This is a genomic window from Ensifer adhaerens (genome assembly GCF_002940685.1).
Lineage (GTDB): Bacteria > Pseudomonadota > Alphaproteobacteria > Rhizobiales > Rhizobiaceae > Ensifer > Ensifer adhaerens_E.
In genome coordinates, this window is record NZ_PNFP01000009.1 from 113,100 (window position 1) to 170,167 (window position 57,068).

Here is a 57,068-nt window from a genome sequence, read left to right on the forward strand (position 1 = left end):
CTTCTGGCCGACAAGGCGTGCGACGAATATCTGGAAGGTGCCAGGACGCTCGATCTCGGCCCTGATCACGTGCCGCAGTTGAAGGACGTCAACCGGCGCCTTGCCGAAACCACCGGCTTTGGCGTCGAAGGCGTTCCGGCGCTCATTCCGCCGTCCCGTTTCTACGAGCTTCTGTCCCAGGGCAAGTTTCCGCTGGCCACCTTCATCCGCCGTCGCGAGCACATCGACTACATTGAAGAGCCCGACATCTTTCACGAAGTCTTCGGCCACTGCCCGCTCCTGACCAACCAGAGCTACGCCAATTTCGTGCGCCGCTTCGGCGAGAAGGCGGTCTCGCTCGGCAAGGGCTATTCCTGGCACATGTTCCGGATCTTCTGGTTCACCGTCGAGTTCGGCCTCATCAACACGCCGAAGGGCCGCCGCTGCTATGGCGCCGGCATCGTGTCTTCGCCGAACGAGACACGCAATGCCATGGAAACATCAGGCATCGAGTTTCGCCCGTTCGACCTGATGACCGTGCTCAGAACACCCTATCGCATCGATATCGTCCAGCCGATCTATTACGTGATCGACAGCTTCGCCCAGCTCGAAACGATTATCGAAGAGGATATCGCCGCGCGCATCACCGAAGCGAAGGCGCTCGGCGACTTCGCCCCGACCTACGAGGCCAAGGCCTCGTAACTGCCGAAGAATTGGCCGGCAGGGCCTTGCCTTGCCGGCAACGATTGTCCAACGTCTCGCCACGAGAGGGAGAGCGGAATGGCCGGCCATCGCGCCGACATCCGCCCAGGCAAGAGGCGGGACATGGCCAACAGGACAATCGATCACGCGCTGACGGCGCGCTCGCTCACATCGGCGGCATCCGATCCGACGCATGCCGGCATTCTCTCCTTCATGCGCCGAAAGTACTCCAAGCAACTGAAAGGCGTCGACGCCGTCGTCTGGGGCATTCCCTTCGACGCCGCCACCTCGAACCGCCCCGGTGCCCGTTTCGGGCCGCAGGCGATCCGCCGCGCTTCGGCGATCTTCGACAACGATCCGCAATACCCGTTCGAGCGCGACCTCTTCGCGGAGATGGCGACGATCGACTATGGCGACTGCCTGCTCGACTACGGCAATCACCAGAAGACGCCGGCAACGATCGAGCGCGAGGCGGCGAAGATCCTGAAGAGCGGCGCCTATCTGCAGACGCTCGGTGGCGACCACTTCGTCACCTATCCGATCCTGAAGGCACAGGCAGCCATCCACGGCCCCCTCGCCCTCGTTCAGTTCGACGCCCATCAGGACACCTGGCCGGACGAGCGCGGGCGGATCGACCACGGCTCCTTCGTCGGCCGTGCGGCGCGCGAGGGCCTGATCGACACGGACGCGTCGATCCAGATCGGCATCCGCACCCATGCGCCTGACGATTGCGGCATCCGCATCCTCTATGGCTATGACGTCGAGGATATGAGCGCCGCCGAGATTGCCGAGACGATCATAAGGCAAGTCGGCGAGCGCAAGGCGTACCTTACCTTCGATATCGACTGCCTCGACCCGGGTTACGCCCCTGGCACCGGCACACCTGTCGCCGGTGGTCCGTCGAGCGCCAAGATCCTCTCGGTGCTGCGCAAGCTCGGCGCGCTCACAATCGTCGGCAGCGATGTCGTCGAAGTGGCGCCGGCCTACGACCACGCGGACGTCACCGCGATCGCCGGCGCGACGGTTGCCATGTACATGCTGGGGCTGCACGCCGAAAAGCTTGCCGAGCGCGCGCCGCTGCGCTGAGATTGAGCGCTGCCGTTGCGACCAAGGGCAGCTGCTTGTATAGGAACTGACGGGGCTGGCGGCGGTCCGCCCGCCTGTTGAGAAATTGATTCAATTCTATGCCAGACTGATTCTGGAACGATCCGTAAGACACTGGCAGAACGGGAAAATCATGAAACCGAAGATCTTCATCGATGGCGAACACGGCACCACGGGCCTGCAGATCCGCACCCGCATGGCCGGCCGTAGCGATCTCGAACTGCTTTCCATTCCGGAAGCGGAACGACGCAACGCCGCGATGCGCGAAGATCTCCTGAACGAGGCCGACATCGCGATCCTGTGCCTGCCGGACGACGCCTCGCGCGAGGCGGTTTCGATGGTTTCCGGTAACAACAAGGTCCGCATCATCGACACGTCGACCGCGCACCGCATCGCGCCCGACTGGGCCTATGGCTTTGCCGAAATGGACAATGCGCAGCCGGCAAAGATCCGCGACGCGCGCCATGTCGCCAACCCCGGCTGCTATCCGACGGGCGCGATCGGCGTGATCCGGCCGCTGCGCCAGGCCGGCATCCTGCCCGACGGTTACCCGGTCACGGTCAATGCGGTTTCCGGCTATACCGGCGGCGGCAAGCAGATGATCGCGCAGATGGAAGACGAGACCAATGCGGAGCACATCAGCGCGCCGCACTTCCTCTACGGCCTGACGCTCAAGCACAAGCACGTGCCCGAAATGAAGATGCACGGCCTGCTCGATCGCGCGCCGGTCTTTGCCCCCTCGGTCGGCAAGTTCGCGCAGGGCATGATCGTCCAGGTGCCGCTCTATCTCGAAGACCTCGCCGCCGGCGCAACGCTCGAGACGATCCACGCCGCCCTCGTCGCACACTATGCCGGCCAGTCGATCGTCGAGGTCGTGCCGCTTGCGGAAAGTGAAAAGCTCGCGCGCATCGACGCCACCGAGCTTGCCGGCAAGGATACGATGAAGCTCTTCGTCTTCGGCACCAGCGGCGGCAATCATGTCAACCTCGTCGCCCTGCTCGACAATCTCGGCAAGGGCGCCTCGGGTGCAGCCGTCCAGAACATGGACCTGATGCTGTCTGCCTGATCGGCAAATGCGTTGCAAAACAAAAGACCCCGGCGAGCCGCTCGCCGGGGTCTTTCTGTTGACGGCATCCAGATTGATGTCAGTCCCGATACGCGATCGCCGTCGGCCGCGGATACTCGCCGTAGAAGCCGCGCCAGTGGGCGATGGCGAAGCCGAGCACGACCAGCGCGCCGCCCTGGTGCGCCACGCCCCAGCCGATCGGCACCTGCAAGACCAGCGTGGTGATGCCGATCACCGCCTGGACGCTGATCAGCAGGAACAGCAGCACCGATCGCCGCGCATGGGTGGTCTCGGGCGCTGCCCGCAGCGAGGCGATCATGTGCATCAGCGCGAAGGCGAAGAGCACATAGGCGCCGACGCGGTGGACGAACTGCACCGTCTTCGGGTTCTCGAACAGGTTGATCCACCAGGGCTGCTGCAGGAACAGGTCCTGCGGGATGATCGCGCCATCCATCAGCGGCCAGGTGTTGTAGCTGAAGCCGGCGTCGAGACCTGCGACCAGCGCGCCGAGGTAGATCTGGAACAGGCTGAAGATGGCGATGATAGCAGCCATCTTGCGCGAGCGGTCGGTCGGCGCCGTGTCGTTGGAATGAGAACTCAGCCCGCGGAAAATCCACATGCAGGCGGCAAAGATCAGACAGGCGATGACGAGATGCGTCGCCAGCCGATACTGGCTGACCTCGGTGCGCTCGACGAGACCCGAGGAAACCATCCACCAGCCGATGAACCCCTGGAAACCGCCAAGCGCGAGGATACCGAGAAGCGGCATCCGCAGCCGGCGCTCGACCTTCCCGGTGAACCAGAAATAGGCAAGCGGCAAGGCGAAGATCAAGCCGATGGTGCGGGCCAGCAGCCGGTGCGCCCATTCCCACCAGAAGATGGTCTTGAATTGTTCCACCGTCATGCTGTTGTTCATCTGCTGGTATTGCGGAATGCGCTGGTAGAGCTGGAACTCCTCTTCCCACTCTGCGGCCGAAAGCGGCGGGATGACGCCGTGGATCGGCTTCCATTCGGTGATCGACAGGCCCGATTCCGTCAGCCGCGTCGCGCCGCCGACGAGCACCAGGGCAAAGAGCGTAAAGAGCACGACGGCCAGCCAGCCGCGGATCTGCCGGCGATTGCGGTCGGTCTTGCCGATCTCGTTTCGAAGCATTTGTTCAGTCGCCAATTCGACGCCGGCCATCATGTTCCCTCTGGTGTCGCAGGGTTGTCGGCGGCGCAACCGGACGGATCAACGGTCGCACCTTCAGGAAAGCCGTTGATTTGCACCAGAGCGGCATGCAAAACAAGGCCGAAACCTTTGCGGCATGCGGTCGCGGCCGTCCGCGTCCATTTGTCCCTGTGAAAGATATGAAATGCCCGTACGCCTCAGAAAGCTGATCGGCACGATCCTGATCATCATCCTCGTCGTCGTCTATGCACTGGCCGCCGTCACCTTTGCCTCGCTGCTGCTCGGTGCCGCCCCCTGGTACGTGCATCTGGCCTACTTCTTCTTCACCGGGCTGCTCTGGATCTTGCCGGCGATGCTGATTATCAAATGGATGGAAAAGCCGGCGCGCGACCGCTGAGCCTGAGCGCGGCAGCCATTCGAGGAGACGCCCGTGAAACTTGCGGTCATCGCTGATATCCATGGCAACGATCTCGCACTCGAGGCCGTGCTCGCCGACATTGGCGCGCTCGGCATCACCGACATCGTCAATCTCGGCGACCACTTGAGCGGTCCGCTCAATGCGGCGCGTACCGCCGACATCCTCATCGAGCGGGAGATCCTCTCGATCCGGGGCAATCACGATCGTTATCTCGTGACGATCGATCCCCGCGACCTGCCGCTGTCGGATCGCACAGCCTACGATCAATTGCAGCCACGGCATCGTGAGTGGCTCGCCACCCTGCCCGTCGCGCACGTCCACGAAAACACGTTCTTCCTGTGCCACGCGACGCCGACCAACGACGAAACCTACTGGCTGGAGGCATTGACGGCCGACGGCACCGTCCATATGGCGCAGCGTTCGGCCATCGAGGCGAAAGCAGCCGGCATCGATTATCCGGTTATCCTGTGCGGACACACCCATATCCAGCGCGCCGTGCGGCTTTCCGACGGCCGGCTCGTCGTCAATCCCGGCAGCGTCGGCTGCCCCGGCTATGACGACGACCAACCGGTGCCGCACAGGGTCGAGGCAGGTTCGCCGGACGCACGCTACGCCATCGTCGAGCGGGCGGTTTCCGGGTGGCACGTCACCTTCCGCAGCGTCCCCTATGACTGGATGGCGATGTCTCGGCTTGCGGCCAGCCGCAACCGCATGGAATGGGAAAAGGCATTGGCCACGGGCTTTCTCGATTAAAATCTGCGAGCACTTCACATGCCTCGCTTCACGCTTTGCTAACCGCGTTCGCCGGTTCTTCCCAATCGGCTTCATAAGTATTCCCGAATTAAAGCGATCGTAGCGGGCTTGAGGTTCAATCACTCCGCAACAAGGACCGGACGGCAGCCGCAATGACGAACTCGGAAATCACCATGGACGGCTCCGGCGATAGCCGCGCGCATGCGTCCCTGCGTGCAGGCCCGACCGAGGCCGCAGGCCGTTTCGAGGTCTCCCTACACCCCAGCATGGAGCCGCTCGAAGCCGAGTGGCGCATGCTCGACGGCCTTTCCGGCAACTCGCTGCACCATGCCTATCAATGGTGCCGCGCCTGGGCCGCGAACCACGCAAGCCACCTGGCGCTGCTGCGGGTTACGTTCGACGGCGAACTCCTCCTCATCCTGCCGCTCGAGGTGAAGCAGGGGCGCCTGTTTCGAACGGCCCGCCTTATCGGCACGGAGCACAGCAACCTCAACACCGGCCTCTTCGCGCACAACGCCTCGGGCGTCATCACCTCGCCCGCGCGTGCCGACGCGCTCGCCGGGGCGATTAGCGGCGCGCTGCGTGGTCTTGCCGACATCGTCATGCTCGACCGTCTGCCGGGCAACTGGCGCGGCGCCCCCAACCCGTTCGCCCTGCTTCCAGGCGTTGCAAATCCCAACCCGTCGTTTCAGCTTCCGCTGCTTGGCAGCATTCAGCCCACACTGGCGCAGATCAACGCCAAGCGCCGACGCAAGAAGATGCGCACGTCCGAGCGCCGTCTGGCGGAAATGGGTGGCTACGACTACGTGATTGCCCGCACCCGCGATGAGGCTCACGCGCTGCTCGATACCTTCTTTCGGCAGAAGGCGGAGCGCTTTGCGACGCTCGGCCTTCCCGATGTCTTCCGGGACCCGGAAACGCAGGCATTTTTCCACGCGCTCGCCGCCCGTGTGGACGACGACGTGCATCTCATGGAACTCAATGCCATTCGCCTCCGGGGCGAGCATGACGGCCGGATCGTCGCTGTCGCCGGGCTTTCTCGCAAGGCGGATCACGTGATCTGCCAGTTCGGATCGATCGACGAGGCGCTGGCCGGTGATGCCAGTCCGGGTGAATTGCTGTTCTACCGCATGATCGAGCGCCTGTCGGCCGAAGGCGTACGCCTGTTCGACTTCGGCGTCGGCGACCAGCCCTACAAGCGTTCCTGGTGCTCGATCGAAACGCCGCTGCGCGATATCGTCTTGCCGGTGACGCTCGCCGGCCGGCTCGCAAGCCTGCGGCATCATCTCGTCGTGCGGGCAAAAAGGATGATCAAGGCGAACAGCGCGATTTACGCCCGCATCCAGCGCACGCGGCGGCGCAGGCAGGGCAAGACCTTCGTCAACGGCGCAGACTGAGCACGCGGTCTCAAGGCACGCCCCCTGGGCGCGCGGTGGCCGATGACCGGCGCCGCTTACGCAGCGTCGCGGTCCGGGTAGTCGGGATCCGATTGCACCTGACCCGTCATCAGCACGATGTCGCGATAGCCGGCAGCACCGAAACTGGTCAGCACCTCGACGATGCGTTCGTCGCTCACCGACGGCGCCGACAGGATGATTTCCGCGCCATCGCGGCCGGCGATCTTCTCGACAGCCATTTCGTCAGCCGGGCCGCATTCGAGCAGGACAAGATCATAGGCGTTGGTCAGGGCGTCGATGATCATCTTCAGCCGCTCGATGCCGCGCATCGCCTGACGCGGATCGGCATCGCCCTGAGGAATGATATGGGCGTCGGAAAAACGATCCGCGTGGATCGTGTCCGTGAACGGCACCTCCCCTGCGAGCAGGTTGGTGATCCCCGGAAGCTGCTGCGCGCGTGCCATCAGGCGTGTCGGGCAGGCCGAACCCGTCAGGTCGATCAGCACGACCTTCAACTCCTCTTCGGCCAGCAACCGCGCCAGCATCACCGTGGCGGTGGAGCCCTCGTCGCCGCCCGGCGATACCGAAATCGCAACGCGCACATTGGTGGCGCGCAGATGCTCGGCGACGGCCTCGATCGAGAAATCCGCCTCGGCGGCCTCTCCTGTCTCTTGCGCGAGCGGTGATGTGTCCGCCGCCGGCGGCTGGTCGACCGCGTCATCGACGGCGGGCGAAACCGCAGGCGAGGCCTCGGCCATCGCGACCGGCGGCAGATCGGCGACGCTCGCGGCAAGCGCCGGCCGCGGGCGGACCGGTGTTCGCTCACCCGTTGCCGAGACGGGCCGCAGTGCCCGTCCGCTGAAAAGCTCGCCAAGCATGATGGCGACGCAGGTCAAGAGGAATGTGGCAAGCGCCGCAACGATCGTGATCGGCAGCACCTTCGGAAAGCTCGCGCCGGTTGGAACCACGGCACTCGAAATGACGCGCGCATCGGCCGGTGTCGCGTTCTCGACCGTGCGCGATGTCGCCTCGCGATAGCGTGCGAGATAGGTCTCCAGCAATTGCCGCTGCGCGGTCGCTTCACGCTCGAGCGCGCGCAGCCCCACCTCTTCCTCGCCGGCCTGCGCCGACTGCGCCTTCAGCGCATTCAGCTGCTGGGTCAACTGCTGTTCGCGCAGTTCGCCGACCTTCGCCTCGTTTTCGAGGCTCGTCAGGATCTTGCGGGTCTCCGTGCTGATCTGGCCGCGAATGCCCTCGAGCTGCGACTTCAGCGCCTTCAGGCGTGGATGGCCATCGAGCAGGGTCGTCGAAAGATCGGCGACCTGCGCCTGGAGATTGGCCTCGGTCTCCTTCAACCGCTGGATCATCTGGGAACCGACGACGTCGGCAATGGTGTCGGGCGCGCGGCCGCTCGCAAGCGCCGAACGCACGCCGGCGGCACGCGCCTCGGCATTGGCGCGCTCGCCGCGTACCCGGGTCAGCTCCGTCGAAATGTCCGTCAGCTGCCGCGTCGCAAAGTTCGTGGTCTCGCCGGTCGGCAACAGGTCGGACGAGGCGCGATAGGCTGCCACCTTCGCCTCGGCATCCCGCACCTTCTCACGCAGATTGGCGATCTCCGGCTCGAGCCAGCGCGTCGCCTCGGAATTGGTGTCGAGCTTTGCGCCGCTCTGAAGTGCCAGGAAGACCTTCGCCATCTCGTTGGGCACGGCGGCCGCGAGCTGGCGATCCTTGGAGGTGAAGCCGATCGCGATCACCCGCGACTTCTCCACCTGATAGACCTGCAGTTTGTCGGAGAATTCCTTGAGCACCCTCTCCTCGGGCGGCATCTCCAGCGGGTTCTTCTTGAGCCCGAGCATGACGAGAAGATCCGAAAGCGCCGAGGGCGCCGACGACGGATCGAATTCCTTGAGCTCGTAGAGCTTCATGTTGCGGGCGACCTGCTTGATGAGGTCGGCCGACTTGAGCACCTGCACCTGGCTGAGGATGCCGGATTCGTCGAAGACGCGGTCGGCGCCGGCCTGCGAGGCCTGGTTGGGGCCGCTGAACTCCGGCTCGCGCGATTCGATGAGCACGCGGGTTTCGCTCTGATAATCCGGCGCGATCATCTTCGCGGCGCCGAAGGCAAGCGCCGCGACACCGGCGGTGGCGAGCAAAACCTTGACGCGCCGATCCCAGACGGCGCGAAACAGGCCGCCGAGGTCGATATCCACATCCTGCTGTGCGCCGCCGCTTCCCGACATGCTCCTGGCTCCGAACCTTCAAATCTCGCCGGACCGTAAAGGAACATGGTAACGCAAGGGTTAATGCGATCAACCTACGGACGATATAGGACCGGTGGCGGTGCCAGCCTCCCGCGAAAATTCTACTGCGAGTTTACCGCCTATTAACCCTAACGGATCGATAACGTCACAAAAGCTGGTCGTTTCCGGAGCCTATGAACCGCATGTCCACCGCAGCTATCAAGACGGGTCTCGCGATCACAGCGGCAGCGCTGTCGATGTTGCTCGGCGGCTGCACGAGCTACCAGCCCGCACCCAAGGCCTTCAGCGAAGCCACGATCCAGCCCTACCGGCTCGACAGCGGCGACCGGCTGCGCATCAATGTCTTTGAACAGGCCGGTCTCAGCGGCACCTACACGGTCGATCAGGCCGGCTACGTCGCCTTCCCCTTGATCGGCACCGTCGCCTCGCGCGGCAGGACCCTGCCCGAACTCGAGGGCACGATCGCCGCCAAGCTGAAACAAGGCTATCTGCGCGATCCTGACGTCACGATCGAGGTCGATCGCTACCGTTCCGTCTTCATCATGGGCGAAGTCGGCCAGGCCGGCCAATACGCCTACGTGCCCGGCATGACGGTGCAGAACGCGATCGCGGTCGCCGGCGGCTTCTCCCCGCGCGCCAACCAGTCAAACGCCGACATCACGCGCAAGATCAATGGCCGCATCATCACCGGCCGGGTGCCGATCACCGACGCGGTTCTTGCCGGCGACACGATCTATGTTCGCGAACGCCTGTTCTGACCTCGATGCAACAAGAGCGGCCCTTGCGCATCATCCACTGCTTCAGGTCGCCTGTGGGCGGGATATTCCGCCACGTTCGCGACCTGGCCGAGGCGCATGCCAAGGCTGGCCATGAAGTCGGCATCCTCTGCGACAGCACGACAGGCGGCAGCCACGAGGATCGGCTGTTCGACGAAATCCGCCCCCATCTGGCGCTCGGCCTCACACGGATGCCGATCCATCGCTCGGTCGGGCCACAGGATTTTGCCGCGCTCTGGCGCGGCTACAAGGAAATCAGAAGTTTGCGACCGGATGTGTTGCATGGGCACGGCGCCAAAGGCGGCGTCATTGCCCGGCTCATCGGTTCAGCCTTGCGGGTCAACAGGTATCGCGTAGCCCGCCTCTATTCGCCGCATGGCGGCAGCCTGCACTACCGCCCCGGCTCCATGACCGGACGGTTGATCTTCCCGGCGGAACGGATCCAGCAGCGGATTACGGACGCCCTCGTCTTCGTCTGCGATTTCGAGCGGCAAACCTATTTCGCAAAGGTCGGCAAGCCGCGCGAACGCAACGAGCTGATCTACAACGGCATCGACGACCGGGAGTTCGAAATCGTCCCGCCCAGTCCGGATGCGGTCGACTTTCTCTATATCGGCATGATGCGGGACCTGAAGGGTCCCGATCTCTTTGTGGAAGCATTCGCGCAGACCGAAAGGCTTGTCGGCAGGCCGTTGTCGGCGCTGATGATCGGCGACGGTCCGCAGCAGCAGGAATATATCGACCTGGTACTGCAGCAGGGTCTCGGCCGCCGCATCCGCATGCAACCGGCGATGAAGACGCGGGAGGCTTTCGCACTGACGCACAACATCGTCGTTCCCTCGCGCGCCGAATCCATGCCCTACATCGTGCTTGAGGCACTGGCGGCGCGAAAGCCAGTCATCGCCAGCCGCGTCGGCGGGATTCCGGAAATTCTCGGGCGCGACAGCACCGCGCTTGCCGAGCCCGCCAATGCCCGGTCACTCGCCGCCATCATGGCGCGCGCGATCACCGAGAAAGACTGGGCGGCGCGTGTGATGCCTGATCCGAGCACGTTCAAGTCGCAATTTGCAGCTTCGGTAATGTCGGCGGATATGCTAAGGCTCTATCGGGAATTGTGCCGTTACCAGCCGCCCGCCGATAGCGTGTTGCCCACAACGTAAGCGTTTCTTAGTGGCTTTCTGCTATCCCGGCTGAGGGACTTCAGCGCCGGAAGACAGCCATGAACAAGTTTGACCGCCCGGGTTCGTTCGACCCCGAAGCGCTTCGCAAGAAGATTTCGGAGATCCGCGCCCGCGCGCCTGGCGAAGAGCCGGACGAAAAGACGAGCAAGGATCTCAATCCGCTGGCGCGGCAGATCGCCGAGCAGTTCAGCGCCGATACCTATTCGCCGGCGATGATCATGGGGCTGATGCGCCTGTTCGAGTTCAGCGCGCTCTTTGCGATCGGCTATGCCATCAACGCGCTCTACGTCCAGCCGGGTCTCGATCAACTGCCGCTCTACCTGGCCATCCTCGTCGGCGGCTCGGCGCTGGCGGTCGCCGCCATGCAGATCGCCGACACCTATCAGATCCCGGCACTGCGCGCCTGGCTGCGGTTCATGCCGCGCATCCTCGCTTCCTGGGCAGTCGCCTTCGGCGGCATCGCCGTCGCGCTGTTCTTTCTGAAATCCGGTCACCAGTATTCGCGCGTCTGGTTCGGCGGCTGGTTCATCGGCGGCGCGGTCTTTCTCATCGCCGAGCGCGCCTTCATCGCCTATTCCATCCGCCACTGGGCCCGCAACGGCACCATGGAGCGGCGCGCCGTCGTCGTCGGCGGCGGTCAGCCAGCCAAGGACCTGATCCGCACGCTCGAGGACCAGCCCGACAACGACATCCGCATCTGCGGCATTTTCGATGATCGCGACGAGCGCCGCTCGCCCAATGTGATCGCCGGCTATCCGAAGCTCGGCACCGTCGACGAACTGGTGGAATTCGCCCGCCTGGCGCGCATCGACATGCTGATCATCTCGCTGCCACTGACGGCGGAGAAACGCATTCTCCAGCTTCTGAAGAAGCTCTGGATCCTTCCTGTCGATATCCGGCTCGCCGCGCACGCCAACAACCTGCGCTTCCGCCCGCGCAGCTATTCCCATGTCGGCGACGTGCCGATGCTCGACATCTTCGACAAACCGATCGCCGACTGGGACTCGGTTGCCAAGCGCGGCTTCGACATCGTCTTCAGCCTCGTCGCCCTGGTGCTGCTGTGGCCGATCATGCTCGGTGCGGCGATCGCCGTCAAAACGACGTCGCCTGGCCCGATCATCTTCAAGCAGAAGCGGCACGGCTTCAACAACGAGACGATCGAGGTCTACAAGTTTCGCTCGATGTATACGCATCTGGGCGACCCGACAGCCCGCAACGCCGTGACGAAGGGCGACCCGCGCGTCACCCCCGTCGGACGCTTCATCCGCAAATCCTCGATCGACGAGCTGCCGCAGATCTTCAACGTGCTGAAAGGCGAACTCTCGCTCGTCGGTCCGCGTCCGCACGCCGTTCTGGCGCAGACCCAGAACCGCACCTATTCCGACGTCGTCGAAGGGTACTTCGCCCGCCACCGCGTCAAGCCCGGCGTCACCGGCTGGGCGCAGATCAACGGCTGGCGCGGCGAGATCGACAATGACGACAAGATTCGCCTGCGCACCGCGTTCGACCTCCATTACATCGAGAACTGGTCGCTGCTCTTCGACCTCAAGATCCTGTTCCTGACGCCGTTCCGGCTTCTCAACACCGAGAACGCGTATTGAGCACCGTCGACTCAGGCCGGCTCCTGATCGCCCGTCCCCAGCTTGCGGCGCTTTCGCTGCTTGGCTCCGGGCTGGTGGCGTTTACAGTGTTTCTCTCCGGCTTCGTCATCTTCGAGCCGGCGCCCTATGAGCTGTTCCTGGTGGCGCTCATCTGTCTTTGGGCGTTGTTCGGGCTTAAGATATCGCGCAGCGTCGCTCCTCTGCTTACGCTTCTGACGCTGTTCATGATCGGCGGCATCCTGTCGCTGACCGTCATGGTCGACCTGACCAAGGGCCCGATGTACATGGCGGTCTCCGGCTTCCTTGCATTGTCGTCGGTCTTTTTTGCCGCGATCATCGAGGATCGCCACGAGCGGTTGCGGTTGATCTTCAATGCGTGGACGGTCGCGGCCGTCATCACCGCCACGCTCGGTATCCTCGGTTACTTCGGCGCCGTGCCGGGGGCGGAAAACTTCACGCTCTATGGCCGCGCCAAGGGTGCCTTTCAGGATCCGAACGTCTTCGGCCCGTTTCTGTCCGTCCCGGCCATGTATCTGATCCACGGGATCCTGACGCAGCCGATCCAAAAGGCGCCGGTGAAGATCGCAGCGCTGCTTGTGCTGGCGCTCGGTGTCTTCCTGTCGTTTTCACGCGCCGCCTGGGCGCTCAATCTCTTCTGCGTGGTCACCTTCGTCTTCGTCATGCTGCTCAAGGAGCGAAATGGGCTCTTCCGCCTGAGGATCCTGGTGCTGGCGCTCGTCGGCGGGATCATGATCGTCGGCGCGCTTCTCGTCGCGCTTCAATCCGAGCAGGTCGCGACACTCTTTTCCAGCCGCTCGCAGCTCGTACAGGATTACGACGGCGGTCACCTCGGCCGCTTCGACCGGCATCGTCTGGGCTTCCTGATGTCGATGGAAAAGCCGCTCGGCATCGGGCCAATGGTGTTCAGCACGATCTTCCCCGAAGACGAGCACAATGTCTGGCTGAAGTCGCTCACCTCCTATGGCTGGCTCGGCTTCGTCAGTTACGTGACGCTGATCGTCTGGACCCTGTCGCTCGGCTTCCGCTTTCTGCTGCTCAACCGTCCCTGGCAGACCTATCTGATGATCGCCTGGGTCGCCATTCTCGGCCATGTCGGCGTCGGCAACGTCATCGACACCGATCACTGGCGCCACTTCTATCTGCTCATCGGCGTCATCTGGGGATGCGCCGCGCTTGAGTATCGCCATCGCCGGCAGGCGCGCGCCGGCTGGAGCTCCTGATCATGGAACATGTCGTTCCACGCCGGTCGCCGGCCCCTCCCCTCAGGCTCCTGCAGGTGCTGGAGCCGAGCGGCGGCGGCTCGGGCCGTCACTTCCTCGATCTGTGCCGTGGCATGCACAGCCGCGGGCATCACGTCGAGGCCGTCTATTCGCCGGTGCGCGCCGAGGAAGCCTTCGTTCGCGAGCTGAAGGCGATCGGCCTGCCGGCCGTGCACGCCGTCAACATGAAGCGCGCGCCTGGGCCGTCGGATCTCACCTGTTTTCTCGAACTCCGCCGCATCATCGGCCGCAACGGCTTCGACATCATTCACGGCCACAGTTCAAAGGCCGGCGCCCTGACGCGCCTGCGGCTGCCCGGCCCGCATGTCCCGCGGATCTACACGCCACACGCCTTTCGTACGCTGGATCCCACACTCGGCCGCGGCGGGCGTTTGATCTACGGCACGATCGAATGGGCCCTTGCCGGTTTCCTTACAGATCACCTGATCTGCGTGTCCGACGACGAATTTCGCCACGCACTCTCCCTGCACATGCCCGAGAAGCGCATGTCGGTGATCGTCAACGGCGTCGCGCCACCGTCAGCCGAGATGGCACAGACGCTGCGCGCCAGCTTCGGGATTGCGCCGGAGGCTTTCGTCTTCGGCTTCGTCGGACGACTTTCCGCCCAGAAGGCGCCGGAGCGACTGATCGCTGCGTTCAAGAGTGTCGCCGGTTCCGTCAGGAACAGCCACCTCGTCATGGTCGGCAGCGGTGAACTCGAAGGCAGCCTGCGCAAGGCGATCGCCGAAAGCGGGCTGCAGAACCGCATGCACCTGACCTCCGCCTTTACCGGCCCGCAGGCCGTTCCGGCCTTCGACCTCCTGGTGATGCCAAGCCGCTACGAAGCCATGTCCTATGTGATGCTCGAAGGCGCGGCTGCCGGCAAGGCGATCATCGCCACCGATATCGGTGGCGCGCGCACGGTGATCGCCGACGGGCGGAACGGTTTCATCCTGCCCAACAGCGACGACACCTCCGCACTTGCCAAGACCATGATCCGGGCAGCCGAAGCAGAGACCTTCAAGGCGCTCTCGGCCACGGCCGAAAGCCTGAAGGATCGGTTTACGCTCGCCGTGATGCTCGATCGCACGGAGGCGCTCTACTGGAAGGCAGCATCGAAGCGACAGACCGCAGAGTTGGTCCGGCCAGTCAGGTAGCGCGAAAGGGACAGCACGATTGCCGCACAGCAAGTGCCGGAGACAAAAAAAGAGGCCCTGCTGAAGGACCTCTTTTGTTGCCGTCGAAGGATCGCTTACGGCGTCGATCCCTCCGCGCCCGACCCGCCGGTGTCGGGGTTGGAGCTCGGCGCGCCGGTATCACCGTTAGAATTGGGCGTGCCGGTATCGGGGTTGGAACTTGCTGAGCCGGTATCGCCCGATGAGCCGGTGGGCTGACCCGGCACGAGAACAACGGCATTGTCTGCACGGGCACTGCCTGACGTCGAAATGATCGGCATCGCCGTCAAGGCCGTCAGGCCGAGCAACGACGCGGCAAAAATCTTCGAAAGCGTCTTCATCACATTCCTCCTTTGGCAGGCAGACGCCCGCCATGAGGCCATTCCATCGCTTTCGCGAGGACGGCGATCGGCCCCAGCCGCTCGGACCATCGCACCGGAACGAGGCATTTTAGCGATATTCGATGAGCGATGTTTTCCACGGTGCAAGCAACAGGCGCGGACCGATGTCAAAGCGGACACGCGCACGCCGAGGGCAAACAGATCAGCTGGCCGTTCGGGACTTTTCCGGGCCCCTAAACCCGAGCTTCAGCGGCCGAAGAGCTTTCGGGCGGAGTGAACCCAGCGATTGATCCTCTTGTGCCAGTGCGACTTGAGCGGCTTCTTCGCCCAAGGCGTCGCTTGCCTGTACTGCAAATACAGGGGCTGCGCGGGGTGCTGGCAACGAACGGAGTTGGGCTTGTCGTGCGTGAAATGGATTATCGCGGGATCGTCGGCGTGCGAATGCAGGACCACATTCCAACGACGATCGAGAGAAACGAATTGCCCGGCGAGAGCAATGTTCAATGCATCCTGATCAAAAAATCTGAGGCTTTCGGCCTGTGTGCGCACGATCTCAAGGCAGCTCTTCGACAGATCCCTGTATAACCATTCCCGGATATCGATCAGCAGAACGCCGGAGTTCATGGTTTTCGTTTCGTCCGGAAGCTTCAGACGCGCTATAGCCCGCTTGGAAACGCCGCCGACGGCGGCCACCGGCATACCGGCCATCTCCAGATTCAACAACGGACGCAAACTGTCGACGACGATCGTATCGGCGTCGAGGTAGATCAACCGTCCGTCCTTGCAGCCAAGGAGGTCTGGCAGGACCAGCCGGGTGTAAATCGACCGGCTCCAATTGCTGTTGGTCTTCAAGCCGTCAAATTGTCGAAGCGTTTTTTCCGACAGCTCGAACAGGGTCAAGCGGAGCCGTCCGCCACACATTCTCAGATGCGATTTATCTTTAGGGGTCAAGCCATCACAGAAGACGACGACGCTCACATCATCGACGTCGCCGTTCAGCGCCAGCGTATGCAACATCACTCCGGCAAACTCGACGAACCTGCGGTCGACGGACGTGACGACAAAACACTCGCTCAAAGACAGCGCCGGCTCGTCGATTTCCGCAAGCATGTCGTTTTTTGCAAGCATAACGTTCCCCGACCACAAGGTTTTCAAGACGACAGCCCGCGATCCGCCCATCCCCAACGACAAAGCAGCCGACGTGTTTGGGCGCTACTCGAAGAAATGAAAGGCATGGAGGAGGGACGGATATCCGCGATTCTTCGAGGCTGGCAGCCTCAAAGCCGGTGAAAGAAAATGGTCGGAGCGGCGGGATTCGAACCCACGACCCCTTGACCCCCAGTCAAGTGCGCTACCGGGCTGCGCTACGCTCCGAACCGAGGAAACCCCTATATAACCAGCGCTTAGAGCGCAAGCGGGAAAATGCGACATGGATCGAAAAAGGAACAAACGACGTGGAAAAGCATGAGTGGGAACAGAAAGTCCCACGGAATGCCCACCGTGGCAGCCCATGGCCGCCCTTCTTCCGCCAAGACAAGCGACTGGCGCCCTCGCGAAGATCCCACGCCCCTCCTCCAGCGCGACTTGCGAAGCGTTGCAGCTGCGCTTCCCCTTGCAACAATGGAACCTTTACCAGAACAAGATCATGTCGCCCGAAACTTGCTGCCTAACGCAACGTGAGCTTGCCATCATGAATGATTTGAGGGACAGTTTGATTCTGGCCCTTGAGGCCTGGAGCGTCTCCCCCTCTAGGAGAAAACCATGCCTCTTAAGTCTCTCATGGCCCTGACCGCGATTGCGCTTCTCACGCTTTCCGGCTGCGCGACCTCCGGTACGACCAACACGACCTATGCGCAGTGGACCGGCCCCTATCCGGAGCCTGACGTCTCCGCAGCAAGCCCTGGCGGCTTCAGAATCTCCTACTGACGCTCTCAAGCACTACTGTGGATAAAGCGCCGGCACTGAAGTTGGTGACGAATGTGCTTCACAACACCCGTCGGACCGGCGTTACAGTAACGAGGCCCGCCCCATCCAGCAAAAAGCGCGTGCATCTTTTCAGGCGGGAACCGACGGAACACCCGCGGCGCGCACATCCGTGCAGGAAACGGCCCAAGCCAGCCGCCTGAGCGGCTTCCTCAGCGCACCTGATCGAGCAATCGCTTGCATTCCAGGAGGTCATAGAGCGCCTCCTGCAGCAGGGCACGATCTTCCTTGCCGACGGACGAGGATTTGCCGAGCGAGATTTCCGGTACGTCGTCGCTGCTGCCGCCGAAGGAGAAGAAACGGCGGCTTGCCGGCGCTTTTGCACGGCCGACGATCTGATCTTCCTCGGAGAGACCGGCCTTCGGTGGCGCGGGCTCCTCGTTGCTGGAGGCAGCGAGCGCTTCGACGGTCGCGAGATCGCCGCTGGCGATGGCAGCAACAAACTTGTTGCCGTTGGTCTTCAGCAACTTCTGTACGCCCTTGATCGTGTAGCCGTGATCGTAGAGCAGATGTCGGATACCCTTCAGGAGATCGACATCCTCCGGCCGATAATACCGCCGGCCGCCGCCGCGCTTCATCGGCTTGATCTGCTGGAAGCGGGTTTCCCAGAAACGCAGGACATGCTGCGGCAGATCGAGATCGTCAGCGACCTCGCTGATGGTGCGAAAAGCGTCCGGGCTCTTTTCCATATCGTTCCCAATCCATGCCGTGCGACTCAGGCTCGAAAGCCGAAACGAGCCGATACCGCGCCAATGATGGCACGAATCGGCTCCATTTCAACGGCTTATGGATGGGTTTTCAACCACATTTGTGGTTGTCGTCCGGCGTTCACGAAACGGGAGACACCGGTTTCTGCTTGGCCTTGCGGCCCAGATGCGCCTTCAGGACGCGCTGCTTCAGGACGTTCGACGCCTTGAAGGTCATGACGCGCCGGGGCGAGATCGGCACTTCCTCGCCGGTCTTCGGGTTTCGCCCGATGCGCTCGTTCTTGTCGCGAACCTGGAAGGTCGCGAAAGAGGACAGCTTCACGCTCTCGCCACGCACGATTGCGTTGCATATTTCGTCAATGACGGTTTCCACCAACTCGGCAGACTCTGTCCGCGACAGACCCACCTTGCGAAAAACCGACTCAGCCAAGTCCGCCCGTGTTACTGTTTTTCCGCTCATCTTCCCCCACCAACGTCTGGTACGCCGATCAGCGTCCGAAGACTATTGCCCTTGCCTTTTGCGGTCAAGCGTCTGTTGCTTAAGCAATTTCTTTACCAGCGGAGGAGCACGGAGCCCCAGGTGAAGCCACCGCCCATGGCCTCGAGCAGGACGAGGTCGCCCTTCTTGATCCGGCCGTCGCCCGCCGCCGCGTTCAACGCCAGCGGAATGGAGGCAGCGGAGGTGTTGCCATGGAGATCGACCGTGACCACAACCTTGTCGAGAGGGATGCCAAGCTTCTTGGCGGAACCGTCGATGATGCGGCGGTTGGCCTGGTGCGGCACCAGCCAGTCGAGATCCTCGGCCGTCGTCCCGGTCGCCTCGAACGCCGCCTCGATCACGTCGGTGATCATGCCGACGGCATGCTTGAAGACTTCGCGGCCTTCCATCTTCAGATGACCGACCGTACCGGTGGTCGAGGGGCCGCCATCGACATAGAGCTTGTCGCGGTGCGCACCGTCGGAGCGCAGCTTCGCCGTCAGGACGCCCCGGTCGGCATTGGTGCCCTCGCCTTCCTGGGCTTCCAGGATGATGGCGCCGGCGCCGTCGCCGAAGAGCACGCAGGTCGTGCGGTCATTCCAGTCGAGGATCCGGGAGAAAGTCTCCGCGCCGATCACCAGCACGCGCTTGGCAAGCCCGCCGCGGATATAGGCGTCCGCCGTGGTTACCGCATAGACGAAGCCGGAACAGACGGCCTGCATGTCGAAGGCGGCGCCATGGCGCATGCCGAGCCGGTCCTGAATATTGACGGCCGTTGCCGGGAACGTGTTGTCCGGGGTCGAAGTCGCCAGGATGATCAGGTCGATATCATCAGGGGTGAGCCCGGCGTTGGCGAGGGCCGCGCGCGCGGCACCTTCACCCAGCGACGCGGTCGTTTCGCCCTCACCGGCGATGTAGCGTTGCCGGATGCCGGTGCGCTGCACGATCCACTCATCGGACGTATCGACCTTGGATTCCAGCTCCTGATTGGTGACCACGCGCTTCGGCAATGCTGCGCCGAAGCCGCGAACGACGGAACGGATCATCTATTCAAACCTCATCATTCATGCCGGCGGAAAGAGCCTGTGGCGGTTCGCCGCCATGGTACTTCGCCAGATCGATCTCGATCTTCGACTTCAGGCCATTCTTCACCATGTCGTAGCCGACATCGATCGCGGCAGCGAAGCCCTCGGCATCCGCACCACCATGGCTCTTGATCACGACGCCATTGAGGCCGAGGAACACGCCGCCATTGACCTTGCGCGGATCCATCTTCTCACGCAGGCGGTCGAATGCGCCCTTGGCCAGGATATAGCCGATCTTGGCAAGCAGGGTGCGCGACATCGCCGCGCGCAGATATTCGGCAATCTGGCGCGCCGTGCCTTCGGCCGCCTTCAGCGCGATATTGCCGGAGAAACCTTCGGTCACGACGACGTCGACGGTTCCGCGACCGATGTCGTCGCCTTCGACGAAGCCGTAGTAGTCGAAACCGTCGATATTGGCCTCGCGGATCAGGCGGCCGGCTTCCTTGACCTCTTCCTGTCCCTTGATTTCCTCGACGCCAACGTTGAGAAGACCGACCGTCGGCCGCTCGATCTCGAAGAGCGCGCGGGCCATGGCGCCGCCCATCAGCGCGAAGTCCATGAGCTGCTGCGCGTCCGCACCGATCGTCGCGCCGACATCGAGCACGATGCTTTCGCCTTTGAGCGTCGGCCAGATGGCGGCGATCGCCGGACGCTGAATGCCCTGCATGGTGCGCAGACAGAAGACCGACATGGCCATCAGCGCACCGGTATTGCCGGCGGAAACGACGACGTCTGCCTCGCCGGCATTGATGGCGTCGATCGCTTTCCACATGCTCGACTTGCCACGACCGCGGCGAAGCGCCTGGCTTGGCTTCTCGTCCATGGCGACTGCGATCTCGCAATCGTAAAAGGTGCTGTTGGCCTTCAGCTTCGGATATTTTTCAAGGAGGCCTGCGCACTGCGCTTCGATGCCGAACAAAACGAACTTGATGTCCGGATGACGTTCAAGCGCTCTTGCGGCGCCGGGGATGACGACTTCAGGACCATAGTCGCCCCCCATCACGTCAAGTGAAATTCTGACCACGCGTGTCTTATCCTTTATTTCTGCCACACAACACGTGCCGCCGCGGCGCACTCAACGGAAACGCATTGACGAAACATATTGCTTCTGACGCTTGAGCCAAGCACGCGGCAGATCGCTTTGGCGGCTCTTCTGGCCGGTTTGGGGCCAAAATACTGCTTTTCCTTTGCGTGACAACCGAATTGTAGATGACGCTTTCGCGACCTCAGTCCTTTTTCCAGTCCTTCAGGACGGCAAAGGGGTTCGGCTTCTTGTCATCGGCAGCTGTACTCTCGATGCGCTCGCCGAAGGTCACGCCAGGCTTACGCGGATAAGGGTCGATCGCGAGCGCCACCTGCTCGCTGACGACGACGCCGGCGTCGATGGTATCGCCGGTGAAGGTGTCGGGAATATCTGGACCATCCGGGTCGAGAATCATCTCGCCGCCGTCATTGCTCGCCTGGCGGGCAAGCCGCGATCCCTCGGGCACCAAGATCGCCTCGACGGATTCGTCGATATCGGCCTCGACAGGCTCGAGCGTCACAACACAGCTCTGCACGATGCGCGCCTTGACGTCGCCCTTGATCTTTACCCCATCCTTCTTCCAGCGCGCGATCTGCAGGTCGGCTTCGAGCGACAGAACCTCGTTGATGTTCCAGAGCGCGGCAAGCGCCTTTCTTTCGCGCTCGTTGGCGGAGAGATGCACGCTGACCGCGTTCGCCGAAATGTGTCCCACCTTCACCGGGTAAGAGAAGGCCGGCTGGCTTTCGTCTTTCATGATTGGATCCTTCCTCGCGCGGGCATCCTGGCACCCTCGCGAACGCGGCCGCCGACCGGCTGCCGGTGGCGACGCTCTTGTTCTCTATTACGCCCCAGCCGGCGGAATGTGCAACTGCCCGGTCTCGATGGCCTCTTCCGAGACATCGACGAGCTGTGCCTCGACCGCCAGCAGATAACTCGCAAGCGGCACCATCGAAGGCGCGGCGTCGCCGCCGTCCGGATGGAAGTTGCGCCGGAGTGCCGCCGCCAGGGCCTCGGCGTCCTTCGCCTCCAGCGCCGTCGCATAGGATTCGAGGCGGCCATAATACATGCTGGCCAGCTTCTTCATCTTCTTCGGCACGCCGGCATCACCGACGCCGAGTTCACGGATCGAGTGATCGACGTCCTCGAAGAAGGCATCGATGATCTCCTGGGCGATTTCCTGGCCGGGTCTTGCCGAGGCGCGCGTGCGCCGGAAATAGAGGATCAGCGTCGCCGACAGCATCTCGAACCGACCCATGACCGTGTCCGGCACGTCGAGGTCGGTATAAAGGTAGGGCTGGCGCGCCGCCGCCGTCAGCAATGCATATTGCCGCTCGACAATCGCGGTATTGCCGCTTTTTCTTTTAAACAGTCCAAAAATCATCACAAAGCTCGGGCTTGGCTTTCTCGAAATGCGCGCAAGCGCCCATCCCGTTGTTGCATGACAGCCGAAGCTGGTTTACCGAAGCAGGCACGAATTGCAATGGCGGATCTGCCATCGTTTCTCCAAGGGGAGCTGTCGTTGACGAAGCGGTATTTGAGAAGAAATTTTAAGACCCTCGGCCGCGTGGCGGTCGTAGCCACCATTGCCGGCTTTACCCTTTCCGCCTGCCAGTCCGCCAATGTCGGTGAAGTTCTCCATCAGGGTTATGTGGTTGACCAGGAAACGCTAAATCTCGTTCCGGCCGGCTCCAGCCGCGAGCAGGTGCTGCTTTCGCTCGGCACGCCCTCGACGACGGCAACCTTCGACAACGAAGTGTTCTACTACATTTCGCAGACGCGCAAGCGCCCCGTCGCCTTCATGAAGCCACAGCTGATCGACCAGTCGATTCTCGCCGTCTATTTCGACAAGGAAGGCACGGTCAGCCAGCTCGCCCACTACACGCTGAAGGACGGCAAGGTCTTCGACATGCTGACGCGCACGACGCCGACGGGCGGCAAGGAAACGAGCTTCCTCGGCCAGCTGCTGACGGGTCCCGGCGCCGGTCAGGCCGCCGCAAGAAGCCTGTTCAAGGACTTCGGCAACTAAGCCTCCTCCCTTCCAAACAAAAGGCCCGCGGAACGATGTTCCGCGGGCCTTTTGTTTGTTCGGCGATGCGATCAGGCGAGGACGGCCAGAAGCAGCAGCGCCACGATGTTGGTGATCTTGATCGCCGGGTTGACGGCCGGCCCGGCCGTGTCCTTGTAGGGGTCGCCGACGGTGTCGCCAGTCACAGACGCCTTGTGGGCGTCGGAGCCCTTGAGATGGCGCTCGCCGTTCTTGTCGACGAAGCCATCCTCGAAACTCTTCTTGGCGTTGTCCCAGGCGCCGCCGCCCGAGGTCATCGAGATCGCCACGAAGAGGCCGTTGACGATGACGCCGAGCAGAGATGCACCCAGAGCCGCGAAGGCCGAAGCCTTCGAGCCCGAGAGCAGCAGCACACCGAAATAGACGACAAGGGGCGCCAGCACAGGCAGCAGCGAAGGAATGACCATCTCACGGATCGCCGCCTTCGTCAGAAGGTCGACGGCGCGGCCATAGTCCGGCCGTTCCCTGCCTTCCATGATGCCGGGCTTTTCGCGGAACTGACGGCGAACCTCCTCGACGATCGAGCCGGCCGCACGACCGACTGCAGTCATCGCGATGCCGCCGAAGAGGTAGGGAATGAGGCCGCCGAAGATCAGACCCGCAACCACGTAAGGGTTGGAGAGATCGAAGGAGATCTGGCCTACATCGGCGAAGTACGGATACTTGTCGCCATTGGCGGCGAAGTAGCTGAGGTCGTTCGCATAGGCGGCGAAGAGCACCAGCGCGCCGAGACCGGCCGAGCCGATCGCGTAACCCTTGGTGACGGCCTTGGTGGTGTTGCCGACGGCGTCGAGCGCGTCGGTGGACTTGCGCACTTCCGGCGGCAGATGCGACATCTCCGCGATGCCCCCGGCATTGTCGGTGACCGGCCCGAAGGCGTCGAGCGCCACGATCATGCCGGCAAGGCCGAGCATGGCGGTGACGGCGATGCCGGTTCCGAAGAGGCCGGCGAGCTGGTAGGTGGCGATGATGCCGCCGACGATGACGATCGCCGGCAGAGCCGTCGATTCCAGCGAGACGGCAAGTCCCTGGATGACGTTGGTGCCGTGGCCGGTGACCGACGCCTGCGCGATCGAATTTACCGGCCGCTTGTTGGTGCCGGTATAGTACTCCGTGATCACCACGATCAGGGCCGTGACGACAAGGCCGAGAATGCCGCAGATGAACAGGTTCCAGCCGGTGATGTCCTTGCCGGCAACGGTGCCGATCGAACCCCAACCGATCGTAAAGGATGTGGCGGCGCCGAGACCGAGGATCGACAGGACACCGGTCACGATCAGGCCCTTGTAGAGAGCGCCCATGATCGAGTTGTTGGACCCGAGCTTGACGAAGAAGGTGCCCACGATCGAGGTGATGATGCAGGCTGCGCAGATCGCCAGCGGATAGACCATGACGCTCGCCAGCAACGGCGTGCCGGCAAAGAAGATCGCCGCCAGAACCATGGTTGCAACGACCGACACCGCGTAGGTCTCGAACAGGTCGGCCGCCATGCCGGCGCAGTCGCCGACATTGTCGCCGACGTTGTCGGCAATGGTCGCCGGGTTGCGCGGGTCGTCCTCGGGAATGCCGGCTTCGACCTTGCCGACGAGGTCGCCGCCAACGTCGGCACCCTTGGTGAAGATGCCACCGCCGAGACGGGCAAAGATCGAAATCAGCGAAGCGCCGAAGCCGAGTGATACCAGCGCATCGATGACTTCGCGCGAGGCGGGCTCATGCCCGAGGCCGGCCGTGAGGACGACGTAGTAGACGGAGACGCCAAGGAGCGCCAGGCCGGCCACCAGAAGGCCGGTGATCGCGCCGGATTTGAAAGCAATATCGAGGCCGGAGGCGAGGCTCACGGACGCCGCCTGGGCAGTGCGGACGTTTGCCCGAACCGAAACATGCATGCCGATGAAGCCCGCGGCACCCGAAAGGATCGCACCGATCAGAAAGCCGAAAGCGGCAGCGGGGGAAAGAAGAACCCAAGCGGTGATGAATACGACGACACCGACGATGGCAATGGTCTTGTATTGACGCGTGAGATAGGCCTGTGCCCCTTCACGAATGTAGCCTGCGATTTCTTGCATGCGGGCGTTCCCCTGGTCGGCGGCCAGCACCGACTGTGTTGCCCAGATGGCGTAAGCCACCGCGAGCAACCCGCATGCGATAACGCCCAATAAAATGGTCATTTCGCATTACCCTCCGTTACAACCCGCGGACTCACTCCCGGCCGCAGGCCCCTCAAAACCGCGAATCACGCACCACCTCCTCAAGCAGCACCCCTCACGGCGCGGCCAGAGTGCGGTTGCAACGGGAGATCGTCAAGCCCCGGAAAACGCCGGGTAGAAGGCGTTCCGATCGCTTTGATTTTCAGGAGAAGGAGGCGTTAGGCAGCGGCCTTGCGCGGTGCCCGCTTCAAGAGCAGCAAGAGGATGAGGCAGACGATCGTCACCGGCCACACGACCGCGTTCAGCATGTCCCAGCCATAGGCGGTGAGGACCTTGCCCGACGCAAACGACGACAGGGCCACCGTGGTGAACAGGATGATGTCGTGGAAGGCCTGAACCTTGTCGGCTTCCTGCGGGCGGTAGCTGCTGGCGACGATCGCCGTCGAGCCGATGAAACCGAAGTTCCAGCCAAGGCCGAGCAGCACGAGTGCGCCCCAGAAGTTCCAGAGTTCGATGCCCATGTGCGCAACCGCCGCGCAGGCCATCAGGAGAAGCAGGCCGCAGCCGACGATGCGCTCGGCGCCGAAGCGGCTGATAAGCATGCCCGTGACGAAGCTTGGCGCGAACATCGCCAGCACGTGCCACTGGATGCCAAGTGTCGCAAGTTCGGTCGAAAAACCGCAGCCTATCACCATGGCAACCGGCGCACCGGTCATCATGAAGGTCATGAGGGCGTAGCTGGAAATGCCGCAGATCATGCCGGTGGCGAAACGCTGACTACGGACGATCGCGCCAAGGGGACGGACGGTCTGGTCGTGGTGACCGCTCGTGATCGCCCCCGGCTCGGGCAGCCGCAGCGGCGCGAAGAAGAACGCGGCGAGCAGGCAGACGGGCAAGAGCACGGCAAAGGCGCCAGCAAAGGCGACCGGGGCGAACAGGTCGCCGGCGAAGATGACGATCTGGGGACCGAGAACGGCCGAAATGATACCGCCGCCAAGGATCAGCGAGATCGCCTTGGGCTTGTAGAACGACGGCGAAGCATCGGCGGCGGCGAAACGCAGCTTCTGCGTAAAGCCGTTCGACGAGCCGAGCATCGCAAGAGCGAAGGCGAAGAGCCAGAAGTTTTCGCGAAAAAGCGCGACGGCGGCGAGTGCTGCCCCGGCGGCCGCGATTGCAGTCCCGCTCATGAAGGCGAAGCGCCGGCCGATCACACGCGACAACACCGCAACCAGCACGACGCCGAGCGCCATGCCGACGTTGAATGCGGTGAGCGGCGCGGTGGCCAGCGACTTGTCCTCTGCCAGCATCTGGTAGCCGGCGACACCGCCGACCGAAAAGCAGATGGGCCCGACGACGCCGAGCACGGCCTGTGCGGCGGTCAGGAGGTAAACGTTGCGGCGTGTTTCGCGAAGGGTCGCCCCCATGTCATCAGCAGCAACCGCAACCATCAAGCTTACTTCCTCGGTTCGCCGCGGACCTGCCTGGCAATGCGGTCGAGGACGGCATTGACCAGCTTGGGCTCGTCATCCGAGAAGAAAGCCTTGGCGATCTCGACATATTCCGTGACGATCACCGGAACCGGCACATCCTTGCGCTCGAGCATCTCGAAGGTGCCGGCGCGCAGGATGGCGCGCACGGTGGAATCGAGGCGCGACAGCGCCCAGTCGTCCTGGAGGGCCGAGCCGATCAGCGGATCAAGCTTGCGCTGGTCGCGCACGACACCGGCGACAATCGACCGGAACCAGGAGGCGTCAGCCTTCAGGTAGGTGTCGCCATCGACGTCCTGTCCGAGGCGATGCGCTTCGTATTCAGCAACCACTTCCAGGACGCCGGTGCCGCCGATATCCATCTGATAGAGCGCCTGCACCGCGGCAAGGCGTGCTGCACCGCGCTGGTTGACCTGCTTCAGCGGTTGATCCGAGGGGGTTTTCGTCACTTTTCCGTGCCCAATTTCTTCTTAAGTTCAATCATGGTCAGTGCCGCACGCGCAGCAAAGCCACCCTTGTCGCCTTCCGACCGGCGGGCGCGCGCCCAGGCCTGGTCGTCGTTCTCGACCGTCAGGATACCATTGCCGATCGCCAGGCTCTCGCTGACGGCGAGGTCCATGATCGCGCGCGAGGATTCGTTCGCGACGATATCGAAATGATAGGTTTCGCCGCGGATGACCATGCCAAGGGCAACGAAACCGTCATACTCCGTGCCGCCCTCATCGGCGCCGTCGAGCGCCATGGCGATCGCCGGCGGGATTTCGAGCGCACCCGGAACGGTCACGATATCATAGGTGGCCCCGGCTGCGTCCAGCGCATGTTTGGCGCCGTCGAGCAATGCATCGGCCATATCGTCATAGAAACGCGCTTCCACAATCAGGATGTGGGCTGCCGTGGTCTCTGCCATGGATCACCTGTCTTTGAGAGTTCCGCGCCGGATGCGACCGGCTGAGGCGGCGGTCAAACCACGCCCGGCGCCGAATGGCAAGCAAATTCCGCCGCGGACGGCCTTTTGCCGCGTCCGCAGGACCGCACACGCCACCGTCGCCACGACAAAAAGTCAACGCCGCCCATCTTGCGCTGCAGCCCCGTTGGCCTCAGGTTTCGAAGTCATCGAGATCCAAGCTGGACTTTTCGCATGCCCGACATCGGTTCGACTGACATCGTCCTTCCCGTGAAACCGCTCGCGGTCGTCTTCGACATGGACGGATTGCTCTTCGACACCGAAGCGCTCTACCGCGACGCGATGATCCGGACGGCGGCGGAGCTCGGCCATGACATGCCTGTCTCCCTTTATCTCGATACGATCGGACTTTCGGCCGAGGCGACACGCCTGTTGCTGAGGAGCCGTTTTGGTGATGCCTTCGACCTCGCCCGGTTCTGGGAGCGTGCCTCCGGGCAATTTGCGATGATGGCTGCGACCGAACTGCGGCTGAAGCCAGGTGTCGTCGATCTGCTCGACCTGCTCGACGGCATGGGCCTGCCGTTTGCGATTGCCACCTCGTCACAGCACCACGACGTCCAGCGCAATCTCGACGGGCACGGATTGCGCGCCCGCTTTCCGACGGTCGTTGCCTATGGCGACTACGACAACGGCAAGCCGCACCCGGCCCCGTTCCTGACAGCGGCAAGTCGGCTCGGTGTCGCGCCGCAGTATTGCCTCGCGCTGGAAGACAGCCATAACGGCGTGCGTTCGGCTTCGTCTGCCGGCATGATGACGGTCATGGTGCCCGACCTCCTGCCACCGACCGAAGAAATGAAAACCCTTTGCGTTGGGATCGCCAGGTGTCTTCACGAGGTCGCCGCGGCGCTGAGCGACAGACGGACGTGAGCGCGCAGTTCGGCGTTAAACCAACGCGCGATAGCGTCCAGATGCCTTCGCCAATGGATTGCAACACTAGGATGTATTCCTGTAACCATCGTCGCTAATTTTAGCGATCGCAGGTTGACGACGGGACGAACGCGCGACACGGATAGAACGTATTAGCGTTGCCGCGACAACGGTACGCGAGGGAGGAACATGTGACCGATACGAAAAAGCCGATCGTTAATCCCAAAAACCTAGAACTCGACCACTGGACGCAAGGCACCTTTTTCGAATCCCGTGACGCCGCCTTCGGCGCGCTACTCGGCCTCAAGGATCTCGGCATAGGCTACGGCGAAGTACCGCCGGGCAAGTCCGGCTGCCCGTTCCACAATCACCACGTCGAAGAAGAGCTTTTCATCATCATCGAAGGTGAAGGCACCTATCGCTTCGGCAGCGAGCGATATCCGGTCGGCCCCGGCGACATCATGGGCGCCCCTGCGGGTGGACCGGAAACGGCCCACCACCTGATCAACACCGGCTCGGTGCCGCTCAAGTACCTTTCCATCTCGACCAAGGCGGCCACGGAGATCTGCGAGTATCCGGACTCCGGCAAATTCCTTGCCAGGACGCGCGGTTCCGATGGCCAAAGACGCTTCCTTTTCACCGGCCGTCCGGAAAGCGATGTCGACTACTGGGACGGCGAGCCCGGCGCCTGATTTCATCACAGCTTAGGATCGAACATGCATAGCGTTCCCATTATCGAGACCGACCGCCTCATCCTGCGCCCCTACCGCCGTGACGATTTCCCCGCCTATTCCGCGCTGTTCGGCGATGCCGAGGTGATCCGCTATGTCGGCGGGGTGCCGTTTACCCGCGAACAGTCCTGGACGCGGTTCCTGCGCCAGGTCGGCATGTGGCACTTTTTCGGCTTCGGCTTCTTTGCCATTCAGGACCGGGAGACCGGGGGCTTTCTCGGCGAGGCCGGCTTCCACGACGTGCACCGCGCCATCACGCCTTCGCTCGAAGGGACGATGGAAACCGGATGGGCATTGTCACCGAAAGCGCACGGCAAGGGGCTGGCGACGGAAGCCGTCAGTGCGGCGCTCAAATGGGCCGACCACCAGTTTCCGAAGCTGCGCAAGACCTGCATCATCGACGTCGGAAACCGCGCTTCGATCCGGGTCGCGGAGAAGCACGGCTTCAAGGAATTCTGGCGAACGACCTATCACGGCAACCACGTGATCATGTTCGAGCGCCACCAGAAAGCGGCAGCCCCGACGAGCGATCGAAGGCCGCGCGCGCACGCCGAAACATGAACAATTTTTAATTGTTTTCCCGATGCCGACGCCTTGGAAAGGGCCACATTCCGGCCCAGCTTCCTAGTCGTTGGCACGACGCGCCCTCCCCAAGAAGGGAGCAAACGCCGACCAATCAGTCGAAACAGTCCAGCGCTTTTGCTTGCGGGTGAGCACGCCCGCAAACGAACCCTGCTGGCCGCCGCAAAGGGGCGATCTCAACGGTCCGGAAATCCGCAAGGTTCCGCGTCGCGTAACGGGCCGGCTTGCGCCTCGTTTGCAGGTAAACAAAGGAGCATGACCATGAACCGCATAGCCAAGCTTTCCGTCATCGCTGCTCTCTCCGCCCTCTCCTTCGGCGGTGTCTCCCACGCTGCGAGCGCGGCCATGAACTGGCCGGCCGAAATCGACCACACCGTTCGCGACTTCAAGGGCGATCACTTCACGGTCGTTGATGTGGATACGCTCAAGGAATCGAGCCAGACGCGCATGTGGATCGACGAAGCGACGCCGCAACAGCTTTCGTCGCTGCACGCTGCAGTGAACGCCAACAAGCCGCTGGCAGCCAAGCTGAAGGCCCAAAACGTCGAAATGAACAACATCGCCGGCGCCGAACAGGCGGCCGATGGCAGCCTGACCTTCTACCTGCGCTGAATGTTCAGCACCCCTTAAAACACGAGCCGCCCCCGAACGGGGGCGGTTTGCATTCGGGCATCGGAAAAGAACGCTTATGCCGGCTTCGGCGTCGGGAATTCTGCGAGGCGCGCCGCATAGCGGGCCATGGTATCGACCTCGAAGTTGACGGAATCGCCGGCCTTGCGCTCGCCCCAGGTCGTAACCTCCAGCGAATGGCGGATCAAAAGCACGTCGAATTCGGCGCCGTCCACCTTGTTGACCGTGAGCGACGTGCCGTCCAGTGCGACGGATCCCTTCGGCGCCACGAACTTCGCCAGATGCTCGGGCGCCCGCAGGCGAAAGCGCACGGCATCGCCTTCGGGTTCCACGGAAAGGATTTCTGCCTTGTCGTCGACATGGCCGGAGACCAGATGGCCGCCGAGCTCGTCGCCGATCTTCAAGGACCGTTCGAGATTGATGCGCGTGCCTTTCGCCCAGCCGGCGATCGTCGTCAATCGCAGCGCCTCTTCCCAGGCCTCGACCTCGAACCAGCGTTCGTTGCTGCCGGCTTCAGGCAGGGCGGTCACCGTCAGGCACACGCCGGAATGGGCGATCGAGGCGCCCATGTCGATCGTCTTCGGATCGTAGCGCGTGGCGATACGCAGCTTGATGCCTTCTTTCAGCGGGGTGACGGCATCGACGGTGCCGATGTCAGTAACAATGCCTGTGAACATCAGTTCTCTCTTTCGTATTCCTCGAACAGATCGTCGCCGTAGCGCGCTTCGGTGACACGCCTGAAGCCTTTGGGCACGGACTTACGATCAAATGGGGATGCAATGCCGTTTTCGCCAATCGTCAGCGGACCGGTGTATAGGTGGATGCGGTCGACAAGATCCGCATCGAGAAAGGCGCGTGCAGCGACAGCACCGCCTTCGACCATCAGCGAGGAGATGCCGCGGGAAGCGAGTGCCGCAAGAAGGTCGGCGATCGAACCAGCTTCGAGCACCTCGACACCGGAGGCCTCCAGGGCCGCCTTACGTGCTGCTCGGCCGTCATCGACGTCCGCATCCGCATCGCCGGAACCGTCGCTGGAGACCACGATAACGGGGACCTCCCGCGCCGTTAACACGAGCTTGGAGGAAAGCGGCAGATCGAGCCGGCGGTCGAGAACGATGCGCAGCGGCGAACGATGTTCGAGCCCCGGCAAGCGCACGGTCAATTCCGGGTCGTCAGCCGCAGCCGTGCCGATCCCGACCAGGATCGCGTCGGTCTCAGCCCGCAGCATCTGCACCTGCCCGCGAGAAATCGGACCGGTGATGCGCACTTGCCCCTCGCCCCTACGGCCGATCATGCCGTCGGCCGAAACCGCAAGCTTGAGAGTCACATAGGGACGTCGGCTGACCTGGCGCATGAGGTAGGCTTCAAGCGCGTGATGCCCTTCCTCGGGGAGCACACCGATATCGACGGTGATGCCGGCATCCCGCAGGCGCACGACGCCACGCCCGGCGACCCGCACGTCCGGATCGAGGATCGAAATCACCACGCGCGATATGCCGGAGGCGACGAGCGCATCGGCGCAAGGCGGCGTCTTGCCGTGATGGGAGCAAGGCTCCAGCGTCACGTAGGCCGTAGCACCCCTCGCCTTCTCGCCGGCCTCCGTCAGTGCCTGGGTTTCGGCATGGGGGCGGCCGCTTCGCGCAGTTACGGCCCGGCCGACGATAACACCGTCCTTGACGATCAGGCAGGCAACGGAGGGATTGGTGGATGTCTGTCCGAGATGGTGGCGAGCCAGCCTCAGCGCCGCGGCCATGAACCTCTCGTCTTCACGGTTGGGCGCTGTCATGGCTCTATCCAGCGTAATCTACTCGCCGGGATCGCGCGCGATCTTGGCGCTGATCTCGGTGATGACCTTCTCGAAATCCTCCGCGTGGGAGAAATCTCGATAGACCGAAGCGTAGCGCACGAAGGCCACGTCATCGAGGCTCTTCAGCGCTTCGAGCACCTGCAGGCCGATTTCTTCCGAGGGGATCTCGGTCTCGCCGGAGCTTTCGAGACGACGGACGATGCCGGAAACCGCCCGCTCGATGCGGTCGCGATCGACCGGGCGCTTGCGCAGCGCAATCTCGAAGGACCGCAGAAGCTTGTCCCGGTCGAAAGGAACCTTCCGACCGGTTTTCTTGATGATCATCAGTTCACGCAACTGCACCCGTTCGAAGGTCGTGAAACGACCTCCGCAATCCGGACAAATCCGGCGGCGGCGAATGGCGTTCCCGTCCTCTGCCGGACGGCTGTCCTTCACCTGACTGTCTTCAGAACCGCAATAGGGGCAGCGCATGAGCGACCGATCACATGTAGCCGTACATGGGGAAGCGGTCGGTCAGCTTGACGACCTTGTCGCGCACGCCGGCTTCGACGGCGGCATTGCCCTCGTCCGAGTTGGCGACCTTCAGGCCGTCAAGAACCTCGACGATCCGCTCGCCGATTTCCTTGAACTCGGCTTCCTTGAAGCCACGGGTCGTGCCGGCCGGCGTGCCGAGACGGACGCCCGAGGTGACGAAGGGCTTTTCAGGATCGAACGGGATGCCGTTCTTGTTGCAGGTGATGAAGGCACGGCCAAGGGCGGCTTCCGCGCGCTTGCCGGTTGCGTTCTTCTTGCGCAGGTCGACGAGCATCAGGTGGTTGTCCGTGCCGCCCGATACGATGTCGAGGCCATTGGCCTTCAGCGTTTCGGCGAGCGTGCGGGCGTTCTTGACGACCTGAGCCGCGTAGTCCTTGAACGACGGCTGCAGCGCTTCGCCGAGTGCCACGGCCTTGGCGGCGATGACGTGCATCAGCGGACCGCCCTGAAGGCCCGGGAAGACAGCCGAGTTGATCTTCTTGGCGATATCCTCGTCGTTGGTCAGAACCATGCCGCCGCGCGGGCCGCGGAGCGACTTGTGCGTCGTCGTCGTTGCAACGTGGCAATGCGGGAACGGCGACGGATGCTGGCCACCGGCAACGAGACCAGCGATGTGCGCCATGTCGACCATCAGCCAGGCGCCGACTTCGTCGGCGATCTCGCGGAAGCGCTTCCAGTCCCAGATGCGCGAGTAAGCGGTGCCGCCAGCGATGATCAGCTTCGGCTTGTGCTTGCGCGCCTGCTCGGCGACGTTGTCCATGTCGAGCAGGTGATCGTCTTCACGCACGCCGTAGGAGACGACGTTGAACCACTTGCCGGACATGTTGACCGGCGAACCGTGCGTCAGGTGGCCGCCCGAGTTGAGGTCGAGGCCCATGAAGGTGTCACCCGGCTGCAGGAGCGCCAGAAACACCGCCTGGTTCATCTGCGAACCGGAGTTCGGCTGAACGTTGGCGAAGTTGACGCCGAAGAGCTTCTTGGCGCGCTCGATCGCCAGTTCCTCGGCGATGTCGACGAACTGGCAGCCGCCGTAGTAGCGCTTGCCCGGGTAGCCCTCGGCATATTTGTTGGTCATGATCGAGCCCTGGGCTTCGAGCACGGCGCGCGAAACGATGTTTTCCGAGGCGATCAGCTCGATCTCGTGGCGCTGACGACCCAGCTCCTTCTCGATCGCACCAAAGATGTCCGGATCGCTGTCGGCCAGAGAGCGGGTGAAGAAGGCGTCATTCGTCTGTTCAGTCATCGGCGCGAGGCTCCTCTCAAGGGTGGCAGTTCTTTAGCTTCCTCGCACGGCGAGAGCAATATCCGCTGTGCGGTTTGCGTCATTTCCCCCATCTGCCGCGCCGAAATATCGCGGGGCTCAGCCCATGAAAAAGCCGCGCTCCCAAGGGAAACGCGGCTCGAAGGATTCCGTGTCGCAAATTCGCTTATTGCGGCAAGGCGTCCTGGTCGACCGAGCCGGGCGACTGCTCGACGCCATAGGGGGTCTGAAGCGCCAGTTCGGTGGCACCGTCGCGCTGATAGATATCGTCGCGGAACTGCACCACGCCGTCCTTGGCGGACCATGCGGAGATATAGGTGAAGTACACGGGTACTTCCTCGGAAAGCGTGATCGGCGTGTTGACGCCGGTCTTGATCGTCGCCTCGATCTGCTGGCGCGACCAGCCGGGCGTATCCTTGAGCAGCCAGGTCGAAAGGTCGCGCACGTTCTGTACGCGCACGCAGCCGGACGATTCGAAGCGCATCAGCTTGTTGAACAGGCCCTGCTGCGGCGTGTCGTGCATGTAGACCTGATGCTCGTTGTGGAAGTTGATCTTCGTCGAGGACATCGCGTTGATCTTGCCCGGGTCCTGGCGGAACATCAGATTCGGCGCCTTCTCGGCGTTCCAGTCGACCGTTTCCGGCGACACTTCGCCGCCGCTGCCGTCGAACAGACGGATCGAGTTGCGCGCCAGATAGGTCGGATCCTTGCGCATCAGCGGCATGATGTCCTTCTGGATGATCGAGCGCGGCGCGGTCCAGTAGGGGTTGAGGATGACCTCGTAGATCTTCGAGTTGAGGATCGGCGACTGGCGGTCGATCTTGCCGACGATCGCCGTGTGGCGCAGCGCGACGCGGCCATTTTCGACGGCCTCGATATAGGCGGCCGGAATGTTGACCATCACATAGCGGCGGCCAAGGTCGCCCGACATCGACTGCAGGCGAACCAGGTTGGTCTGGAGCTGGCCGAGACGGGTATTGGCGTCGACATTGATCGCCTTCAGCGTGTACTCGCCGATGACGCCGTCTGCAGGCAGGCCGTGGCGCGCCTGGAAGCGCTTGACCGCGCCTTCGACATAAGAGTCGAAGGACGAGGAAACGCCGGCGGAGCGCGGCAGGTCGCCGGAAACCATCAGGCGCTGGCGCAGTTGCTGCACCGACGGGTCGGTGACGCCGAGCTCGAGCTTGGCGCTGGTCTGAACCATCGGCCAGCCGCCCTGCGAAACGATGTTCTGGTAGTCGAAGATCGCCTGCTGCACGTGGGCAATCGTCTCGGTCCCGAAGACCGGGGTGTTGGAGACGACGGTCGTTGCGGTGCGCGAGGCCCCTTTCGCGTCAAACTGGTCGTCCCAGGAGCCGCGACGCGGCGAATTGATGATCTCGTTCAGGGCGTCCTGCGCACTTGCTGCGCCAGCGACTGCCACGGCGCCGAAGGTCGCCGCCGAGCGCAGAAAGGCGCGGCGCGAGAATGCATCAATTCCATTCTTTTTCGACATATTCCTACCATCCCAATGCGTCGGCACGCGCCCTATGCGCTGACACGCACGTTGCCGGAGCCCTAACACGATCGTGGTTAACAAAGGTCAACCAACGAGCCACCCTGCCCTCACATGTCTTCACGATGCCGCGAGTGAGGACCCTCATTCGGCAGGCGAAACGCGAAACGAATCCACACTCAAGAAAACGCGTGGCCGCAGCTACCGCATGTCGTCGTCGCTGTCACAGCAATATGGCCAATTCGTGTCTCGGACAGGCCGCGCAGGAAGATGGCATGCCTTTTGCTTTTCACCGGGAGACGCGGGACCGCGGATGAGCCGCAAACGACAACATTTTGATTTGCTAATACTTTTCGTTTGGAAAATCGCGCGAGCGCCGGAATGGAGCGCATCAGCGGTGCAGCTTTTCGGCAACAGAACAAAGGTGGCCACAAATGGCAAAGGTCGGACACGCAGGGATTGCGCCCGACCCTTGAACTGGAGGTTTTTTGCCTGATCAGAGGCGATACATGATCGAGTCGTTCCAGAAGCGATCGAGGCGCTGCAGGAGCTTGTTCATCTGGGTGAACTCGTCCGAACCGATGCCGCCGACCTTCTGGATCGAGCCGATGTGGCGCTCGTAGAGCTTGGCGACGGTCTCGGCGATTTCCTGGCCGTCTTCCGTCAGGCTGATGCGGACCGAACGGCGGTCGACGCGGGAGCGCTGGTGGTTGATCAGGCCGAGGTCGACGAGCTTCTTGACGTTGTAGGAAACGTTCGAGCCGAGGTAGTAGCCGCGGGAGCGAAGTTCGCCGGCGGTCAGTTCCGAGTTGCCGATGTTGAAGAGCAACAGGGCCTGGACGGCGTTGACGTCGCTGCGACCTTCACGGTCGAACTCGTCCTTGATGACGTCGAGCAGACGGCGGTGCAGGCGCTCGACGAGGTGAAGGGATTCCATGTAGAGACCGCGGATGGTTTCTTCCTGAGGGTCTCGGGACGCAGCGACCTGCGGCTTCATCTTGGTGTTCATTTGACTGCCTCACTGTTTTGTTTGGCGGTGTCTGTTTGTCTTCCCGCCTTGAGTGAGACCCTATCGAATACGTCTAAAATTCTACTTAAACCGCAGCCTTAACAAGAGCTTGCCATTTGGCGACCCTGTCTCAGGGTGAATCAACCCTTACCTGCCTTGCCAGCCGCCAGCGCTGATAGAAGATCGCCGCGCGGAACAGAACGAAGGTGACGGCGACCGCCGCATGCAGCACGACCAGCAGCGGACGGGTGCCGAAACTGGCCGGATAGAACTCGTACATGGCGATCTCGATCGCCGCGGCAACCACCCAGACGACCGGCCCCCAGGAGACGAGCAGCCACAGGCCAAGGGCGGCAACCGGATAGATGACGGCAAGCGCCGTTGCGGCCGCGCGCCATTCGGGCGACAGGAGATCGAAGCGCCCGGCGCCGCCATGGGAAAAGCCGATCAGCATGGCCCAGTAGTTCAGCGCGAACCAGATGCATGAGGCGGAGACCAGACGCAGGAAGAGACCGAAGAGGATCTCGGTCAGCGACGGTTTCGGCACATGGGCAGAATCATGAAGCATGGCCGGCAAGATAGGGCGGGACTTTCCTATCCGCCAGCGGCATCGCGGCCTCCCCTGCCCCATGGTCGCGCCTGAAGAGAAGAAATGCCGCAGCCCCCATGCCGGGCGCGCGGTTCCCAATGGCAGCTGCCCCGTGATAAAGCGCTTGGCCATCGACGATTTTCACGGGAAAGGCGCGGCGCGATGAACGACAGGACAAATCTTGTGGACAGGATCACCGGCCACCGCCGCATGCGCCGCAACCGCAAGGCCGACTGGACGCGGCGGCTGGTGCAGGAAAACCGCCTCACCGTCGACGATCTGATCTGGCCGATCTTCATTGTGCCGGGCGAAAACATCGTTCAGCCGATCGACGCGATGCCGGGCGTCAACCGCATGAGCATCGACAAGGCGGTCGAAGCGGTGAAGGAAGCGGCCGACCTCGGCATCCCGGCGATTGCGACCTTCCCCAACATCGACCTGTCGCTGCGCGACGAGACCGGCTCGAACAGCCTTGCGGCCGACAACCTGATCAACCAGGCGACCCGCGCCTTCAAGAAGGCCGTGCCCGAGATCGGCATCATTACCGACGTCGCGCTCGATCCCTTCACCAGCCACGGCCATGACGGCATCCTGCGCAACGGCGAGATCGTCAACGACGAGACGGTGGAAACGATCGCCCGGGCGGCGGTCGCCCAGGCCGACGCCGGCTCCGACATCATCGCGCCCTCCGACATGATGGACGGACGCATCGGCGCCATCCGCCAGGCGCTCGACGCTGCCGGCCACCAGAATGTCGGCATCATGTCCTATGCGACGAAGTTCGCCTCCGGCTTCTATGGCCCCTATCGCGAGGCGATCGGCACCGGCGGTCTGCTGAAGGGCGACAAGAAGACCTATTACATCGACCCGGCCAACGGCACCGAAGCGATCCGCGACGCAGCACTCGACGTCGAGGAAGGCGCCGACATGCTGATGGTGAAGCCGGGCCTTCCCTATCTCGACATCTGCTGGCGGATGAAGGAGGCCTTCGGCCTTCCGGTCTTCGCCTATCAGGTTTCGGGCGAATACTCGCAGGTAAAGGCCGCCGCCGCCAATGGCTGGATCGACGGAGAGAAGGTGATGCTCGAAACGCTGCTCGCCTTCAAGCGCGCCGGCTGCGACGGCATCCTCAGCTACTTCGCCGTCGAAGTGGCGCGCATTCTCGCCAAGGGCCGCTGAAACACACCGCTTGATCCCGGCCGCGATCCTTGTTTTGCAGGGAATGCCATCCCATATTCGTCCTGCAACCAAACGAGGCTTTTGACCGATGAGCATGCACAACGAAGAACTGAGGCTGCCGAGCAATGACTGGCGCGCCTATCAGGGCGTGCTGTCGCGACGTGTCTTTGCCTTTCTGCTCGACTACGCGATCATCGCGCTGCTCTGGATCCCGGCGGCCGTCGTCGTCTTCTTCCTCGGCATCCTGACGCTCGGCCTCGGCTTCATGCTCTACCCGGCGCTTTTTGCGATCGTCGCCATGCTCTATTTCGGGCTCACGGTCGGCGGCCGCGAACAGGCCTCCCCAGGCATGCGTCTGATGGGCCTGGCGATTGCGCGCACCGACGGACGTCCGATGGATTTTCTGACGGCGGTGGTTCACCTCGTGATTTTCTGGATCGCCAACGCGCTGCTGACGCCGCTGATCCTGCTGATCGGTCTCTTCACCGACCGCAGCCGCCTGCTGCACGATCTGCTGATCGGCACCGTCACAGTCCGCCGCGACATGTACTGACCGAACGCCGGCAGGTACAGGCAAAGGAAGACATGGGCCATTTCGCGCGGTGCGTGTCTTTCGCCTTACGAGTGCCGCCTATTGCCGGCAAATTGAATTGACCGCTCGGAAGCGGAAGCCGCAAACGAGTGAGTTGACGTTTTCCATTCTTCCGCCATGCTACTGTCATGACCAACCGCGCGAAGAGTGACCTCCGCACGCGATGAACACACAGACCGCACCGTCTCCGCAATTCTACCTGACTGCGCCGGCAGCCTGCCCTTACCTGCCAAACGAGATGGAGCGAAAGGTCTTCACCCATATGGTGGGCGAGCGCGCGCCCGAACTCAACGACCTGCTGACCCAGGGCGGCTTCCGCCGCTCGCAGAACATCGCCTACCGCCCGGCTTGCGAAACCTGTCGCGCCTGCATTTCGGTGCGCATCCTTGCCAACGAGTTCAAGCCCACCCGTTCCATGCGCCGGGTGCTTGCCGCCAATCACGATGTGATCTCGGCCGAATATGCGGCCGAGCCGTCAAGCGAGCAGTACAACCTCTTCCGCCGATACCTCGACCGCCGGCACCAGAAGGGCGGAATGTCGGACATGTCGGTGCTCGACTACGCGATGATGGTCGAGGACACGCATGTGCACACCAAGATCATCGAATATCGCCTGCGGGTCGAAGGCGACGGCATCAGCGAGAAGGCGCGCGGGCCGTTGATCGCCGCGGCGCTGACCGATCGCATGGGCGACGGGCTGTCGATGGTCTACTCCTTCTTCGATCCCGCGCGGGAAGAGCGCTCGCTCGGCACCTTCATGATTCTCGATCACATTCGTCGCGCCCGCGAGCGCGGCCTTCCCCACGTCTATCTCGGCTATTGGGTCAAGGGTTCGCGCAAGATGGGGTACAAGACGAAGTTTCTGCCGCAGGAACACCTCATGGCCCGCGGCTGGGAACGCTATGAAGGCGGAGACGCCACCGTGGAAGCCGCTCCTACGAAAACGGGTTAGATCTTGAGTTCACCTTCCGATGCCGCGATGCACCGGCGCGGCCTTGCCATCACCGGCCTCGGCGGCCTTGCCCTTTCCTTCGATATCCCGCTCATCCGGTCCGCCGGCGGCGACGTGTGGTCGCTGCTCGCCGTTCGCAGCCTGTCGACCTTCGTCGTCGCGCTCGGCGCCTGGTTCGTGCTCAACCGCGTGTTCGGCCGGAAGGTCTCGCTGCTGCCCGGCAAGACCGGCCTTCTGGTCGGCGTCTTCTACGGCATCAACTCCTGTACCTTCCTGCTCGCCGTCTTCAACACATCGACGGCGAACGTGGTCTTCATTCTCGCCTTCACCTCGATGTTTGCCGCAATTCTCTCCTGGATCTTTCTGAAGGAGCGACCATCGAACGCCACGCTGGTGACCATGCTCGTCATGGTGCTCGGCGTCGGGCTGATCGTCCAGGACGGGCTGGAAAGCGGCCACCTCTTCGGCGACGCCATGGCGGCATCCTCCGCCTTTCTGCTCGCAAGCGCGATCACGATCAGCCGTGCCAGCAAGCGCGACATGGCGCTGGTGCCGCTGGTGACGGCGATCTTCCCGGCGGCCGTCGCCCTTCTGATGCTGCCGGCCGGCGGCTTCACGATCGCCGCCCCCGGCTACATCCTGTTCAACGGCCTGGTGATGATCCCGCTCGCCTTTTTCTGCCTTGCAACGGGGCCGCGCTATCTCTCGGCGCCGGAAGTGGGCATGTTCTATCTGCTCGAGACGATCCTCGCGCCGATCTGGGTGTGGATGGTGTTTGCCGAAACGCCGACGACCCAGACGCTGATCGGGGGCTCGGTCCTGGTCTTCGCGCTGATCGGCCATTCGCTCTGGCAGATGCGCAGCCGCTCGCTGAGAGCGGCCGCGGTCTGCGCCGAGTAGCCGCCCGCTCACGTGTTGTCGTCATGCCTGCCGGGCCGCGGACGGCGGGGTTTCTGCTCCATGCCGCGATCGCGCACCGGCAGCGGCTCCCGATGCTGACCCAGCGAAGCGGGGCGGACGCCGGGCATCTCTACACGCATGACCCAGAGCTCGCGGTTGGTGTTGATCCAGGTCGCAGCCATGCTCAATGGCGCCGGATTGCCGCTCAGCGCGTCGCCGTCACGCCGCCTGAGGCGGGTGACGAGGCCGGCAGCCTCCAGAAGTGCCATGTGCGTCTCCAGTTCCTCGCCGGACACCGCGACGGCCACGGCAATGTCGGCAACGCGCGCTTCCCCGGCAAAAAGGATCTCGAAGATCCGGCGACGGACCGGGTGGGCAAGCGCCAGCAGGACGTCGTCAAGGGCAGTGGCATTCGTCATCGCTGTCATCCCTGTTGGATGCGCAGTGATCTACCATAGCCTCCCGGCATACAAGCGCCAGTTGCGCCTGCGTTTCGTTAGTATTTCCAATGATTTAAGAGGTCGCGGCGGACTGCGCCAAAACGGAACAGGAGCCATGCGGCCGGTCGGTCGCATGGCTCCCTTTGTCCTCAATCAGCCGCTGAATTTCCCGCTGCGCGGGAAGCCCTTCGGAACGACGCGGCCGGCAGACGCGCGATCGCCCTGCCATTCGATCAGTTCGTCCTTGGTCTTGGTAAAGACCCGGCCGGCGCTGTCTTCCCAGACGAGCCCTTCTGCGAGCGTGAAGCAACGAATGTCGGAGATGCCGCCATCCTTGTAGCGCTGTAGCCGCACGCCCTTGCCGCGCGCCATCTCCGGGATCTGCACGAGCGGGAAGACGACCATCTTGCGGTTTTCGCCAACGACGGCCACGTGATCGCCCTTGACCGGCACGACGAGCTTGGTCTCGTCCGGCATGGAGACGTTCATCACCTGCTTGCCCTTGCGGGTGTTGGCGACGATATCGCTTTCGGTCACGGCGAAACCGTTGCCGGCCGCCGACGACACGATCAGCTTGCGCGCCGGATCATGGACGAAGGCCGTGAGCACGTCCTGGTCGTTCTCCATGTCGACGATAATGCGCAGCGGTTCGCCGTGGCCGCGGCCGCCGGGCAGCTTGTCGCCGCCGAGCGTGTAGACCTTGCCCCCGGTCGTAAAGACGAGGATCTTGTCGGTCGTCTGCGCCGGGAACGCCACCTTCAGCGCGTCGCCCTCCTTGAACTGGAGTGCCGACGTATCGGAGATGTGGCCCTTCAGCGCGCGGATCCAGCCCTTTTCCGAGATGACGACGGTGATCGGTTCCTTCTCGATCATCGCCTGCTGGATCGCCTCGACGTCGGCTTCCGGCGCATCGGCAAAGGTGCTGCGACGCTTGCCGATCTCGGTCGCCTTGGCAAACTTCTTTTTGACTTCGCCGATTTCCCAGGCAACCGTCTGCCACTGCTTCTCGTCGGAGGCGAGCAGCGCTTCGATCTCGGCCTTTTCCTTCGAGAGTGCATCGAACTCGGTGCGGATCTCGAATTCCTCGAGCTTGCGCAAGGAGCGCAGGCGCATGTTGAGGATCGATTCTGCCTGAAGGTCGGTGAGCGAGAACCGCTCCATCATCACCGATTTCGGCTCATCCTCTTCGCGGATGATGCGAATGACTTCGTCGATGTTCAGATAGGCGACGAGATAGCCGCCGAGAATTTCGAGCCGGCGGTCGATCGCGGCAAGCCGATGGCGCGAGCGGCGCTGCAGCACTTCGCGGCGATGCGCCAGCCATTCCGTCAACACTTCATTCAGCGCCATGACCCGCGGCACACGCCCGAGCGACAGCACGTTCATGTTGAGCGGAATACGGCTTTCGAGCTCGGTCAGCTTGAACAGTGATTCCATCAGGATGCCGGCATCGACCGAGCGGCTCTTCGGCACGAGGACGATGCGGATGTCTTCGGCCGATTCGTCGCGGATGTCTTCCAGCAGCGGCAGCTTGCGCGCGATCAGGAGCTCGGCGATCTTTTCGATCAGGCGGGACTTCTGCACCTGATAGGGGATTTCGGTGACGACGATCTGGTAACCGCCGCGACCGAGTTCCTCCTGCGCCCAGCGGGCGCGGACGCGAAAACCGCCACGACCGGTGCGGTACGACTCGGCCATGCTTTCCCGGCTCTCGACGATCACGCCACCCGTCGGGAAATCGGGTCCTTCGATCCCGCCCTTCTGCGGATTGGCCGGATCGTAGAGCAGGTCCTCGACGGTCGCTTGCGGATGACGGATGAGATGCAGGGCCGCGTCGCACAGTTCATGCGCGTTGTGCGGCGGAATGGAGGTCGCCATGCCGACGGCAATGCCGGTCGCGCCGTTCGCGAGCAGGTTCGGGAAGGCACCCGGAAGCACGGTCGGCTCCTGGTCTTCCTCGTTGTAGGTGGGGCGGAAGTCCACCGCGTCCTGGTCGATGCCTTCGAGAAGCAGCGAGCAGACGTCCGTCATCTTCGCTTCGGTGTAACGCATCGCCGCGGCATTATCGCCGTCGATGTTGCCGAAGTTGCCCTGGCCGTCGACCAGCGGATAGCGGATCGCAAATTCCTGCGACAGGCGCACCAGCGCGTCATAGATCGAGGCGTCGCCATGCGGGTGGAATTTACCCATGACGTCGCCGACGATACGCGCGCACTTCTTGAACGAGGATGTGGGGCGAAGCCCCATCTCGCTCATCGCATGAACGATGCGACGGTGCACGGGCTTCAGTCCGTCACGAACGTCCGGAAGCGCGCGGTGCATGATGGTCGACAAGGCATAGGCAAGGTAACGCTCCTCCAGCGCCGCCTTGAGGTCAACCGGTTGAATGTTGTCGTCGTCCCCGCCGGACGGGGGAGTAAGGCTTTGTCCCATAGGCTCTTGCTAGCGCAACAAACCCGGAACATCAAGGTTTTCAGGGCCTGCGCTTGTGGAGAACCCCCTCGCCTCGAAAACCGGCCGGCACACCGATCCGCTTGCCCCGGCGCAATGTTCGTGCAACGGTCGCGCCGCTATGCGTCGGAGGCGACCGACTGGTAACGTCCGGGAAAGCATGCCCGAGCACGAACATGTGCGGTTCGCCCAAGCGAATATAATTTCGCCCTGTTTCGTAATAGCTTCGGCTGGAGTTGATTTGGTCGATTTGCAAGGGGGACCCCAGGACGCGCATTGGCAGACGGAAACTGGCGGCAGCTCGCCGCCGACAAAGACGGTTTCTGCCACGCGCCCAATTGACGCCCACTGCCAAGGAAAACCAGATTAGCGACGCCCTATCTTCTTAAACAGCTACACAATCAAAGATTTTCACGAAGGAACTCGAAATGATGCACACGCGCAAGATCCGCCTGATGATGGCGAGCGCCGCGCTCCTCACCCTTACCGGCCCGGCCTTCGCGCTCGATGGCGCCGATCTGATGAAGAAGCTCGACGCGGCGACAAACGCGAACGGCACCGCGATCACCTATGACAAAGCCGAAGTTGACGGCGACAAGGTGACGGTAACCGGCGTGAAGCTGAAGGTCGCGAGCCAGCCGGGCGAAGCTGTGGACCTGAAGATCGGGGACCTGACCTTCGAAGGCGTCGAGGAGACCGAAGGCGGCGGCTACTACGCCGAGACCGTTTCGTTCCCCGACGTCAATGTCAGCCAGGACGAGGGAAGCATTTCGGTCAAGGACATCCTGCTCTCCGGCCTGACGATCCCGGCCAATGCGACCGGCGGAACCATCAACGACATTCTCCTCTACGAGAGCGCCAGCACCGGCGCGATCACCGTCGGCTCCAAGGGCAAGGAAGTGTTCTCGCTCGAAAGCACCGAAGCCAACCTCGCGCGCCAGGAAAATGACGCCGGCTTCGACTTCGACGCGACCGCTTCCGGCATCAAGGCGGACCTGTCGAGCGTCGAGGACGCCAAGACCAAGGAGGCGATCGAAAAGCTCGGCCTCACGACGATCGACGGCGCCTTGACGATGAAGGGCAGCTGGGAAGTCGAAAGCGGCAATGTCGCACTCGAAGAATATGCCCTCGACTTCAAGAATGTCGGCCGGCTGAACTTTGCCCTCGACATTTCCGGCTACACGCTCGCCTTCGTCAAATCGATGCAGGAAGCAATGAAGGCGGCCGAAGCCAACCCGAACAAGGAAGAGGCAAACCAGGCCATGGGCCTCGCCATGATGGGCCTGATGCAGCAGCTGACCTTCAACAGCGCCGAAATCCGCTTCGACGACGCCTCGATCACCAAGAAGGCACTCGACTATGCTGGGTCGCAGCAGGGTGTCTCCGGCGAGCAGATGGCACAGTCGCTGAAGGGCCTGGTGCCGATCATGATGGCGCAGCTCAACGTGCCGGAACTGCAGAACCAGGTGTCGGCCGCCGTCAACGCCTATCTCGACGGCCCGAAGAGCCTCACGATCAGCGCGGCGCCGGAAAAGCCGGTTCCGTTCCCGATGATCATGGGCGCCGCCATGGGTGCGCCGAACACCATCCCGTCGGTGCTCGGCGTCAAGGTTACGGCGAACGACTGATCCTTGCGACTTGCTCCCGGTTTCGACCGATCCCGGGAGCGATTGCTGCATGCTTGCGCGCCCAAACGGGCGCGCAATTTTTATGGCCGCGCCCAGCGACACGCCTCATCGAACGCTCGGGCAAATCTGCGCTTCCCGCCCATCGGATCTTGACAGAAGAATGATGGTTTTCCTTGCGCCCGCGCGATCGGCTTCGCGGTATTTCTCGGCGGAGCACGCATGGATTGAAAGACTTTCACTTTTGGGCCCGCTATTCCTTGCACCCGGAAATTTCACCGTAAGGCGATGGCGTTTTTCATCGAAATCGTGCATTCGACATTCAGCCAACTCAAAATCCGACGTCCAGTGACCTTGAGTCTATCCAAGCCTCGGCGAGGAAGTTCGGACTTTGCCTAAGTATCCGCCTGAATATGATGTTCACGCCACGACAGATCGGACGTAAATGCTCGCCTGGCTCCAGCAGTCTGTAAATTTCAGGGAAGAATTGCTGGAGGGAAAGTTCGCTCCCGTCCGAGCCGATTATTATACGGGCCCGGATAGGCCGCTGCGATTGCTGCTCCAGGCGCGGACCGACTTCCTTTCGATCTGGCGGGCCAGCGACTATACCGAAAAGGTCTCGCAGACGCGCATTCTCGGTCGGCAGATCATCGTCGTCAACTCGCCCGACCTGATCCGGCAGGTGGTCGTCAAGCGCCATGAGAACTTCGAGCGCAAGAGCCCGCAGATGCGCCGGGCGCTCGAATTCCTGCTCGGCGACGGGCTGTTCATTTCGGACGGAGACACCTGGAAGCAGCGCCGGCCGCTGGTGGCGGACATCGTCCACGCCAAGCGGGTTCCCTCCTTCGGGCCCGTCATGGAAAATACGACCAGCGAGCTGGTCGAACGCTGGAGCCGCATGCCCGATGGGGCGGAGGTCAACGCGTTGCACGAAATGGCGGGGCTGACCGCCGAGATCATCGCGCGCAGCGTCTTCGGCAACCAGCTCGGCGACGACAGCGCAGCGGCCGTGACCGAGGGGTTCACCAGCTACCAGTCGCTGGTCGATTCCATCAACATCGGGTACTTCCTCGGCTTTGACGACGGCCTGCCGGTGTTTCGCACCCCGAGCCTGCGCCGCTCGGTCAAGCGCATCCACCGAACCATCGACAAGGTGGTGGAGGATCACCTTGCCGGGCGTGGCGACCACAACTCGATGGTCGAGCTGCTCATTCGCCGACAGCAACGAAACCCGGAACTGAAGCTCGATCTCGTCGCCTTGCGCAACGAGGCGGCAACCATCTTCATGGCCGGTCATGAGACCACGGCGGCGACGCTGACCTGGACCTGGTATCTGCTTTCGAAGGCTGGCTGGGTCGAGAAGGCCGTGCACGACGAGATCACCAGGGTCTGCGGCGACCGGACCCCGACGATCGACGACGTACCGCAACTCGAATGGTGCCGGGCCGTCATCGAGGAAACGCTTCGCCTTTATCCGCCGGTTCCGATCCTCGCGCGGCAGACCCGCGAGGCGGACATGATCGGCGACGTTACCGCCGATCCGGGCTCGCTCGTCCTGATCGTGCCGTGGCTCCTGCACCGGACCGCAAGCCTGTTCGAAGATCCGCACCACTTCCATCCGGAGCGGTTTACCGAGGGACGGCGCCCGACGCCCTACAGCTTCATTCCCTTTGCCAGCGGGCCGCGCGTCTGCCCCGGCCTGCATTTCGGCCTGACGGAAGCCATCCTGTGCCTGGCCATCATCGCCCAGCGTTACCGTGTTCGTGTGCGCAAGAGCCATGCGGTCGAGCCGATCTGCCGCCTGACCTTGAGACCCAAAGGCGGCCTGCCGGTCACCCTGCACAGGCGGGAGGCCGCCTGACATGGCGCCGGACGAACCACGCTCGGGCCAACCGATCGGCAAGCGCAGGGCCTGGATCTTCGCTGAGGAAAGCGCGCCCCGGCTCACCGATGCGCTGGCGGGCGGCGAGCGGGCGCACGCCTTCCGGCGCTATTGGATCGCCGACAACATCCGCAACTTCGCCAACATCGCGGCCCATTTCGGTATGAAACTGCTGCCAATGGACGCGTGCTCGCGCCTGGGCGCGGCGCTCGGCCTCTTCATGGTCCCGCGCTTCCACAAGGTGGCAACCCGCCGCGCCCGCGAAACCATCGAACAGTTGCGGCCGGAACTCGACGCCCCGCAACGCGAGGCACTCTTTCTTGAAAACTGTCGGGCCCAGGGGCGGCTGATGACAGAGTTCTCCGTCGTCAACAGATTGCAGAGACGGCCGGAGCGGCTGAAGATCGACGGGCTCACGGCAATTCGCGAGGCTGCGAACAATGGCCCCGTCATTCTCGTCGGCCTGCATCTCGGCAACTGGGAAGTGGGTACGATCGCATTCCGCAGGCTGGGCCTTGAGCCTCACGCGTTTTACGTCCCACCCAAGGGTCGGGCGAAGGCCTGGATCGCCGAGCGGGTGCGCAGCAAGGCCGGCTTGCGGTTTCTGCCTCCGGGCATGGAGGGGATCCGACCGGCGCTGAAGGTTCTCAAGAGCGGCGGCGTTGTCAGCCTCTTCTGCGACGAGGGTTTTGGCGGCATGATCCGCGGTCCGTTCTTCGGCCGCAGGCCGCACCAGGAGGGCAACATTGCGATCGCCATTCGGCTGGCGCGCATGACGGGCGCCACGATCTGCCCCTGGTACGGCCTACGCACCGACGGCTTCCGCTTCGAATGCACGGCCTTGCCGCCGATACGGCTGCCTGTGGACGAGCGCCCGAACGCCCGCTTGCTGGACGACATGCTGTTGCTGAACGACGCGATCGAGCCGGTCGTCCGCGCCCATCTCGACCAATGGTATTTCCTCGACAATGCGCTTCGGCCGCAGTGAACGCACCGCGCTTTTTTGCGCGTGCCTGGCAGCTTTGCGATCGACGCTTGATGCCGGCCGGGTCTGGCCTATTTATCCCCGCAAGGACCGAAATCCCTGTTCCTGACCGATAAAACGGAAGGAGAAGCCCATGGGACTGAAGCAGGCGGACATAACAGCCATCCTTGGCCCGGTCGACGAGACGCTGATGGCCGAACTGCTTGCGACCGGCGCAACGGCCGGCGAACTCGCAGAGGCTATCGCCTGGGTCAACAACGATGAGGCGCTGATCGGCGAAGGCCGCCATCTGCCGGCCGGCCGCGTTGCGGCGCTGATCGACATCTTGACCCCGGACAACGAAGAAGAGCGGAATTTCGAACTGTAGTCGAAGACGGCTGCCTGCCGGGGACGACCGATTGCAGCCGCCCGCCTACCGGGCGGCGGAGCGCGTGAGGCCATGTTTTCGTGTTGAGGGAGGTCAACGATGGCTGCCAAGGAAGTCAGGTTCAGTAGCGATGCCCGCGATCGGATGCTGCGCGGCGTCGATATTCTCGCCGATGCGGTCAAGGTCACGCTCGGTCCCAAGGGACGCAATGTCGTCATCGAGCGCGCCTTCGGCGCGCCGCGCATCACCAAGGACGGCGTTTCGGTCGCCAAGGAGATCGAACTCGACGACAAGTTCGAGAACATGGGCGCGCAGATGCTGAGGGAGGTCGCGTCACGCACGAGCGACGTGGCCGGCGACGGCACGACGACGGCCACCGTGCTTGCACAGGCCATCGTCAAGGAGGGCATCAAGGCGATCGCGTCGGGCATGAACCCGATGGATCTGAAGCGCGGCATCGATCTCGCGGTCGAGGCGATCGTCGCGAAACTGAAGAGCCATGCGCGCAAGATTTCCAACAACGAGGAGATTGCTCAGGTCGGAACGATCTCCGCGAACGGCGACGCCGAAATCGGCAACTATCTGGCAAAGGCGATGGAGCGTGTCGGCAATGAAGGCGTGATCACGGTCGAGGAGGCGAAGACCGCCGAAATCGAGCTGGAGATCGTCGAAGGCATGCAGTTCGACCGCGGCTACCTCTCGCCCTATTTCGTCACCGACCAGGAAAAGATGCGGGTCGAGTTCGAGGATCCCTATATCCTCATTCACGAAAAGAAGCTTTCCAACCTGCAGGCGATGATCCCGGTCCTCGAAGCGGTGATCCAGGCGAGCCGACCGCTGTTGATCATCGCCGAGGATGTGGAAGGCGAAGCGCTCGCGACGCTGGTCGTCAACAAGCTGCGCGGCGGGCTGAAGATCGCCGCCGTCAAGGCGCCGGGCTTCGGCGACCGGCGCAAGGCGATGCTCGAGGATATCGCCATCCTGACGGGCGGAACGGTTATCTCCGAGGATCTCGGCATCAAGCTTGAGAACGTGACGCTCGATTCGCTTGGCCGCGCCAAACGGGTGATGGTCGAAAAGGAAGACACGACGATTGTCGATGGCGCCGGCGCGAAGGCAGATATCGCCGGACGCGTCAGCCAGATCCGGGCGCAGATCGAGGAAACGACCTCCGACTATGATCGTGAGAAGCTGCAGGAGCGGCTGGCCAAGCTTGCGGGCGGCGTCGCGGTGATCCGGGTCGGCGGCTCGACCGAAGTGGAAGTGAAGGAAAAGAAGGACCGGGTCGACGATGCGCTGCATGCGACGCGGGCCGCGGTGGAGGAAGGCATCCTGCCCGGCGGCGGCGTTGCGCTGCTGAGGGTCGTCCACGCGCTCGACGGACTCAAGCCGGAAAATGACGACCAGCGCGTCGGCGTCGAAATCGTGCGGCGAGCGCTGGAGTCACCCGCGCGCCAGATCGCCGAGAATGCCGGTGCGGAGGGCTCGGTCATCGTCGGCAAACTTCGGGAAATAAGCGACTTTGCCCACGGCTGGAATGCGCAGACCGGCGAGTATGGCGATCTCTACCGCATGGGTGTCATCGATCCGGCGAAAGTCGTGCGAGCGGCGCTGCAGGATGCAGCCTCCGTCGCCGGTCTGCTTGTGACGACCGAAGCCATGGTCGCGGAGAAGCCGAAGAAAGACGGCCCCACGCAGTCGCCCGGCCCCGGCATGGATTTCTGACGGTACCGGGTTACGGCAGACCGCAAAAACGAAAAGGCCCGGTCATGCGCCGGGCCTTTCTCTATTTCAGGTCGGTTCGACCTTAGTCCTTTTTCTGCGGGATCGGGCGGATCGCCAGTTCGCGCAGCTGGGCCGGGCTCGCCTCGGACGGCGCGCCCATCAGGAGGTCGACGGCCTGCTGGTTCATCGGGAAGATCGAGATCTCGCGCAGGTTCTTGGCGCCAACCAAGAGCATGACGATGCGGTCGATGCCAAACGCCATGCCGCCATGCGGCGGTGCGCCGTACTGGAAGGCGCGGTAGAGGCCGCCGAACTGGTCTTCGACTTCCTGCTGCGACTTGCCGGTCAGCTCGAACGCCTTGACCATGACTTCCGGCAGCTGGTTGCGGATCGAGCCCGAGGCGATCTCGAAGCCGTTGCAGACCATGTCGTACTGGTAGGCCTTGATCGACAGCGGGTCCTCGCCGTTCAGCGCTTCCAGGCCGCCCTGCGGCATCGAGAAGGGGTTGTGGGCGAAGTCGATCTTCTTTTCGTCTTCCAGCCATTCGTAGAACGGGAAGTCGACGATCCAGCAGAATTCGTAGCGGTCGCGGTCGACGAGGTTCAGTTCCTCGCCGGCGCGGGTGCGGGCTTCGCCGGCAAACTTGTAGAACTTGGCGGGATCGCCGGCCACGAAGAAGCAGGCGTCGCCGTCGTCGAGGCCGAGCTGGGTGCGGATCGCATCGGTGCGCTCCTCGCCGATGTTCTTGGCGAGCGGACCGGCGCCTTCGAGCTTTTCGCCTTCCTTGCGCCAGAAGATGTAGCCGAGGCCCGGCTGGCCCTGGCTCTGCGCCCAGGCGTTCATGCGGTCGCAGAAGGCGCGCGAGCCGCCGGTCTTGGCCGGGATCGCCCAGACTTCGACCTTCGGGTTCGACGCGATCATGTTCGCGAAGACCTTGAAGCCGGAGCCGGCGAAGTGCTCGGTGACGGCCTGCATCTCGATCGGGTTGCGCAGGTCCGGCTTGTCGGAACCGTACTTGCGGATCGCCGTGTCATAGGGAATGCGCGGGAACTTCTCGGTCACCGGCTTGCCGTCGGCAAACTCGACGAAGATGTCGCGGATGACCGGTTCCATGGTGGACCAGACGTCTTCCTGCTCGACGAAGCTCATTTCCAGGTCGAGCTGGTAGAACTCGCCCGGCAGGCGGTCGGCGCGCGGGTCTTCGTCGCGGAAGCACGGCGCGATCTGGAAGTAGCGGTCGAAACCGGCAACCATCAGGAGCTGCTTGTACTGCTGCGGCGCCTGCGGCAGGGCGTAGAAGCTGCCGGGATGGATACGCGACGGCACGAGGAAGTCGCGCGCGCCTTCCGGCGACGAGGCCGTCAGGATCGGGGTGGTGTATTCGGTAAAGCCGACGTCGCCCATGTGGCGGCGCATCGAGGAGATGATCTGGGTGCGCTTGACGATGTTCTTGTGCAGCGTGTCGCGGCGCAGGTCGAGGAAGCGGTACTTGAGCCGCACGTCTTCCGGATAGTCCGGCTCGCCGAAGACCGGCAGCGGCAGTTCCTTGGCGGCCGAGAGAACCTCGATCTCCTGTGCATAGAGCTCGATTTCGCCGGTCGGCATGCCCTTGTTGACCGTGTCGTCGGTGCGGGCCTTGACGAGGCCGTCGATGCGGATCACCCACTCGCCGCGCACGGTTTCGGCCACCTTGAAGGCCGGGCTGTCCGGATCGGCGACGACCTGGGTCAGGCCATAGTGGTCGCGCAGGTCGATGAAGAGCACGCCGCCATGGTCGCGGACGCGGTGGACCCAGCCGGAGAGGCGAACGGTGGAGCCGACGTCCGACTTGCGGAGGGCGGCACAGGTGTGGCTGCGGTAACGATGCATCGTCTTATCCCGGAATTGCGAAAGAGCCGCGCAGGCTCGAAAGATACGGCGCGCGGCACATGGTCAAAATCGGGCGGAAAAGCGCATGATGCGCCGGCTTTGTCAAGCCGCGCGACCGCCGCCGCCCAGATGGAGATGCGTTCTAAACCAAGGAAGCGGCCAGTCCAAGGGCGCTTGAGACAGAAGCAGGCGGAAATGCCGCGAAAAGAACGGCCAAGCGGGATGAGGAAAAGTGTATGCGGTTTTCCGCCCGCATCCCGCTCTCACTTATAAGAAAGCGTCAACGATGATTTTGGGTCCATCGGACCAAAATCATCGCGGCGTCACAATTCGGGGCTGTCCGGCGAGAGAATGCAGAGCTACACATTGCAAGGCCCCACAGTGATCCCGCCCGAGTCGTGGCCGCTTTCCCGGATGTCGCCTGCCCCATGTCTCAGATTCGCCCGCTCATCCCCCTCCTCGTTACCGCAGGCATTCTCATCGGCGGCAATGGCCTGCAGGGCACCTTCATCTCGCTTCGCGCGCTGGAAGAGGGTTTCTCGACATCGCTGATCGGTGTGATCGGCGCGGGCTACAACATCGGATTTGCGCTCGGCTGCGTCTATGTCACCCGCATCCTGCGCGCGATCGGCCATATCCGCACCTTCTCGGCGATGGCGGCAATCGCGTCGGCTGCGGCCATCTCCATGGTGCTCGTCATCAACCCACTGATGTGGTTCCTGATGCGGCTTCTGGCCGGCATATGTTTTGCCTGCCTGTTTGCGACGGTCGAGAGCTGGCTGAACGCCAGCGTCACCAATGCCAACCGGGCGCGTACGCTTTCGGTCTATCGCCTCGTCGATCTCGGCTCGGTGACGGCGGCGCAATATGTCATCCCCGGCATCGGGCTCGGTGGCTTTGAGCTCTTCGCCATCATCTCCATGGCGCTGACGCTGTCACTGGTGCCGATCTCCTTTGCCGACCGCTCGAGCCCGGTCGCTCCGGAAGCCATCCGCTTCGACGTGAAGGCGCTCTGGAACATATCGCCGCTGGCGACCGTCGGCTGCATCGTCGTCGGCCTCACCAATGCCGCCTTCCGCTCGCTCGGGCCGATCTACGCTCAAGGGATTGGCCTGTCGGTGACGGCGATCGCCACCTTCATGAGCGCCGGCATCATCGGCGGCGTCGTGCTGCAATATCCGCTCGGCCACTATTCCGACCGCATCGACCGCCGGCTGATCATCCTGATCGCCACCTTCGGCTCGCTGCTGGCCGGCCTGTTCCTCGCCTTCGGCGCCGGCAACGACGAGTGGTTGAACTTTGCCGGCATCTTCCTGTTCGGCGCCTTTGCCATGCCGCTCTATTCGCTCTGTTCGGCCCATGCCAACGACCATGCCGCCGAAGGGCAGCACGCGCTGGTTTCGGCCGGCATGCTGTTCTTCTGGTCGCTCGGCGCGATCATCGGGCCGCTCTTCGCCTCCTTCCTGCTCGACATTTTCGGACCGCAGGCGCTGTTCATCTATACGGCGGCGATCCTGTTCCTGTTCATGCTCTACACGCTGCAGCGCATGACGGCGCGCGGGCCGGTGCCCGCCGGCGAGCGGGCAATGCCGTTCCGCAACCTGCTGCGCACCTCGTCCTTCTTCAACAAGCTTGCCGCCGGCAACAACCACAAGCGCAAGGACAGCTAGTTCCCTGCGGCAAGATGCGCACAGCTCGGCGAATTGCTGAATGCGACGATCAGGTTTAGAACCGGCAGCACTTCAACCATATTGCCGAGATTGCCGAATGCCCGTCATCAGCCGCCGCACCTTCCTTCAAGGCTCTGCAGCTCTGGGAGGTGCCTTTGCGCTCGGCGCCGGCGTGGCGGCGCGCGCTGGCGCCGCACCCGATCCGCAGCTCCTGACGGCGCAGTTGACCGAGGCCCAAATCGCCAAGGATGGGCTTACGCCCAAGATCATGACCTACGGGCTGGGTGAGGCTCCAAGCACCGGCATGCCGCCCGTCCTTCGCATGCGCAAGGGCGAGCCCTATGCGGCGCGGCTCCTCAACCGGCTGGACGAGCCGACGACGGTGCACTGGCACGGCTTGAGGATCGCCAACGCCATGGACGGCGTGCCCGAGCTGACGCAGCCCTATGTCTATCCGGGCGATCCGTTCGACTACGTGTTCACCCCGCCGGATGCCGGTACCTTCTGGTATCACCCGCACTGCAACACACTGACCCAGATGGGCGCCGGGTTGACCGGCGTGATCGTCGTCGAGAACCCCGACGACCCGGTATTCGACGCCGAGGTCGTGCTCAACCTGCGCGACTGGCGGCTCGGCACCGGCGGCGCCTTCATCGACCTGTTCAGGCCGCGGGACGCCGCGCGCGGCGGCACCTACGGCACGGTGCGCACCGCCAACTGGCAGCAGGAGCCCACCTACGACGCGCCTGCCGGCGGGCTGGTTCGGGTGCGGATCGCCGCAACCGACGTCACGCGCATCTACACGATCGGCCTCGATGGGGCCGAGGCGATGGTGATCGCGCTCGACGGCAACCCGGTCGACAAGCCCTTTGCTCTCGACCGATACGATTTCGGCCCCGGCCAGCGCGTCGACCTGGTGGTGCGCATGCCGGATAGCGAGGGCCAGACGGTCGCGCTCGGCAATTTCCGTGGATCGCACCCCTGGACGATCGCGCGGTTCAGGGCGACCGGCGCTTCGCTGAAACGTGACCTCCGGGATGTCGCGCCCCTGCCCGCCAACCCGATCGCCGAGGCCGATCTCTCAACCGCGATCCGCGTGCCGATCGAACTGACGGCGACCGCCGAACACAAGGCGGCACCTTCGATCTGCGGTTCGCTCGGCTATACGTTCTGGGCGATCAACAAGGTGCCGTGGCCGGGCGACACCCCGGACCCGATCGCGCCGATCGAGGAAATGAAGCTCGGCAAAAGCTACGTGCTCCAGGTCGCCAACCGCACACCGCATGCGCACCCGATCCATCTGCATGGCCTCAGCTTCCGCATTCTCAATTCCAACAAGCGAACTTTCCTGCCGCCGCCGACGGATACGATCCTGCTTTTGCCGGACGAACAGGCGGAAGTGGCGCTTGTGGCGGACAATTTGGGCGATTGGGTCATCCATTGCCATATCATCGAGCACCAAAAGACCGGCATGACGGGTTATTTCAAGATCGTCTGAGAATTTCGATTGTGACAAGTGCCGCGAAGAGTTACACGAAAATCCAAGCCGCATTTTTGCCACAGTGATTTAAATCTGATGATTGAAACAACAGCAGACCTTGAGGCCGCCTGCCAGCAGCTGGCCCGCTCAAATTATATTACAATTGATACTGAATTCCTGCGGGAAACGACCTTCTGGCCAGAGCTCTGCCTGATCCAGATGGCGAGCCCGGATCTTGCCGTCATCGTCGACCCGATGGCCAAGGGGATCGACCTGGCGCCCTTCTTCGCGCTGATGGCCAACCCTGAGGTCATCAAGGTGTTCCATGCCGCGCGTCAGGACATCGAGATCATCTTCCATCTCGGCAAGCTCATTCCACACCCGATCTTCGATACGCAGGTCGCGGCGATGGTGTGCGGCTTCGGCGACAGTGTTTCCTACGACCAGCTCGTCAACCGGGTCACCGGCACGCAGATCGACAAGTCCTCGCGCTTTACCGACTGGAGCCGTCGTCCGCTGACCGACAAGCAGCTCGACTATGCGCTCGCCGACGTCACGCATCTGCGCGACATCTACAAGTACCTGGCCGCGGAACTCGAACGCGAGGGCCGCTCGCTGTGGCTGACCGAGGAAATGGCCATCCTCGAGGCCCGCGACACCTACGATCTGCATCCTGATGACGCCTGGCAGCGACTGAAGATGCGGGTGAAGAAGCCGATCGAGCTTGCCGTGCTGAAAACGGTCGCCGCCTGGCGCGAGCGCGAGGCGCGCGCCCGCAACGTGCCGCGCGGCCGCATCCTGAAGGACGACGCCATCTACGAGATCGCCCAGCAGCAGCCGAAGGATGCCGAGGCGCTCGCACGGCTGAGGACCATCCCCAAGGGCTGGGAACGCTCCAGTGCCGGCACGTCGATCGTCGAGGCCGTCAATGAAGCGCTGGCCATCCCGAAGGCCGAGCTGCCGAAGCTCCCGCGCCAAAGCCATGCGCCCGAGGGTGCTGCGGCCGCCGGCGAAATGCTGAAGGTGCTTTTGAAGCTCATCGCCGAGAAGCAGGGCGTCGCCGCGAAGATCATCGCCAACAGCGATGATCTCGACAAGATAGCGGCCGAGGGCGAGAAGGCGGATGTCGCCGCACTCAAGGGCTGGCGGCGCGAACTCTTCGGCGAAACGGCACTGAAGCTGATCAACGGCGACGTCGCGCTCCGCTTCGTTGACAAGAAGATCGAAGCAGTGGAAATCGGCGCCGAGATCACGTCCGCATCAGCTTGAAAAAGGTAACGGGCGGAGACAAGTTTCCGCCCGAATCCAGCTCTAGCGAAGGGCCGGGCGGAACAGAATCACCATCGTATCAAACGAGGTGACGTGAGCCGGCGCGTTGGGCAGCGCCGACCGACACGGATGCCGCCTCTTCCGGTACCGGAGCTTTCTGCATGCGTTGGCGCTTTTCGACTTTCGAGGGACTACTCCTGCTGCTGGTCATCGCCGGCGCCGGGGCAGTCTACGCATGGGTTTTCTACGGCAAAGGCGCCCTGATCGGCGCGACCTACGCGCTCTTCATGTGCCTGCCGATCATCGCGTTCGAGAGACGCGTCATTTTCCGGCGCCTCCATCGACGGATCCACGCCTTTTCGACACCCGTCTTCTTCGTCGCGTCGCTGGCAATCTACTTCGTGCTTCTCGACATCGGCTACGCTGCCGCCGGTCTGATCATGCAGTCGGGCGGCGTCATGGAAGACAACTGGATGGACGCGATGATGCCGTCCAAGACGGTCCTCATCTTCGCGCTCGGCGTTTCGGGATCGCTCGTCTTCATCCTCAGGGTTCGCGAACTGCTCGGGCGTGACGTCTTCCTGAGCCTGCTCACCGGCCGTTACCGCAGGCCGATCGAGGAGGAGCGCGTCTTCCTGTTCATCGACCTTGCCGGCTCGACCTCCTACGCCGAGAAACACGGCGACCTCAGGATGCAGGAATATCTCGGCAAGCTGTTTGCGACGATCGCCGATCCGGTCATGCGTTATCGCGGCTCGATCGACGACTACATCGGCGATGCCGCCGTCATCACCTGGCCCTTCGATCGCGCCACCAACAATGCGGCCTGCATTCACTGCGTCTTCGACATTCTGGAAATGATCGATGCGGATGCACAACGTTGGCAGAAGGAGTTCGGCGAGGTTCCACGTCTGCGCGCGGCCCTTCACGGCGGCACCATCGTCGCTGCCGAAATCGGTCTCGACCGGCACAAGATCACCTATTTCGGCGACACGGTGAACACCACCGCCCGGCTTGAAGGCTTCTGCAAG

The 57,068-nt window shown here is 63.0% G+C and carries 53 protein-coding genes, 1 tRNA gene and 1 pseudogene (2 of these 55 cut by a window edge); 30 read left to right on the forward strand and 25 right to left on the reverse strand.

Annotated elements, in window-relative coordinates; all coding sequences use genetic code 11:
• The 3 genes from C1A35_RS18525 to argC form a co-directional block, all read left to right on the forward strand.
• Positions 1-681: the 3' portion of a phenylalanine 4-monooxygenase gene (locus C1A35_RS18525; RefSeq protein ID WP_104665735.1), read on the forward strand. It extends 111 nt beyond the left edge of the window; only the last 681 of its 792 coding nucleotides appear in the window; its start codon lies beyond the left edge, outside the window; the stop codon is at positions 679-681.
• A 123-nt stretch (positions 682-804) separates the two neighbouring features.
• Entirely contained in the window at positions 805-1,767 is a 963-nt protein-coding gene (gene speB / locus C1A35_RS18530; RefSeq protein ID WP_104665904.1) for an agmatinase, read from the forward strand.
• Positions 1,768-1,918: 151 nt separating this feature from the next.
• Entirely contained in the window at positions 1,919-2,851 is a 933-nt protein-coding gene (gene argC / locus C1A35_RS18535) for an N-acetyl-gamma-glutamyl-phosphate reductase (RefSeq protein ID WP_104665736.1), read from the forward strand.
• Between the two features lie 79 nt (positions 2,852-2,930).
• Here argC and C1A35_RS18540 read toward each other — a convergent pair whose 3' ends face one another.
• Positions 2,931-4,034, reverse strand: a complete 1,104-nt coding sequence (locus tag C1A35_RS18540) for a COX15/CtaA family protein (protein WP_104665737.1) — start codon at positions 4,032-4,034, stop codon at positions 2,931-2,933.
• Between the two features lie 172 nt (positions 4,035-4,206).
• Here C1A35_RS18540 and C1A35_RS18545 point away from each other — a divergent pair, with 172 nt between their 5' ends.
• The 3 genes from C1A35_RS18545 to C1A35_RS18555 all read left to right on the forward strand — a co-directional run bounded on the left by C1A35_RS18545 (position 4,207) and on the right by C1A35_RS18555 (position 6,590).
• Positions 4,207-4,419 (forward strand): DUF2842 domain-containing protein, encoded by a 213-nt coding sequence (locus tag C1A35_RS18545; protein ID WP_043611500.1) that lies wholly within the window; start codon positions 4,207-4,209, stop codon positions 4,417-4,419.
• A gap of 33 nt (positions 4,420-4,452) precedes the next feature.
• Positions 4,453-5,193 (forward strand): metallophosphoesterase family protein, encoded by a 741-nt coding sequence (locus C1A35_RS18550; protein WP_104665738.1) that lies wholly within the window; start codon positions 4,453-4,455, stop codon positions 5,191-5,193.
• Positions 5,194-5,345: 152 nt separating this feature from the next.
• Complete coding sequence (locus tag C1A35_RS18555) at positions 5,346-6,590, forward strand: GNAT family N-acetyltransferase (protein WP_104665739.1); 1,245 nt, start codon at positions 5,346-5,348, stop codon at positions 6,588-6,590.
• 56 nt (positions 6,591-6,646) lie between these two features.
• Here C1A35_RS18555 and C1A35_RS18560 read toward each other — a convergent pair whose 3' ends face one another.
• A complete protein-coding gene (locus C1A35_RS18560; protein WP_104665740.1) occupies positions 6,647-8,830 on the reverse strand; it encodes a GumC family protein in 2,184 nt (727 codons plus the stop codon).
• Between the two features lie 203 nt (positions 8,831-9,033).
• Here C1A35_RS18560 and C1A35_RS18565 point away from each other — a divergent pair, with 203 nt between their 5' ends.
• The 5 genes from C1A35_RS18565 to C1A35_RS18585 are packed head-to-tail and all read left to right on the forward strand — an operon-like array spanning position 9,034 to position 14,846.
• A complete protein-coding gene (locus C1A35_RS18565; RefSeq protein ID WP_104665905.1) occupies positions 9,034-9,609 on the forward strand; it encodes a polysaccharide biosynthesis/export family protein in 576 nt (191 codons plus the stop codon).
• Between the two features lie 5 nt (positions 9,610-9,614).
• Positions 9,615-10,787, forward strand: coding sequence for a glycosyltransferase family 4 protein (locus tag C1A35_RS18570; RefSeq protein ID WP_104665741.1), 1,173 nt, complete (start codon positions 9,615-9,617; stop codon positions 10,785-10,787).
• Between the two features lie 59 nt (positions 10,788-10,846).
• Positions 10,847-12,409 (forward strand): undecaprenyl-phosphate glucose phosphotransferase, encoded by a 1,563-nt coding sequence (locus tag C1A35_RS18575; RefSeq protein WP_104665742.1) that lies wholly within the window; start codon positions 10,847-10,849, stop codon positions 12,407-12,409.
• Positions 12,406-13,650, forward strand: a complete 1,245-nt coding sequence (locus tag C1A35_RS18580) for an O-antigen ligase family protein (RefSeq protein WP_104665743.1) — start codon at positions 12,406-12,408, stop codon at positions 13,648-13,650. Before C1A35_RS18575 ends, C1A35_RS18580 begins: the two co-directional genes overlap by 4 nt.
• Before the next feature lie 2 nt (positions 13,651-13,652).
• Positions 13,653-14,846 (forward strand): glycosyltransferase, encoded by a 1,194-nt coding sequence (locus tag C1A35_RS18585; RefSeq protein WP_104665744.1) that lies wholly within the window; start codon positions 13,653-13,655, stop codon positions 14,844-14,846.
• 95 nt (positions 14,847-14,941) lie between these two features.
• Here the strand turns inward: C1A35_RS18585 and C1A35_RS18590 are convergent, their stop codons facing one another.
• From C1A35_RS18590 to C1A35_RS18600, 3 genes are all read right to left on the reverse strand, one after another.
• Positions 14,942-15,205 carry a hypothetical protein gene (locus tag C1A35_RS18590; protein WP_104665745.1) on the reverse strand — a complete coding sequence of 88 codons (264 nt, stop codon included), beginning with the start codon at positions 15,203-15,205 and terminating at the stop codon, positions 14,942-14,944.
• Between the two features lie 246 nt (positions 15,206-15,451).
• Positions 15,452-16,333 (reverse strand): glycosyltransferase family 8 protein, encoded by an 882-nt coding sequence (locus C1A35_RS18595; RefSeq protein WP_158665095.1) that lies wholly within the window; start codon positions 16,331-16,333, stop codon positions 15,452-15,454.
• A 169-nt stretch (positions 16,334-16,502) separates the two neighbouring features.
• Positions 16,503-16,579, reverse strand: a tRNA-Pro gene (locus C1A35_RS18600).
• Between the two features lie 387 nt (positions 16,580-16,966).
• Here C1A35_RS18600 and C1A35_RS36410 point away from each other — a divergent pair.
• Complete coding sequence (locus C1A35_RS36410) at positions 16,967-17,131, forward strand: hypothetical protein (protein WP_199772970.1); 165 nt, start codon at positions 16,967-16,969, stop codon at positions 17,129-17,131.
• 209 nt (positions 17,132-17,340) lie between these two features.
• Here C1A35_RS36410 and C1A35_RS18605 read toward each other — a convergent pair whose 3' ends face one another.
• From C1A35_RS18605 to C1A35_RS18630, 6 genes are all read right to left on the reverse strand, one after another.
• Positions 17,341-17,877: a MerR family transcriptional regulator gene (locus tag C1A35_RS18605; protein WP_034803717.1), complete on the reverse strand. Its 537-nt coding sequence runs from the start codon at positions 17,875-17,877 to the stop codon at positions 17,341-17,343.
• Positions 17,878-18,016: 139 nt separating this feature from the next.
• Positions 18,017-18,355, reverse strand: a complete 339-nt coding sequence (locus C1A35_RS18610; protein ID WP_104665747.1) for an integration host factor subunit alpha — start codon at positions 18,353-18,355, stop codon at positions 18,017-18,019.
• A gap of 92 nt (positions 18,356-18,447) precedes the next feature.
• On the reverse strand, positions 18,448-19,419 hold the full coding sequence (locus C1A35_RS18615) for a beta-ketoacyl-ACP synthase III (RefSeq protein ID WP_043611455.1): 972 nt from the start codon (positions 19,417-19,419) through the stop codon (positions 18,448-18,450).
• Between the two features lie 4 nt (positions 19,420-19,423).
• On the reverse strand, positions 19,424-20,482 hold the full coding sequence (gene plsX / locus C1A35_RS18620) for a phosphate acyltransferase PlsX (RefSeq protein ID WP_104665748.1): 1,059 nt from the start codon (positions 20,480-20,482) through the stop codon (positions 19,424-19,426).
• 202 nt (positions 20,483-20,684) lie between these two features.
• Entirely contained in the window at positions 20,685-21,236 is a 552-nt protein-coding gene (locus tag C1A35_RS18625; RefSeq protein WP_104665749.1) for a YceD family protein, read from the reverse strand.
• An 87-nt stretch (positions 21,237-21,323) separates the two neighbouring features.
• Positions 21,324-21,863 carry a ubiquinol-cytochrome C chaperone family protein gene (locus C1A35_RS18630; protein ID WP_104665750.1) on the reverse strand — a complete coding sequence of 180 codons (540 nt, stop codon included), beginning with the start codon at positions 21,861-21,863 and terminating at the stop codon, positions 21,324-21,326.
• 138 nt (positions 21,864-22,001) lie between these two features.
• Between C1A35_RS18630 and C1A35_RS18635 the strand changes: the two genes are divergently transcribed.
• Positions 22,002-22,508, forward strand: coding sequence for an outer membrane protein assembly factor BamE (locus C1A35_RS18635; RefSeq protein WP_104665906.1), 507 nt, complete (start codon positions 22,002-22,004; stop codon positions 22,506-22,508).
• 71 nt (positions 22,509-22,579) lie between these two features.
• Here the strand turns inward: C1A35_RS18635 and C1A35_RS18640 are convergent, their stop codons facing one another.
• From C1A35_RS18640 to ribH, 4 genes are all read right to left on the reverse strand, one after another.
• Positions 22,580-24,715 carry a sodium-translocating pyrophosphatase gene (locus tag C1A35_RS18640; protein ID WP_104665751.1) on the reverse strand — a complete coding sequence of 712 codons (2,136 nt, stop codon included), beginning with the start codon at positions 24,713-24,715 and terminating at the stop codon, positions 22,580-22,582.
• Between the two features lie 197 nt (positions 24,716-24,912).
• Positions 24,913-26,142, reverse strand: a complete 1,230-nt coding sequence (locus C1A35_RS18645) for an MFS transporter (protein WP_234822910.1) — start codon at positions 26,140-26,142, stop codon at positions 24,913-24,915.
• Between the two features lie 5 nt (positions 26,143-26,147).
• Complete coding sequence (nusB, locus tag C1A35_RS18650) at positions 26,148-26,630, reverse strand: transcription antitermination factor NusB (protein ID WP_104665752.1); 483 nt, start codon at positions 26,628-26,630, stop codon at positions 26,148-26,150.
• Complete coding sequence (gene ribH / locus C1A35_RS18655; protein WP_034803742.1) at positions 26,627-27,088, reverse strand: 6,7-dimethyl-8-ribityllumazine synthase; 462 nt, start codon at positions 27,086-27,088, stop codon at positions 26,627-26,629. Before ribH ends, nusB begins: the two co-directional genes overlap by 4 nt.
• 231 nt (positions 27,089-27,319) lie before the next feature.
• Here ribH and C1A35_RS18660 point away from each other — a divergent pair, with 231 nt between their 5' ends.
• The 4 genes from C1A35_RS18660 to C1A35_RS18675 all read left to right on the forward strand — a co-directional run bounded on the left by C1A35_RS18660 (position 27,320) and on the right by C1A35_RS18675 (position 29,937).
• Positions 27,320-28,012, forward strand: a complete 693-nt coding sequence (locus tag C1A35_RS18660; RefSeq protein WP_104665753.1) for an HAD family hydrolase — start codon at positions 27,320-27,322, stop codon at positions 28,010-28,012.
• Between the two features lie 191 nt (positions 28,013-28,203).
• Complete coding sequence (locus tag C1A35_RS18665; protein ID WP_104665754.1) at positions 28,204-28,704, forward strand: cupin domain-containing protein; 501 nt, start codon at positions 28,204-28,206, stop codon at positions 28,702-28,704.
• A 24-nt stretch (positions 28,705-28,728) separates the two neighbouring features.
• The gene (locus C1A35_RS18670; protein ID WP_104665755.1) at positions 28,729-29,304 is read left to right on the forward strand and encodes a GNAT family N-acetyltransferase; all 576 of its coding nucleotides are present in this window, start codon (positions 28,729-28,731) and stop codon (positions 29,302-29,304) included.
• A 282-nt stretch (positions 29,305-29,586) separates the two neighbouring features.
• On the forward strand, positions 29,587-29,937 hold the full coding sequence (locus C1A35_RS18675) for a hypothetical protein (RefSeq protein ID WP_104665756.1): 351 nt from the start codon (positions 29,587-29,589) through the stop codon (positions 29,935-29,937).
• A 74-nt stretch (positions 29,938-30,011) separates the two neighbouring features.
• Here the strand turns inward: C1A35_RS18675 and C1A35_RS18680 are convergent, their stop codons facing one another.
• The 7 genes from C1A35_RS18680 to C1A35_RS18710 form a co-directional block, all read right to left on the reverse strand.
• A complete protein-coding gene (locus tag C1A35_RS18680) occupies positions 30,012-30,632 on the reverse strand; it encodes a riboflavin synthase (RefSeq protein WP_104665757.1) in 621 nt (206 codons plus the stop codon).
• The gene (gene ribD, locus C1A35_RS18685) at positions 30,632-31,741 is read right to left on the reverse strand and encodes a bifunctional diaminohydroxyphosphoribosylaminopyrimidine deaminase/5-amino-6-(5-phosphoribosylamino)uracil reductase RibD (protein WP_104665758.1); all 1,110 of its coding nucleotides are present in this window, start codon (positions 31,739-31,741) and stop codon (positions 30,632-30,634) included. The genes C1A35_RS18680 and ribD overlap by 1 nt, the downstream gene beginning before the upstream one ends.
• 18 nt (positions 31,742-31,759) lie before the next feature.
• Positions 31,760-32,233 carry a transcriptional regulator NrdR gene (gene nrdR, locus C1A35_RS18690; protein ID WP_034803756.1) on the reverse strand — a complete coding sequence of 158 codons (474 nt, stop codon included), beginning with the start codon at positions 32,231-32,233 and terminating at the stop codon, positions 31,760-31,762.
• A gap of 10 nt (positions 32,234-32,243) precedes the next feature.
• On the reverse strand, positions 32,244-33,539 hold the full coding sequence (gene glyA, locus C1A35_RS18695) for a serine hydroxymethyltransferase (protein ID WP_104665759.1): 1,296 nt from the start codon (positions 33,537-33,539) through the stop codon (positions 32,244-32,246).
• A gap of 184 nt (positions 33,540-33,723) precedes the next feature.
• Positions 33,724-35,052, reverse strand: a complete 1,329-nt coding sequence (locus C1A35_RS18700) for a L,D-transpeptidase family protein (RefSeq protein ID WP_104665760.1) — start codon at positions 35,050-35,052, stop codon at positions 33,724-33,726.
• A 496-nt stretch (positions 35,053-35,548) separates the two neighbouring features.
• A complete protein-coding gene (gene ldtR, locus C1A35_RS18705; protein ID WP_077961707.1) occupies positions 35,549-36,061 on the reverse strand; it encodes a transcriptional regulator LdtR in 513 nt (170 codons plus the stop codon).
• A 130-nt stretch (positions 36,062-36,191) separates the two neighbouring features.
• The gene (locus C1A35_RS18710; RefSeq protein WP_077961708.1) at positions 36,192-36,629 is read right to left on the reverse strand and encodes a DUF6163 family protein; all 438 of its coding nucleotides are present in this window, start codon (positions 36,627-36,629) and stop codon (positions 36,192-36,194) included.
• A gap of 183 nt (positions 36,630-36,812) precedes the next feature.
• On the opposite strand from C1A35_RS18710, the gene hemB reads away from it, so the two are divergent.
• The 4 genes from hemB to C1A35_RS18730 all read left to right on the forward strand — a co-directional run bounded on the left by hemB (position 36,813) and on the right by C1A35_RS18730 (position 40,273).
• Entirely contained in the window at positions 36,813-37,829 is a 1,017-nt protein-coding gene (gene hemB, locus C1A35_RS18715) for a porphobilinogen synthase (protein ID WP_104665761.1), read from the forward strand.
• 88 nt (positions 37,830-37,917) lie between these two features.
• On the forward strand, positions 37,918-38,382 hold the full coding sequence (locus C1A35_RS18720; protein WP_104665762.1) for an RDD family protein: 465 nt from the start codon (positions 37,918-37,920) through the stop codon (positions 38,380-38,382).
• 202 nt (positions 38,383-38,584) lie between these two features.
• Positions 38,585-39,373, forward strand: coding sequence for an arginyltransferase (locus C1A35_RS18725; RefSeq protein ID WP_104665763.1), 789 nt, complete (start codon positions 38,585-38,587; stop codon positions 39,371-39,373).
• A gap of 27 nt (positions 39,374-39,400) precedes the next feature.
• Positions 39,401-40,273: a DMT family transporter gene (locus C1A35_RS18730; protein ID WP_440271541.1), complete on the forward strand. Its 873-nt coding sequence runs from the start codon at positions 39,401-39,403 to the stop codon at positions 40,271-40,273.
• Between the two features lie 125 nt (positions 40,274-40,398).
• On the opposite strand, the pseudogene C1A35_RS18735 reads toward C1A35_RS18730, so the two are convergent.
• Positions 40,399-40,701, reverse strand: a pseudogene (locus C1A35_RS18735) (transcriptional regulator); the annotation flags it as partial.
• A gap of 165 nt (positions 40,702-40,866) precedes the next feature.
• Positions 40,867-43,146, reverse strand: coding sequence for a DNA topoisomerase IV subunit A (gene parC, locus C1A35_RS18740; RefSeq protein ID WP_104665766.1), 2,280 nt, complete (start codon positions 43,144-43,146; stop codon positions 40,867-40,869).
• A 446-nt stretch (positions 43,147-43,592) separates the two neighbouring features.
• On the opposite strand from parC, the gene C1A35_RS18745 reads away from it, so the two are divergent.
• The 5 genes from C1A35_RS18745 (at position 43,593) to groL (ending at position 49,748) form a co-directional block, all read left to right on the forward strand.
• On the forward strand, positions 43,593-44,792 hold the full coding sequence (locus C1A35_RS18745) for a hypothetical protein (RefSeq protein WP_104665767.1): 1,200 nt from the start codon (positions 43,593-43,595) through the stop codon (positions 44,790-44,792).
• A gap of 550 nt (positions 44,793-45,342) precedes the next feature.
• The gene (locus tag C1A35_RS18750) at positions 45,343-46,650 is read left to right on the forward strand and encodes a cytochrome P450 (protein ID WP_234822907.1); all 1,308 of its coding nucleotides are present in this window, start codon (positions 45,343-45,345) and stop codon (positions 46,648-46,650) included.
• Between the two features lies 1 nt (position 46,651).
• Positions 46,652-47,659 carry a lysophospholipid acyltransferase family protein gene (locus tag C1A35_RS18755; RefSeq protein ID WP_104665769.1) on the forward strand — a complete coding sequence of 336 codons (1,008 nt, stop codon included), beginning with the start codon at positions 46,652-46,654 and terminating at the stop codon, positions 47,657-47,659.
• Between the two features lie 130 nt (positions 47,660-47,789).
• Positions 47,790-48,023, forward strand: a complete 234-nt coding sequence (locus C1A35_RS18760) for a hypothetical protein (protein WP_043611430.1) — start codon at positions 47,790-47,792, stop codon at positions 48,021-48,023.
• Between the two features lie 99 nt (positions 48,024-48,122).
• Positions 48,123-49,748, forward strand: a complete 1,626-nt coding sequence (gene groL, locus C1A35_RS18765; protein ID WP_104665770.1) for a chaperonin GroEL — start codon at positions 48,123-48,125, stop codon at positions 49,746-49,748.
• A gap of 82 nt (positions 49,749-49,830) precedes the next feature.
• Here the strand turns inward: groL and aspS are convergent, their stop codons facing one another.
• Positions 49,831-51,618 carry an aspartate--tRNA ligase gene (aspS, locus tag C1A35_RS18770; protein WP_104665771.1) on the reverse strand — a complete coding sequence of 596 codons (1,788 nt, stop codon included), beginning with the start codon at positions 51,616-51,618 and terminating at the stop codon, positions 49,831-49,833.
• A 428-nt stretch (positions 51,619-52,046) separates the two neighbouring features.
• Here aspS and C1A35_RS18775 point away from each other — a divergent pair, with 428 nt between their 5' ends.
• The 4 genes from C1A35_RS18775 to C1A35_RS18790 all read left to right on the forward strand — a co-directional run.
• Positions 52,047-53,288, forward strand: coding sequence for an MFS transporter (locus C1A35_RS18775; protein WP_104665772.1), 1,242 nt, complete (start codon positions 52,047-52,049; stop codon positions 53,286-53,288).
• A gap of 97 nt (positions 53,289-53,385) precedes the next feature.
• Positions 53,386-54,786, forward strand: coding sequence for a multicopper oxidase family protein (locus C1A35_RS18780; RefSeq protein WP_104665773.1), 1,401 nt, complete (start codon positions 53,386-53,388; stop codon positions 54,784-54,786).
• Positions 54,787-54,864: 78 nt separating this feature from the next.
• Positions 54,865-56,037, forward strand: coding sequence for a ribonuclease D (gene rnd / locus C1A35_RS18785; RefSeq protein ID WP_104665774.1), 1,173 nt, complete (start codon positions 54,865-54,867; stop codon positions 56,035-56,037).
• A gap of 161 nt (positions 56,038-56,198) precedes the next feature.
• A protein-coding gene (locus C1A35_RS18790) for an adenylate/guanylate cyclase domain-containing protein (protein ID WP_104665775.1) crosses the window boundary here: on the forward strand, positions 56,199-57,068 show its 5' portion. Its footprint extends 180 nt past the window's final position; the window shows 870 of its 1,050 coding nt (coding positions 1-870); its start codon is at positions 56,199-56,201; its stop codon lies off the right edge, out of view.

Coding starts and splice junctions, on each gene's coding strand:
- speB (WP_104665904.1), top strand. CDS start 805: ATGGCCAACAGGACAATCGATCACGCGCTGACGGCGCGCTCGCTCACA.
- argC (WP_104665736.1), top strand. CDS start 1,919: ATGAAACCGAAGATCTTCATCGATGGCGAACACGGCACCACGGGCCTG.
- C1A35_RS18540 (WP_104665737.1), bottom strand. CDS start 4,034: ATGGCCGGCGTCGAATTGGCGACTGAACAAATGCTTCGAAACGAGATC.
- C1A35_RS18545 (WP_043611500.1), top strand. CDS start 4,207: ATGCCCGTACGCCTCAGAAAGCTGATCGGCACGATCCTGATCATCATC.
- C1A35_RS18555 (WP_104665739.1), top strand. CDS start 5,346: ATGACGAACTCGGAAATCACCATGGACGGCTCCGGCGATAGCCGCGCG.
- C1A35_RS18560 (WP_104665740.1), bottom strand. CDS start 8,830: ATGTCGGGAAGCGGCGGCGCACAGCAGGATGTGGATATCGACCTCGGC.
- C1A35_RS18565 (WP_104665905.1), top strand. CDS start 9,034: ATGTCCACCGCAGCTATCAAGACGGGTCTCGCGATCACAGCGGCAGCG.
- C1A35_RS18570 (WP_104665741.1), top strand. CDS start 9,615: ATGCAACAAGAGCGGCCCTTGCGCATCATCCACTGCTTCAGGTCGCCT.
- C1A35_RS18575 (WP_104665742.1), top strand. CDS start 10,847: ATGAACAAGTTTGACCGCCCGGGTTCGTTCGACCCCGAAGCGCTTCGC.
- C1A35_RS18585 (WP_104665744.1), top strand. CDS start 13,653: ATGGAACATGTCGTTCCACGCCGGTCGCCGGCCCCTCCCCTCAGGCTC.
- C1A35_RS18590 (WP_104665745.1), bottom strand. CDS start 15,205: ATGAAGACGCTTTCGAAGATTTTTGCCGCGTCGTTGCTCGGCCTGACG.
- C1A35_RS18595 (WP_158665095.1), bottom strand. CDS start 16,333: ATGCTTGCAAAAAACGACATGCTTGCGGAAATCGACGAGCCGGCGCTG.
- C1A35_RS36410 (WP_199772970.1), top strand. CDS start 16,967: ATGCCTCTTAAGTCTCTCATGGCCCTGACCGCGATTGCGCTTCTCACG.
- C1A35_RS18605 (WP_034803717.1), bottom strand. CDS start 17,877: ATGGAAAAGAGCCCGGACGCTTTTCGCACCATCAGCGAGGTCGCTGAC.
- C1A35_RS18610 (WP_104665747.1), bottom strand. CDS start 18,355: ATGAGCGGAAAAACAGTAACACGGGCGGACTTGGCTGAGTCGGTTTTT.
- C1A35_RS18615 (WP_043611455.1), bottom strand. CDS start 19,419: ATGATCCGTTCCGTCGTTCGCGGCTTCGGCGCAGCATTGCCGAAGCGC.
- C1A35_RS18625 (WP_104665749.1), bottom strand. CDS start 21,236: ATGAAAGACGAAAGCCAGCCGGCCTTCTCTTACCCGGTGAAGGTGGGA.
- C1A35_RS18630 (WP_104665750.1), bottom strand. CDS start 21,863: ATGATTTTTGGACTGTTTAAAAGAAAAAGCGGCAATACCGCGATTGTC.
- C1A35_RS18640 (WP_104665751.1), bottom strand. CDS start 24,715: ATGACCATTTTATTGGGCGTTATCGCATGCGGGTTGCTCGCGGTGGCT.
- C1A35_RS18645 (WP_234822910.1), bottom strand. CDS start 26,142: ATGGTTGCGGTTGCTGCTGATGACATGGGGGCGACCCTTCGCGAAACA.
- ribH (WP_034803742.1), bottom strand. CDS start 27,088: ATGGCAGAGACCACGGCAGCCCACATCCTGATTGTGGAAGCGCGTTTC.
- C1A35_RS18660 (WP_104665753.1), top strand. CDS start 27,320: ATGCCCGACATCGGTTCGACTGACATCGTCCTTCCCGTGAAACCGCTC.
- C1A35_RS18670 (WP_104665755.1), top strand. CDS start 28,729: ATGCATAGCGTTCCCATTATCGAGACCGACCGCCTCATCCTGCGCCCC.
- C1A35_RS18675 (WP_104665756.1), top strand. CDS start 29,587: ATGAACCGCATAGCCAAGCTTTCCGTCATCGCTGCTCTCTCCGCCCTC.
- C1A35_RS18680 (WP_104665757.1), bottom strand. CDS start 30,632: ATGTTCACAGGCATTGTTACTGACATCGGCACCGTCGATGCCGTCACC.
- ribD (WP_104665758.1), bottom strand. CDS start 31,741: ATGACAGCGCCCAACCGTGAAGACGAGAGGTTCATGGCCGCGGCGCTG.
- nrdR (WP_034803756.1), bottom strand. CDS start 32,233: ATGCGCTGCCCCTATTGCGGTTCTGAAGACAGTCAGGTGAAGGACAGC.
- glyA (WP_104665759.1), bottom strand. CDS start 33,539: ATGACTGAACAGACGAATGACGCCTTCTTCACCCGCTCTCTGGCCGAC.
- C1A35_RS18700 (WP_104665760.1), bottom strand. CDS start 35,052: ATGTCGAAAAAGAATGGAATTGATGCATTCTCGCGCCGCGCCTTTCTG.
- ldtR (WP_077961707.1), bottom strand. CDS start 36,061: ATGAACACCAAGATGAAGCCGCAGGTCGCTGCGTCCCGAGACCCTCAG.
- C1A35_RS18710 (WP_077961708.1), bottom strand. CDS start 36,629: ATGCTTCATGATTCTGCCCATGTGCCGAAACCGTCGCTGACCGAGATC.
- hemB (WP_104665761.1), top strand. CDS start 36,813: ATGAACGACAGGACAAATCTTGTGGACAGGATCACCGGCCACCGCCGC.
- C1A35_RS18720 (WP_104665762.1), top strand. CDS start 37,918: ATGAGCATGCACAACGAAGAACTGAGGCTGCCGAGCAATGACTGGCGC.
- C1A35_RS18725 (WP_104665763.1), top strand. CDS start 38,585: ATGAACACACAGACCGCACCGTCTCCGCAATTCTACCTGACTGCGCCG.
- C1A35_RS18730 (WP_440271541.1), top strand. CDS start 39,401: ATGCACCGGCGCGGCCTTGCCATCACCGGCCTCGGCGGCCTTGCCCTT.
- parC (WP_104665766.1), bottom strand. CDS start 43,146: ATGGGACAAAGCCTTACTCCCCCGTCCGGCGGGGACGACGACAACATT.
- C1A35_RS18745 (WP_104665767.1), top strand. CDS start 43,593: ATGATGCACACGCGCAAGATCCGCCTGATGATGGCGAGCGCCGCGCTC.
- C1A35_RS18755 (WP_104665769.1), top strand. CDS start 46,652: ATGGCGCCGGACGAACCACGCTCGGGCCAACCGATCGGCAAGCGCAGG.
- C1A35_RS18760 (WP_043611430.1), top strand. CDS start 47,790: ATGGGACTGAAGCAGGCGGACATAACAGCCATCCTTGGCCCGGTCGAC.
- groL (WP_104665770.1), top strand. CDS start 48,123: ATGGCTGCCAAGGAAGTCAGGTTCAGTAGCGATGCCCGCGATCGGATG.
- aspS (WP_104665771.1), bottom strand. CDS start 51,618: ATGCATCGTTACCGCAGCCACACCTGTGCCGCCCTCCGCAAGTCGGAC.
- C1A35_RS18775 (WP_104665772.1), top strand. CDS start 52,047: ATGTCTCAGATTCGCCCGCTCATCCCCCTCCTCGTTACCGCAGGCATT.
- C1A35_RS18780 (WP_104665773.1), top strand. CDS start 53,386: ATGCCCGTCATCAGCCGCCGCACCTTCCTTCAAGGCTCTGCAGCTCTG.
- rnd (WP_104665774.1), top strand. CDS start 54,865: ATGATTGAAACAACAGCAGACCTTGAGGCCGCCTGCCAGCAGCTGGCC.